This is a genomic window from Micromonospora sp. SCSIO 07396 (assembly GCF_053667945.1).
The window spans coordinates 7,234,220-7,291,890 of the sequence record NZ_CM132210.1 but is presented as its reverse complement, the minus strand read 5'-3'; the positions used below and the strand labels follow the sequence as shown (position 1 = coordinate 7,291,890).

Sequence of the window (57,671 nt, the reverse complement as noted above, 5' to 3'; positions counted from 1 at the left end):
ACGACAGGTGCCGGTGCGGCTGAAGTCAGCCTAACGGTCAGCGTGGCGCCCGGTTACTGACCAAATACTGACCGACCCGATCCATTGATCAGCATGGTTCTCCGGCTGAGCATGATGCACAGCGGCCGTGGGGGGCCGGCTTACCAGCACCCACCACCTGCCGCCTCCCCGACCGCTCCGCGTGGCCGTGACCCCGGCACACGCGGCCGGGCCCGAACCGATCGGGCCCGCCGACGTGGGGAGGAACAGCGTGCTCAGACGACCGACCGGACGACCGTCCCGGTGGCGATTGGTGGCCGCGCTCGCGGCCGGACTGTTGGGCCTCACCGCCCAGCCCGCACTACCCGCCGGGGCCGCACCGGCCGCGCCCCGGGCCACCGTGGACCGGCAGGTCCTCGACGGACTCGCCGACGGCACCGAGACCTTCCTGGTCTACCTGCGCGAACAGGCCCCGCTCGCACAGGCGGCCCGGCTGCGCAGCCCGGACGCCCGCGCCGGCGAGGTGCACCGGCTGCTCACCACCACCGCCGAGCGGACCCAACGCGACCTGCGGGCCGTGCTCGACGACCGGAAGGCCAGCTACACCGCCTACTGGATCGCCAACGCGCTGCGGGTGACCGGGGACCGGGCGCTGCTGGACACCATCGCCGCCCGGCCCGAGGTCGAGCGGATCGCCCCGACCCGCAGCTACCCGCTGATCCGTCCGGTCCGCAGCACCGCCGCCCGCGCCGGCACCGACGCCGTCGAATGGGGGCTGACCAACATCGGCGCACCCCGCGTCTGGGACGAGTTCGGCGACCGGGGTGAGGGTCTGGTCGTCGCCAACATCGACAGCGGCGTCCAGTTCGACCACCCCGCGCTGGTCAACTCCTACCGGGGCAACCTCGGTGGCGGCACCTTCGACCACAACTACGACTGGTACGACCCGGCCGGCATCTGCCCGCAGGACGCCCCCTGCGACAACAACGACCACGGCACCCACACCATGGGCACCATGGTCGGCACCGACGGGTCCGCCAACCAGGTGGGGGTCGCCCCCGGCGCCAAGTGGATCGCCGCCAAGGGCTGCGAGACCAACAGCTGCTCGGACGCCTCGCTGCTGGCCGCCGGCCAGTGGGTGCTCGCCCCGACCGACCTCAACGGGCAGAACCCCCGCCCCGATCTGCGTCCCGACATCGTCAACAACTCCTGGGGCGGCGACGGCGGCGACCCGTGGTACCAGCAGACCGTCGCCGCCTGGCGGGCCGCCGGCATGTTCCCGGTCTTCTCCGCCGGCAACGACGGCCCGGCCTGCGGCAGCGCCGGCTCCCCCGGCGACAACCCCAACGCCTACGCGGTCGGCTCGTACGACGTGAACAACGCCATCTCCAGCTTCTCCGGTCGGGGTAACTCCACCGACCCGGCCGGGCTGAAGCCGAACATCGCCGCGCCCGGCAGCAACGTGCGCTCCAGCGTCCCCGGCAACGGGTACGCGTCGTTCAACGGCACCTCGATGGCCGCCCCGCACGTCGCCGGCACGGTCGCCCTGATCTGGTCGGCCGCGCCCAGCCTGCGCGGGGACATCGCCGGCACCGAGGCGCTGCTCGACCGCACCGCGACCGACGTCGACGCGACGAACTGCGGGGGCACCGCCGCCGACAACAACGTCTTCGGCGAGGGTCGGCTCAACGCGTACGAGGCCGTCCGGCAGGCCCCGCGCGGGCCGGTGGGGCAGGTCGGCGGCCAGGTCACCGACCAGGCGACCGGTGACCCGGTGGCGGGTGCCACCGTCGCCACGGGCGCGCGCAGCGTCACCACCGGCACCGACGGCAGCTACTCGCTGACCGTCCCGGCCGGTGAGACCACGCTGACCGTGTCCGCGTACGGCTTCCGCACCGCGACCGACACCGTGACCGTCCCGGAGGACGGCACGGTCACCAGGGACTTCGCCCTGACGGCCACCCCGACGGTCACCGTCTCCGGCCGGGTCACCGACGGCTCCGGGCACGGCTGGCCGCTGTACGCCACGATCGACGTCGCCGGCCGCCCCGGCGGACCCGTCTTCACCGACCCGGTGACCGGCCGGTACTCGTTCACCGTGGCCGGCAACACCGACTACAAGCTCACCGTCACCGCCAAGTACCCGGGCTACCGGACGGTGACCAAGGACCTGACCGTCGGGTCGACGGCCACCACGGCCGACGTCCCGGTCCCGGTCGAGGCGGCCTGTGTCGCCGCCGGCTACACCGGCAGCCTCAGCGCGCCGCTGCTGTCGCAGAGCTTCGACGGCACCACCGCGCCCGAGGGGTGGACGGTGCGCAACCGCACCGACAAGGGCGGCTGGGTCTTCAACGACCCGGGCGCGCGGGGCAACCTGACCGGCGGCACCGGCGGGTTCGCGATCATCGACAGCGACAAGCTCGGCACCGGCAACACCCAGGACACCGACCTGATCGCCCCACCGGTCGACCTGACGGCCTCGGCCGCGCCGCTGCTGCGCTTCCGCAGCGACTGGCGGGCGGTCGGGATCAGTGACACCGCCGACGTGGACGTCTCCACCGACGCCGGGACGAGCTGGACGAACGTCTGGCACCAGACGGCGAGCCGGCGCGGCCCCCGGGTCGAGGAGGTGCCGCTGACCCCGGCGGCCGGTGCGACCGGGGCGCTGGTGCGCTTCCGGTTCAAGGGCACCTTCGCCTGGTGGTGGCAGGTGGACGACGTCCAGCTGGTCAACCGGGACTGCACCCCCGTGCCGGGTGGCCTGGTGGTCGGCAACACCACCGACCGCAACACCGGCGCGGCGGTCAACGGGGTGACGGTGACCAGCGTCGACCGGCCCACCGACACGGCCGTCTCGGCGGCCACCCCGGACGACCCGAACCTGCCGGACGGCTTCTACCACCTCTTCTCGGGGCTGACCGGCACCCACCCGTTCACCGCCGCCAAGCCGCCGTACACCCCGGTCACCCAGCAGGTGACGGTGGTGGCCGACAGCACCCGCCGGGCCGACCTGGCCCTGGCCGCGGGGCGGCTCACCGTCAGCACCACCACGATCGAGGCCCACCAGCCGTACGGCAGCACCCGCACCGCCAAGGTGACGGTCCGCAACACGGGCTCCGCCCCGGCGACCGTGGAGCTGCTGGAACGCGGTGGCGGGTTCGAGGTGCTCTCCACCGGTGGCGCACCGCTGCGGGAGCAGGTGGTCAAGGGGATCAGCACCGGCCGTACCGGTGCCCGCTACGGCGGCGGGTCGATCGACGCCGCGCCGCAGGCCGACGACGCCTGGGCCCGGATCACCAACCTGCCCGCCGCGATCTACGACAACGCGGCGGCCAACCTGGACGGCAAGGTCTACTCGGTCGGCGGCGGTGGGGACACCGGCAACGAGCGCAAGGCCTGGGTGTTCGAGCCGGCCACCGGCGTCTGGACGGCGCTGCCCGACCTGCCGCACGCCCGGTCCAAGCCGTCCGCCGTGGGGATCAGCGGCAAGCTGTACGTGATCGGCGGTTGGGGCTCCGGCGACGGCATGGAGCCGTCGGTGGACGTGTTCGACCCGGCCACCGGGGCGTGGAGCACCCTGGCCGGGGCGGTCAACCCGGCGCCCGCCGCCGCGGCCGGCACCGCCGTGGCCGGGGGCAAGGTGTACCTGGTCGGCGGCTGCGTCGACAGCACCTGCACGGAGAGCAACAAGCTGGTGGTGTTCGACCCGCGTACCGGCACGTTCCGCACCGGTGCGGTCTACCCGCACCCGGTCTCCTGGGTGTCCTGCGGCGGGATCGGCAGCCAGGTGTACTGCGCGGGCGGGGTCGCCGCCGACGAGTACACCGACACCTGGCGGTACGAGCCGGCGTCGGACACCTGGAGCGCGCTGCCGAACCTCCCGGTCGACCTGTGGGGCTCCCAGTACGCGTCGGCCGGCGGCATGCTGGTGCTGGCCGGCGGGGTGACGGGCGGCTCGACGTCGGTCACCAACCGGACGCTCGGCTTCGACCCGGTCGCCGGGGCCTGGAAGAACCTGCCGAACGCCCAGTTCAGCAGGTACCGGGGTGCCGCCGCCTGCGGGGCATACAAGATCGGTGGTTCGCCCAGCTCGTTCGTCGGCTCGCCGGACAGCGAACGGCTCGGCGGGCTGGAGGGCTGCTCGGACGCCAGTGACCTGCCGTGGCTGTCCACCGCGCCGACCAGCTTCACGCTCGCCCCGGGGGCGTCCCAGACGGTCACCGTCACGCTGACCGCCACGGCGGCGGCCGGGGTGCTCCAGCCCGGGGCGTACTCGGGTGAGCTGGGGCTCACCTCGAACACGCCGTACCCGGTGTCGTCGGTGGGCGTCGAGATGAACGTCTCGCCACCGAACAACTGGGGCAAGATCCAGGGCACGGTGACCGGGGTGACCTGCGGCGGCCAGACCGTCGGCGTCCCGGCGACGATCCGGCTGAACCTGGTCAACTCGACCACCGGCGTCACGCTCACCGCCGACGCCCAGGGCCGCTACGCCTGGTGGCTGCCCAAGGGCAGGTACGAGGCGATCGTGGCCAAGGACGGTTGGGTGCCCCAGGTCCAGCGCACCGTCGTGGAAGCAGGCATCGTCGGGACGCTCAACTTCGGGCTGACCCCGACGTCGACCTGCGCGGGCGTCCGGGCATCCGGCCTCTGACCGGCTGACCGGCCCCACCCGGTGGCCGTCGACCCCGCCCGGGGTCGGCGGCCACCGCCATTTCCCCCCGCCCTTTCGGGCGGCGTCCCCCGTGATCGACGCTACTGGGCCGACGTAGCGGTATCCGCCCGCTCCGATACCGCTATATCGCCGCCAATGCGCTGGCCACGGCACTCTGACGAGCTTCGGTCGCCGGGGATCGATCTCTCCGGCGGCCCGGGGAGCCACCTTAAGTTTGGAACCAGGTATGCCTGTGGGTCATATTCATGACTCACAGGCATACCTCTGTCTGTGGGGACAGCGTCCCCCCATCGGGTTCAGTAGAGCAGCAGGACAGCGCTGTCCCCGCCCCGAGCGCCGGTGCCGGTGCAGGTGCCGGTGTCCAGCTATCACGGAGTGCCGGCCACTCAGCGGCGGGCGGGCAGCGGCGGCGGGCGCACAGACAGCGGCAACGGCACGCAGACAACACCGGCGCAGCCCGAAAGCGCCATCAGATTCAGGGTCAGGGCTTGCGCAGCCAGGTCGCCGGGTCGGTGATGTAGATGCCCTTGCCCTGGTGGCGGCTGATCACCCCGAGCGCCTCCAGCCGCACGTTGACCAGATTGATCGTCGACGGACTGACGTTGAACCGGCTGCACTGCTCGCTGATCGAGGGCAGCTTGTCCCCCGGCTTGTACTTACCCGACCTGACGTCGGCAACGATCTCGTCGGAGATCCGGATGTAGTCCGGGGTCGCAGGCATGACACTCCTCGCGTGGCACCCGCGATTCGATCACGCTCTCATCACGACATGCAACTACGCACTGCAACCGGTCGTTGACTCTTTCAAGTTCCTCAAATAAGTTGGTCGGCGAGCGCTCCTCGCGTGGCAACGAGCAGGGCTCTCCCCCGGCCGGGGTGGGTGCAGTGGAAGGGAAACCGCCCGCCCCGGCCACCTTCCACGGCAGCACGATCCCCCGCTGCCCCCTGCGGAGAGGTGGTCCCATCGTGTGCAGGTTCCTCCGGCTGTTCCGCCGGAACCGGTCGACGACAACCGACCGACCCCCGACCAACCAGGCCCCCGCCAACCGTCCCGCCAGCAGCCGGAACGGCAACCGTCCCGTCAGGCGGTCCGGACCGCCGGGGCGGCCGAACACTGGGCACCACCATGGGCCGGCGGCAAACCACCAACAACCGGCGAAGCACCACCGACCGGTGGCGTACCGGCCGCTCTGCACGAGTCAGGTGCGGCAGCAACGGTTCCGGCGGTCCCGGCACGGGCTGGACCCGGCCGAGGTGGACGGGTTCCTGCACCGGGTCGCCGACGAGCTGGCCGTGCTGCACGCCGAGCTGGCCCGTACCCGGGAGGAGAACGCACGGATCAAGGGTGCGCTGCGCGACTGGCAGTCCCGGTTCGCACCCCGGGTGGTGCGGGCGTGACCGCCGCGACCGGACGCGAGCGGTTCGTCGTACACCTGACCGTCGCTGCCGACGACCTGCCGGCGGCGCGGCTGCTGGCCGGCGCGATCGGCCGGTCGCTGGCGTTCCTGCCGGAGCTGGTGCTGGGCGAGACGACCGTCTCCGAGGAGGGCGGGTCGGAACCGCAGCACCAGGTCTTCTGCGACCGACGGCTCGGTGGGCGTCGCCGCTGCGTCCGGCGGGTCGACCACCAGGGCGGCTGCACCTCGTGACGCGCCCGCCGGGCGACCCGGGCGACTGCCGGGGCGGTGCCGGCGCGAGGTGCCGGAGAGGGCTACGGCGCGGGGCCGGTCACCCCGGGTGGGGTGACCGGCCCCGGGCCGATCGTGAGCGTGGGTCAGGCCACCGTGACGGAGACCTCGTTGACGCCCCGGCTGGCGGTCACGGCGGTGTCGCCGTTGCCGTGCCGGGACAGCGCCCGCAGGGTCCAGCTGCCCGGCGCGGCGAAGAACCGGAACTGGCCGGTCGGGGAGGTGACGACCTCGGCGGTGAACTCACCCGTCGAGTCGAGCAGCCGGACGTACGCGCCCGGCACGGGCTCGCCCGACCCGGCCAGCACCTGACCGGTGATGACGGTTTCCTTCTCCAGGTCCAGGCTGGCCGGCAGGGGCGCGGACTGGTCCGGTGCGGCGCAGCCGGCGGCGGTGGGAGCAGTCATGGCTCAGGCCTCCCCGGGCTCGTCGCCGAGGGCCACCGGCACACCGACCAGCGAGCCGTACTCGGTCCAGGAACCGTCGTAGTTCTTGACGTTGGAGTGGCCGAGCAGCTCCTGGAGGACGAACCAGGTGTGCGAGGAGCGCTCGCCGATCCGGCAGTACGCGATGGTCTCCTTGCCGTCGTCCAGCCCGGCGTCGGCGTAGATCTTGCGCAGCTCGTCGTCGGACTTGAAGGTGCCGTCCTCGTTGGCCGCCTTGGACCACGGCACGCTGATCGCGGTGGGGATGTGACCGGCCCGCTGCGCCTGCTCCTGCGGCAGGTGGGCGGGGGCCAGCAGCCGACCGGCGAACTCGTCGGGGCTGCGCACGTCGACCAGGTTCTTGGTGCCGATCGCGGCGACGACCTCGTCGCGGAAGGCCCGGATCGAGGTGTCCGGCTCCTGCGCGACGTACTGCGTCTTCGGCCGCTCCACCGCGTCGGTGACCAGCGGGCGGGCGTCCAGCTCCCACTTCTTGCGACCGCCGTCGAGCAGCTTGACGTCGCGGTGGCCGTAGAGCTTGAAGTACCAGTACGCGTACGCGGCGAACCAGTTGTTGTTGCCGCCGTAGAGGACCACGACGTCGTCGTTGCCGATGCCCCGCTCGGACAGCAGCGCCTCGAACTGCGCCTTGTTGACGAAGTCCCGGCGGATCGGGTCCTGCAGGTCGGTCTTCCAGTCGAGCTTGATCGCGCCGGCGATGTGGCCGGTGTCGTAGGCCGAGGTGTCCTCGTCGACCTCGACGAAGACGACGCCCGGGGCGTCGAGGTTCTTCTCGGCCCACTCGGCCGAGACGAGTGCGGTGTCGCGACTCATCAGATCACTCCCTGGTGAGGATGGGTGGTGAGCCAGCGCGGGTGGTGGAGATCGGTGATGTCGCACCATGCGCGGGACCCATAGAGGAACGGATCACGGGTTCGTGCGACGGCGCCGCTGCCGGGCGTTTCGGAGGGTTGGCACCGAAGGTCGGAAGGACCCTGGGTGCGGTGGCCGCTGGGCGGCCGGAGACAGCCCCGCCGTCAGATGACGGAGCGACACAGGCAGGTGGCCACGCGGCACAGGTCGACCGCGCGCCGTTTGGTGAGGTGCGTCCCCATGAGCTCGGAGCCTACCAGCCGTATCGGAGAGTGGCAGCTCACGACCAACATGCGGGACGTCTGCCCACCTGGCGGGCAACGCCCGGCGGGTCCGCGTTCACGGCTGAGCGGTGACTCAGCTCGGTGAGTTGATCGGGACGTCCTTCGCGTCGGCGGTCACCGTGAGCCCCTCCGGGCGCGGCTCGACCTTGCGCACGTTGAGCTGGAACGGCAGCGACGGCAGCGGCACGTCCACCGAGATGCCCCGGGCGTAGTTGTTCAGCAGGGTCCGGGCCAGCGGCACCGCCGGCAGCCCCTGGGCGTTCAGGTCGCTGAACTTCAGCGACACCTTGCCGTCGTCGGCCACGGTGACGTCGGCGGTGCCGGTGACGGTGAGCTTCTGGCCGAGGATGTCGACAGGCGCGGTGACGGCCAGCTTGCCGTTCTGCTCACCGAGCTTGAGGCCCGGCCGGTCCAGCAGCTTGGCCAGGCTGTCGTAGGTGACCGTGCCGGTGCCGGCCACCGTCTCGGCCACCACCTCGCCCTGCCCCGAACGGATCGTGTCCAGCGGGGCGCGCACGTTACGGGCGTCCACGTCGAGCCGGGGCAGGCTGACCGCGTTGCCCTCCACCGAGCCCTGCACGTCGGTCAGCACGATGGAGATCCGCTCGTACCGGCCGTCGACGACCTGGGTGAGGAACGGAAAACCACCCACGTCGACCTGGGGCGGCGCGGAACTGGCGTCCTGGTCGGTGATCGCCTGCTGCACCTGGTCGGCGATGGCGCGTTCGGCCAGCCCGGCCGCCACCCGGTCGGCCACCACCAGCAATCCGCCCAGGATCAGCACCAGGATCACCAGTACGACGAGCCACCTGCGCCCGCGCCGCCGGGGCCGCTCCTCGTACGTCTGCGCCACGCCCGTCTCCGTCCTTCGTCGCCGTCGCGGGTACGCGACGTGCCTGTCATCGATGCCGCCGCCCGCGGCGCACCGCTACTACCCGAGCGCCGCCGCGCCCAATCGCGCCGCGCGCCCCACCGCCGTCAGCGGCCCCGGCCGGCGTCGGAGGATCAGAGAAAGAGCACACACATGGCGTACGCCGCCGGAGCGGCAAGCGCGAACCCGCCCAGCGGACCCTGCATGTGCCGGGCGATCCACATCGTGGGCGGCTCGCCGGCCATCAGCCGGCCCGCCTCGGCGTAGCCGACGGCGAGGTCGGCCAGCACGGCGGTGGCCGCACTGACCAGCCCGATCACCGCGGCGCTGGTCGGGGTGAAGCCGACCAGGTAGCTGCCGAGCAGGGCGCTGGTGAGGGTGCCCACCATCGCGCCGACGACCACCCCGGCGGCCCCCCGGGGCACCTGCGGCGCGAGCCGGGGCCAGGCGAGCACGGCATCGGTGAGCCGGGCCACGGTGAGGGCGACGCCGGTGGCGGCCAGGCAGACGGTGATCGCCTGGGTGCCGGCGGGAATCCGGCTGAGCGTGATCAGGGTGGCGAACGCCACCACGCCGACCACGATGAGCAGGGTGGTGCCGAGCGAGTCGGTCACCCGCACCCGGTCCACCCGGCGGACGAGCTGGCCGAGCACCCCGACCAGGAACCCGCCCAGCGCCACGTACCCGAGCGGGGCCAGCCCGGCGACGTCGGTCTGCACGGCGGCGATGTCGGCCCCGGCGGCGACCACGCCGCTGGTCAGCGCGACCAGCAGCAGCGCGGGCGGGCGCATGGCCATCGTCCAGGCCAGCACGAAGAGCAGTTGCACGCCGAACACGATGATCGCGAACGGCAGCCGGTGCCCGGGGCCGGCGGTCTGCGCGCCGAGCACCAGGCCGACGCCGAGCAGCGCGGCGAAACCGGCGACGGTCAGCGAGAGCTGCCGGCGTACCTCGACCGGCTCGACCGGTTCCTCGTCCGGCTCGACCTCGTCGTCCTCGCTGCGACGCGGTGCGCCGCCCTTGCGGAACCGGCGCGGGCCGCGTTCGCGTCGGCTTCCGGGGTCGTCGTCCGGGGCGGGGCGGGGCCCGGGTGCGGGCCCGTCCGCCGGGCCGTCGGGGGCGTCGTCGGCCCACGGGTCACGGCCGGTCTCGGGCGAGGTGGAGGGAAACACGCCCCGATCGTGCCAGACCGACGGGGTTCGGCGGGGATCACGGGGTGCCGGACGGGGATCACGGTTTCGGCGACGTTAAAACCTGACCGGTGATCACGGGCAGATCCGACAAACAGGAAAGGACGCCGGGGTGACAGCGGAGCAATCGGTTACGCTCAGGCTGTTACCCGCCCGTCAGCGACGCCGGGACCCACGCAAGTTCTCAGCGCCCTGCCCACCCGCGGGGCAGCTGGTCGCGTGCGGCCGAAGGGCCGCCGGGACGGAGGTGATCGTGTGGAGCTCCTGCTGCTGGTGACCGCGCGCGCAGGTGAGCCCTCGGCGGTGCTGCCGGCACTCGACCTGTTGCCGCATTCGGTCCGTACCGCACCGCGTGACGTCCGCACCCTGGTTTCCGGGCCAAGCCCGGACGCGGTGCTGGTCGACGCCCGGTCGGAGTTGAGCGAGGCTCGTGCCACCTGTCGCATGCTGCACGCCACCGGGCTGGGCGTGCCGCTGGTCGCGGTGGTGACCGAGGCCGGCCTGATCGCCCTGAACGCCGATTGGGGCGTCGACGACGTGATCCTGGCCGGGGCGGGTCCGGCCGAGGTGGAGGCCCGGCTGCGGCTCGCCGTGGGCCGGCTGAGCAACGCCACCTCCGGCGCCGGCGGCTCGATCCGGGCCGGCGAGCTGAACATCGACCCGGACACCTACGCGGCGAAGCTGAAGGGCCGGCCGCTCGACCTCACCTACAAGGAGTTCGAGCTGCTCAAGTTCCTCGCCCAGCACCCGGGCCGGGTGTTCACCCGGGACCAGCTCCTGCGCGAGGTCTGGGGCTACGACTACTTCGGCGGCACCCGGACGGTGGACGTGCACGTCAGGCGACTGCGGGCCAAGCTCGGCTCGGAGTACGAGTCGATGATCGGCACCGTCCGCCAGGTGGGCTACAAGTTCGTGGTCCCGCCGTCGTCCCGGTCGCTGCCCGAGTCCGAGCCCGCCCCGTTGCCGGTCTGATTCCGGGCGGTACCACCGCACCCCGATAGGACTATTTCCGATACGCCCCTTTTGCCCTTGTTGTCGGCTCTATTCTTGGTGCCGGAATCAGCAAGGGTGAGAGGGGCTACGGTGCGTGCACTGACCACGGGGGCGACACGAGGACCGTCCCGCGATCCGGACCGACGGTGGCGCTGATGCGTACCCGGTCGACCGGCGGCACCATCGGCGTCGTCACGTTGGTGCTGGCCGCCCTGCTCGGGTCCGCGTACGCGCTCGGCCGCAGCATGACCCCCGACCCGCCCCGCCAGCCCCTCGGCACGACGCAGATCGCGGGGGCCCAGTACGGCGAGCAACCCGCCGACCCGGCCGCGCCGCCCGCCACCACGGACGGCACCAGCCCCGACGGGACCACCCCGGCCGGCAGCCCCATCGCCGGGGCCGACCCGGACGCGGCGCAACCCGCCAGCGGCGGAGACGGCCCGTTCGGCAGCCACGCCAGCACCGGCACCGGCGAGGTCGCGCTGACCTTCGACGACGGCCCCGACCCGACGTACACCCCGCAGGTGCTGGAGGTGCTGCGCACGTACGGGGTCAAGGCGACGTTCTGCGTGGTCGGCGAGAACGCCCAGGACCACCCGGACCTGATCCGGGCGATCGTGGCCGACGGGCACACCCTGTGCAACCACTCCTGGCAGCATGACGTGCTGCTCGGCAAGCGATCCCCCGCTCTGATCCGGGCCGACCTGCTGCGGACCAACGCGGCCATCCACGCCGCCGTGCCGGACGCCCCGGTCAGCTACTTCCGGCAGCCCGGCGGGGCCTGGACGTACCCCGTGGTGTCGGTCGCCGAAGGGTTGGGGATGACCCCGCTGCACTGGACCGTCGACCCCAACGACTGGCAGGTCCCCGGGGCCGCGAAGATCATCGCGGCGGTCTCCCGGGACACCGGGCCGGGCGCGATCGTGCTCATGCACGACGCCGGTGGCGACCGGCAGGGCACGGTGGACGCGCTGCGTCGGCTGCTGCCCGACCTGACCGGCCGGTTCCATCTGGAGGCGCTACCGACCAGCGGGGCCAACTGAGCCGGCGACGCCGACTACGGTGGCGGGATGAGCAGCGTCGAACCGACCGCCGACCGGGTGGTCCGCACCGACCGCCTCACCCCGGCCGAGGCGACCGAGGTGCTGGCCCTGGCCCGGCTCGGCGGCGACGCCGACGGGGCCGACCCGTTCGACGAGCACACCCTGCTGCGGCTGCGTGACCCGCACGCGGCGGCCGGGCACCTGACCGCCCGCGCCACCGACGGCACCCTGACCGGGTACGCCCACCTGGACACCACCGAGCCGGAATCCGGAATCGGGGTGGAACTGGTGGTGCACCCGGCGTTCCGGCGGCGGGGCACCGGACGGGCGCTGGTCCGGGGCGTCCTCGCGGCGGCGTCCGGCCCGCTGCGGGCCTGGGCGCACGGTGACCACCCGTCCGCCGCGGCGCTCGCCGTCGACCTCGGTTTCACCCGGGCCCGGGTGCTCTGGCAGTTGCGCCGGCCGCTGACCGCTGCGGTGCCACCGCCCCGCCTGCCGGACGGGGTGACGCTGCGGTCCTTCCGCCCCGGTGCGGACGACGACGCCTGGCTCGCGCTCAACGCCCGCGCCTTCGCCACGCACCCCGAGCAGGGCCGGTGGACCATCGACGACCTGCGGGCCCGGCAGGCCGAGCCGTGGTTCGACCCGGACGGTTTCCTGCTCGCCGTCGACGCCGCCGGGCGGCTGCTCGGCTTCCACTGGACCAAGGTGCACGAGCGGCCGGGCTCGGCCCGTACCGGTGAGGTCTACGTGGTGGGGGTGGACCCGGACGCCCACGGCGGCGGCCTGGGCCGCGCACTCACCACGGCCGGCCTGGCCTACCTGCGGGACCGGCGCGGGCTGGACCGGGTGATGCTCTACGTCGACGAGTCGAACACCGCCGCCGTCGCGCTCTACGAACGGCTCGGGTTCGCCCGCTGGTGCGGGCACGTCAACTACCACCTGGGCTGACGCCGCCCCGTCCCCTCCACCCCGTCCGGTGACCTGCCGAGGCACGACCGGTGCGGTCTCCGTGCGGTAACGGCGGGGCCACGCGCGGATAACGGCTGCCCGGATATATCGCATCAATGCGGATACCGGGACGGCAGTTCACCTAACGGACAACCCTGCCTCAGGCAGCGGCCACCTTCCCGGCCGGGGCTGTTCATGCTCCGTTCACTTCCGACCGGCGAACCGTCTACCTGGCACTTCTAGCTTTCGTGTCAGCCGGTCAGCGCCGGCACTCGGGCCCCATCCGGGCGACCTGACCAAAGACGTGAAGGGAAACCCCTCAGGTGAAGCTCCAGCGGCACGGCGCCATTGCCTGCCTCGCTCTTACCGCGGTCCTCGGCCTCAGCGCCTGCGGCTCGGACAACAACGAGCCGGCCAGCGCCTCCGCCTCCGGCTCGGCCAGCGCGGCCGACTGTGGCAAGGGCACCCTGAACGCGCAGGGCTCCTCCGCGCAGAAGAACGCCATGGCTGAGTGGATCAAGGCGTACCAGCAGAAGTGCAGCGGCACCACGATCAACTACGAGTCGACCGGTTCGGGCGCGGGCATCCAGGCGTTCATCGCCGGCACCGCCGACTTCGCCGGTTCCGACTCCGCCCTCAAGCCGGAGGAGCAGCCGCAGGCCGACGCGAAGTGCACCGGCGGCGCGGCGCTCAACCTGCCGATGGTGATCGGCCCGGTCGCGGTCGTCTACAACGTCGGTGGCCTGGACAACCTCCAGCTCAAGCCGACCACCCTGGCGCAGATCTTCGCCGGCAAGGTCACCAAGTGGGACGACCCGGCGATCAAGGCCGACAACCCGAACGCCACGCTCCCGGCCTCGCCGATCCAGACGGTGCACCGCTCCGACGAGTCGGGCACCACCGACAACTTCACCAAGTACCTGTCGAAGACCGCGCCGGCCGAGTGGACCTTCGGCAACAACAAGGCGTGGAAGGCCCCCGGTGGCCTCGGCGCCCCCAAGTCCGACGGGGTCGCCTCCAAGGTCAAGAGCACCGAGGGCACGATCAGCTACGTCGAGTGGTCGTACGCCGAGAACTCCGGCCTGAAGAAGGCCAAGGTGCAGAACGGGGCCGGCGAGTACACCGAGCTGACCGCCGAGTCGGCCGGCAAGACCATCGCCGGGGCCAAGATCGAGGGCCAGGGCGACGACCTCAAGATGTCGATCGACTACGCCACCAAGGAGGCCGGGGCGTACCCGATCGTCCTGGTGACCTACGAGATCGTGTGCAGCAAGGGCATCGCCGCCGACAAGCTGCCGCTGGTCAAGGGCCTGCTGGGGCACGCCGCCAGCACCGAGGGCCAGGCCGAACTGGTGGAGCTGGGCTACGCCCCGCTGCCCGACTCGGTCCGGACCAAGGTCGAGGCCGCGGTCAAGAACCTGGCCTGACCATCCCGAGCGACATCACCTCAAGTCGAAGCGAGCGAGCAGATGGGTGAAACCCCTCACCGCTCGGCACACGCCGGCACCGGCGGACACCCCGTGACCCTGGGTCACGAGCGGTCCGCCGGTGCCTCGGCGCGTGTGGCCGAGGCACCAGTCAGCCCCCGTACCCCCGATGACGACCGTGGCCTCGGCGGAGGTGGCGGGCTGCCCCGGGCCCGCGCGTTCGGCGCGGAACGGGCGTTCCGTGGCGTGACCCTGGCCGCCGGCGTCGCCGTGCTGGTCATCATCGCGGCCATCGCGGTCTTCCTGATCGCCAAGGCCGTGCCGGCGCTGCGGGCCAACAGTGCGAACTTCTGGACCTTCGAGGGGTGGTTCCCCAACGACGATCCACCCACGTTCGGCATCGGCGCGCTCGCCTTCGGCACCGTGCTCACCGCCCTGCTGGCGCTGCTGGTCGCGGTGCCGGTGGCGCTGGGCATCGCCCTCTACCTGTCGCACTACGCGCCCCGGCGGCTCGGCACCGCACTGGGCTTCGTGATCGACCTGCTGGCCGCCGTGCCGAGCGTGGTGTTCGGCCTGTGGGGGCGGGACTACCTGGTCGGGCCGGTCGCCGACCTGTCGGCCTGGCTGAACCGGTACTTCGGCTGGATCCCGATCTTCGGCGACGGCCCGTACGGCAACTCGATCCTGCTCGGCTCGCTGGTCCTGGCGATCATGGTGCTGCCGATCATCACCTCGCTCTCCCGCGAGGTGTTCCTCCAGACCCCGACGGCCAACGAGGAGGCCGCCCTCGCGCTGGGCGCCACCCGCTGGGAGATGCTGCGCACGGCGGTGCTGCCGTACGGCCGGCCGGGCATCATCGCCGCCGTCATGCTCGGCCTGGGTCGGGCGCTCGGCGAGACTATCGCGCTCGCGCTCACCCTCGGTTCGACGTACGCCATCTCGTTCAACATCCTCGCCAACGGCGGCAACAGCATCGCCGCGAACATCGCCAACCGGTTCGCGGAGGCCAACGAGACCGGCCGGGGTGCGCTCATCGCCTCCGGCCTGGTGCTCTTCGCCATCACGCTGGTCGTCAACATCACCGCGCGGGCGATCATCTACCGCCGCCGCGAGTTCACGGAGTCGGCCGCATGACCACCACCCTCACCCCCCGCCGTTCCCGCCCACCGGCCCAGCCGGACAGCCTGCGGGCCCGCCGTCTGCCCGGGTACGCCGCCCCCGCCCTGGCGGTGGCGGCCCTGCTGGTCGCCGCCGGCCTCGTCTACGGTGTCGACCTTGGCGGCCCGGTCCTGGTCGTGGTGCTGGGCGCGGTGCTCTACCTGACAGGTCTCTTCGTCGCGGCGAACGCGGTCGAGGGTCGGCGCTCGGCCCGCAACCGGTTCTGGAGCGCGCTGATCCACTCCGCCCTGGTGCTGGCCGTGCTGCCGCTCGCCTCGGTGGTGTGGACGCTGGTCAGCAAGGGCACCGCCCGGCTCGACGGTGACTTCTTCGGCAGCTCGATGAACAACATCGGGGCCCGGGACGCCAACGGCGGCGCGTACCACGCCATCGTCGGCACCCTGGAGCAGGTCGGCATCGCCACCGCGATCACCGTCCCGCTCGGCGTGCTCTGCGCGATCTACATCGTCGAGTACGGCCGGGGCCGGTTCGCCTTCACCATCCGGTTCTTCGTCGACGTGATGACGGGCATCCCGTCCATCGTCACCGGCCTGTTCGTGCTGGCCTTCTGGGTGCTGATCGTGTCCCCGTGGTTCAACGACGGGCAGCCCGGCTTCTCCGGCTTCGCCGCCGCGCTCGCGTTGAGCGTGCTGATGCTGCCCACGGTGGTCCGTTCCACCGAGGAGATGCTGCGGCTGGTCCCCGCGCCGCTGCGGGAGGGCGCGTACGCCCTCGGCGTGCCGAAGTGGAAGACCATCCTGCGGGTGGTCCTGCCGACCGCACTGCCCGGCATCGTCACCGGCATCATGCTCTCCATCGCACGGGCCGCCGGTGAGACCGCCCCGGTGCTGCTCGTCGCCGGTGGTGGCGCGGCGATCAACTTCAACCCGTTCGAGAACAACCAGTCGTCGCTGGCCCTCTTCGTCTACCAGCAGGCCGGCGAGGCGTCGAAGTACTCCCCGGCACGGGCCTGGACCGCGGCGTTGACCCTGGTCGTCCTCGTGCTCGTCCTGACCGTCGCCGCGAAGCTGCTGGCCCGCCGCAACCGGCTCGGCCGATGAACCCCGGAGGTACCACCATGGCCAAGCGCATCGACGCCACCGACGTGACCGCCTACTACGGCGGTTTCAAGGCGATCGAGAACATCAACCTGACGGTCGAGCCGAAGACGGTCACCGCCCTGATCGGGCCGTCCGGCTGCGGCAAGTCGACCTTCCTGCGGTCGATCAACCGGATGCACGAGGTGCTGCCGGGCGCCCGGGTCGAGGGCAGCCTGACCATCGACGGCCAGGACGTCTACCACCGCGACGTCGACGTGACCGCCGTCCGCCGCATGATCGGCATGGTGTTCCAGCGGCCGAACCCGTTCCCCACCATGAGCATCTTCGAGAACGTGGTGGCCGGGCTGCGGCTCAACGGGGTCCGCCGGAAGTCCATCCTGGACGAGGCCGCCGAGAAGGCGCTCCGCGCGGCGAACCTGTGGGACGAGGTCAAGGACCGGCTCGGCAAGCCCGGCGCGGGCCTGTCCGGCGGTCAGCAGCAGCGGCTCTGCATCGCCCGCACCATCGCGGTCGAGCCGCAGGTGGTGCTGATGGACGAGCCCTGCTCGGCGCTGGACCCGATCTCGACGCTGGCCATCGAGGACCTGATGTTCCAGCTCAAGGACAAGTTCACCATCATCATCGTCACCCACAACATGCAGCAGGCGGCCCGGGTCTCCGACCGCACCGCCTTCTTCTCGATCGAGAAGACCGGCGACCCCGGCCGGCTCATCGAGTACGACAACACCCAGAAGATCTTCAGCAACCCCGGCCAGAAGAAGACCGAGGACTACATCACCGGCCGCTTCGGCTGACCCCCGCCCACCGGTCCGGTCTTTACGGGCCGGTCCAGCCGGTCCGGTCCGCACGTTCGCTGCGCCGGGGCGTCCCTGCGGGGGCGAACGCCGACGCGGCGGAATGATGCGGCCCGGGAACACTCCAGCGGGCCCTTTCGACCTGATGACGTCAACGACTCGCCTGTCCGGCGACCTCACCGCTCCCATCGCCCTGAGGAGCCCCCGCCCGACGGCACGGCGAACCGCCGCCCGCACCGGCGGGTGCCGGTGAGTCGCCAACGTCATCAGCTCGAAAGGATCCGAGGTGAACCCCCTCGGTGGGGCGCGGCGGGGCCGCCCACGGCGGACCCGGACGCGGGAAGGCCAGGCGCGGGAAGGCCGGGCACGGTAAGGCCAGGCGCGGCGGACCCGGACGCGGGAAGGCCAGGCACCGCGGACCCGGACGCGGGAAGGCCAGGCGCGGGAAGGCCAGGCGCGGGAAGGCCAGGCACCGCGGACCCGGACGCGGGAGGGCCGGGCGCAGCCGGAGCGGGTGCGGTGAGGACGCGCGGCAGGGGCGGGCACGGCAGGGGCGGCGGCCGCTCGGCCCCCTGCCCGACGGGGGACATAGCCGGTCAGGCGATGAAGTGCGGGGTGCCGTCCTCGGCGACGTGAAGGCGGGGGGTCACCGGGGTGGCCGCGTCCCGGGCCGCCGAGGCACGCGCCACCGCAGCCAGGCCACCGCCAGCAGCCACGCCGCCGGCACCATCACCGCCGCCAGCGGCGACGCCGCCGGCCGACACACCGTCACCAGCCGCAGCGGCGGCCACCTCGGCCAGGGTGACCAGGGTGGGCGGGAGCATCGCCAGCTCACCGTCCCGCGCGCGGGCCAGGGCGTCGGCCGGGCGGATCCACATGGTGTGGTCGGCCTCGCCCGAGACGTCCCGGGTCCGCTGCCCCGCAGGCAGCAGAGCGACGAAGAAGTACGTGTCGAAGCGGCGCGGCTCGAACTCCGGGGTGATCCACCGGCTCCACGGCAGCAGCAGGTCGGACCGCAGGGTGAGCTTCCGCTCGGCGAGCAGCCCGGCGAAGCCCCGACGGCGTGCCTCCAGATCCTGCCGCGCGGCCTCCCAGTCGTCACCGCTGACGTCACCCACCACGGTGTCCGGGTCGGGGCCGGCAAGCAGCACCCCGGCCTCCTCGAAGACCTCCCGCGCGGCGGCGCACACCACCGCCCGGGCGGCGTCCGGCGTGACGCCCAGGCGGCCCGCCCAGGTTGCCGGGTCGGGCCCGGCCCAGTCCAGGTGCGCCTCGGAGTCCGACGGGTCGACCCCGCCGCCGGGGAAGGCGTACACCCCGCCGAAGGCCATCGCGGCGACCCGGCGGATGACGTACACCTCGAAGTCGGTGCCGGCCGGGCGGAGCAGCAGCACGGTGGCCGCGACCCGGGGTGTCGCCGGGGTGCCGCCCTCGGCGTGGAACCGGCGGGCGTGCTCGACCAGGGCCGGCGGGGCGGGGAAACCGGTGCCGTCGATCGTCATGCGCCGAGCCTAGCCCCGCCGCCCGGACCGCCCCGGGTCGACGACCCCGGCCCCGGGCGGCGGACCCCGGACCCCGGGGGCGGCGGACCCCGGGGCGGGAGGACGGCCTCGGGCCACCGGCGGGCGACCAGCGGCGGGTTAGCGTAGCGGCATGACACGTTGGGGGATTCTGTCCACCGGCCACATCGCCGGCCGGTTCGCCGAGGATCTCCGGCTGGTGCCGGGGGCCGAGCTGGTCGCGGTCGGGTCACGGACCATCGGCAGCGCCGAGGAGTTCGCCGGCCGTTACGGGGCCGACCGGGCCCACGGCTCGTGGGCGGAGCTGGCGGCCGACGACGGGCTGGACGCGATCTACGTGGCCACCCCGCACGCCGCCCACCACGAGGCGGCCCGGATCTGCCTGGAGGCCGGGCGGGCGGTGCTGCTGGAGAAGCCGTTCACCCTTGACCTGGCCACCAGCACCGAGCTGGTCGAGCTGGCGCGGGCCCGGGGCGTCTTCCTGATGGAGGCCATGTGGATGCGCTGCAACCCGCTGATCCTGCGCCTGGTCGAGCTGGTCCGGGCCGGGGCGATCGGCGAGGTGACGAGCGTGCGGGCCGACTTCGGGGTGGCCGGGCCGTTCCCGCCGGAGCACCGGATGCGCAACCCGGCGCTGGGCGGTGGCGCCCTGCTGGACCTGGGCGTCTACCCGGTGAGCCTGGCCCACCTGCTGCTCGGCGTGCCGCAGCACGTGCAGGCGTGGGCGAAGCTCAGCCCGGAGGGGGTGGACGAGAACACCGGCATCGTCTTCGGGTACGACTCGGGCGCGGTCGCCACGCTGGGCTGCGGCATGGTGGGGGCGACCCCGCTCACCGCCGCGATCACCGGGACCACCGGTCGGATCGAGCTGCCCGAACCGTTCTTCCGGCCGGGTTCGGCGGTGCTGCACCGGGCCGGTGCCGAGCCGGAGACGCTCACCGACGACCCGACCGGCGGCGGTTACCAGTACGAGGCCGCCGAGGTGCAGCGGTGCCTGGCGGCCGGGCTGACCGAGAGCCCCCTGGTGCCGCACGCGGTCACCCTGGAGGTGATGGGCCTGCTGGACGACATCCGGGGCCGGATCGGCGTCGACTACGCCTGAGCACGTCGTCGCCGAGGGGCGCCCCGGGACCGGGGTGCCCCTCGGCGACGACGGTCAGAACAGCGGGCGGACCAGCAGGTAGGTGAGGCAGGCGATCAGCGCGGCGGCCGGGAACGTGATGATCCAGGCGAGCACGATGTTGCCGGCCACGTTCCAGCGGACTGCGGAGAGCCGCTTGGTCGCGCCCACCCCCATGATCGCCGAGGTGATCGTGTGGGTGGTGGAGATCGGGGCCTTGAGCACCAGCGCGTTGAAGTAGAGCACCGCGCTGGCCACCGTCTCGGCCGCGAAACCCTCCGGCGGGCCCAGGTCAATGATCTTGCGGCCGAGGGTCCGGATGATCCGCCACCCACCGGCGTACGTGCCGAGCGCCAGCATGGTCGCCGAGGTCCAGAAGACCCAGCCCGGGATGTGCGTCTTGTCGTCCTGGAAACCGCCGGTGTAGAGGGCCAGCACCACGATGCCCATGGTCTTGGCCGCGTCCTGCATGCCGTGGCCCACCGACATGGCCGCCGCCGAGGCGGTCTGCGCCCAGCGGAAGCCCCGGTTGAGTTTGGCCGGCTGCCCCTTGCGGAACGTCCACAGGATGGCCAGCATCAGCAGGTAACCGAGGGTGAGCCCGATGATCGGGGAGAGCACCATCGGCAGGATGACCTTCTCGCCGATGGTGACCCACTGCACCACGCCGCCGGTGGAGAGCAGGGTCGCCCCGACCAGCCCGCCGAACAGCGCGTGCGAGGACGACGACGGCAGGCCGAAGTACCAGGTGATCAGGTTCCAGGCGATGGCACCGAGCACCCCGGCGAAGACCACCCCGAGACTGCCCACCCCGGTCGGGAGGGTGACCAGGCCGTCGCCCACGGTCTTGGCGACCCCCGCGCCGAAGTGCGCGCCGACGAAGTTGCCGACCGCCGCCAGGAGCAGGGCGATCCGGGGGGTCAGCGCCCGGGTGGAGACGCTGGTGGCGATCGCGTTGGCAGCGTCGTGGAAGCCGTTGGTGTAGTCGAACGCCAGGGCCACCGCGATCACCGCCAGTACGGCGATGAGTTCGGGACTCACAGGATCAGGACTCCTTGACCGCGATGGTCTCGACTGTGTTCGCCACGTGCTCGAAGGCGTCGCAGGCGGCCTCCAGCTCGTCGGCGACCTCCTTCATCTTCAGCACGGTCAGCGCGTCGTACTCGCCGGAGAAGAGCCGGACCAGCAGCATCCGGTACGCCTGGTCACCGTCGTTCTCCAGCCGGTTGCACTCGATCCAGTAGTCCTCAAGATCCTTCATCGACTTCAGCCGGGGCATCGCCTCGGCGGTCAGCTTGGCCTGGAGGTCGAGCACGTTGACCAGCTCGTGCAACTCGCGCGGCAGCGAGGGGAGCTTGGTGAGCCCGTAGAGGTAGAGCAGGTTGCCGACCGCCTCCAGGTGGTCCATCACGTCGTCGAGCAGCGAGCCCAGCCGGTAGATGTCCTCCCGGTCGAACGGGGTGATGAAGGTGGAGTTGATCTTCTTGTAGAGATCGTGGGTGATCTGGTCGCTGTCGTGCTCGACCTCGGTCAACCGCTCGCTGACCGACTGCACGTCGACGCCGGGCAGGGCCAGCTCGTTGAGCAGCTCCGTGCCCTTCACCAGGTTCTGCGCTGCCCTGGTGAAGAGCTCGTAGAAGGCGCCCTCGGTGGGACGGAAGGAAAACTTCACAGCACGGACCTCGTCGTGTCGGTGGAAGGGTGGCCGCCGCCCCAGGGGGCGTCCGCTGATGCATGCTAGGTACCCCGCCGGAGCGGGTCTCCGCCGGCCTACCCCTGGTCAGACCCGATTCACCGCTCGTTCATCTGCTGTTCACCTCGGCCGTCACCACCGCCACTCGCCAACCGCTGGCGCTCCCGTTCCACGTCGAAACCGGCAGCCGGATACCCCAGATCAAGACCCTCGAACGTCTCCCGCAGCAGGTGCGCCACCGCCCAGTCCCGGTACCACTTGCGGTCCGCCGGCACCACGAACCAGGGCGCGGCGTCCGTGTCGCACCGCCCCAACGCCTCCGCGTACGCGGCCTGGTAGTCGTCCCAGCGGGCCCGGGAGTCGAGGTCGCTCGGCTGGTACTTCCAGTACTTCGTCGGATCGGTCAACCGCTCCGACAACCGCTGCGCCTGCTCGTCCGGCGAGATGTGCAGCAGCACCTTGACCACCGTCACCCCGCCGTCGGTCAGCTCCCGCTCGAACGCGTTGATCTGGTCGTAGCGGGCCCGCCAGGTCTGCTCGGGCACCAGCGCGTCGACCCGGGCCACCAGCACGTCCTCGTAGTGCGAGCGGTTGAACACCCCGACGTACCCGGGCGGGGGCAGCGCCCGGCGGACCCGCCACAGGAAGTCGTGCCGCAACTCCTGCCGGGTCGGCGGGCCGAACGAACGGATGTGCAGGCCGAGCGGGTTCATCGCGCCGGCCACCCGCTTCACCGTGCCGTCCTTGCCCCCGCAGTCCATCGCCTGGAGCACCAGCAGCAGCCGACCCGGCCGGCCCCGGCCCAGCCGCGCCCCGTCCCGGGCGGGAGCCGACACCGACGGGCCCGGTTCGCCGGCCGCCCGCGCGGTGGCGAACAGCATCTCCTGCTGCCGGGCCAGCCCGGCACCGACCAGCTCCACCTGCCGGCGGGCCCACGGTTTACGGGCACCGCCCCGGCCCGCCACGGCGGGCAGGCCCGGGGTGGCCCGGGGATCGACCGCCCCCAGGTCGACCGGGCCGCCACCGCCGGGCACCCGTAACAACTGCCGCATCGTCGCCCCCTCGGGTACGACGACCTCCGTCTGCTCGTCTGCGCGCATCCCCCGATCCTCGCCCACCGCCGCACCGGCCGCCTCCCGGGCATCGGTGGGGGAACCCGCCTCGGTCAGGCCACGCCCAGGTCAGACCACCAGGGCCAGCCACTTCCGGTACGCCGAGGCGAACGGCTCGGTGCCGTCACCGAGGGCGGTGAGCAGCTTCGCCGCCGCCGCCTGCGCCTGCGCCACCACGTCGTCCGGATAGCCGAACCGGGCCCGGTGCTCGGCGAACTCGTCCTCGTCGCGCAGCTCCACCAGGCCGGTGCTCCGGCGGCGCACCACGTCCAGGTCGAGGTCGACCAGGTGGACGGTGTCGTCGCCCTCCCAGCGGGCCGGGGTGGCGATGTCGCAGTAGACCTCGCTGGTCCTCGGCGGCGGGTTGAACATGCCCGTCCACCAGGCGTGGTGCGGCACCAGCAGGACGAAGGGGATCTGCTCCACCGAGGGCCGGCCGTGGTAGACCGACGCGGTGCCCTCGGTCACCCCCAGCCACACCCCGAGGTCGTCCTCGGCCAGCCGGCGGGCCGGGTAGTCGCGGTGGGCGCTGCCGTCGTACTTGCGGTAGATCACGCGGACCACGTCGCTCGGCATGAATCGCACCCTAGCCGATTCCGGCCCCTCCCCGCCGCAGTGAGTTGACCGGTCCGAGGTCACGACAATCCGGACGGTGACCGCGCCACGCGGGGAGGCGGGGGCGCGTCCACTGTCGGCGGCGGCGGGTACCGTCGCACGGTGACTCCGCCCCGTACCGCCGCCGGCCCCAGCACCCCCGCGGCCCGCTCCGGCCGACGGCGCGGTGGCCGGCCGAGCGGCACCGAGCTGCTGGCGGCGGCGGTCGGCGCGGTGCCCGGCGGTGCTACCCGGCCGGGCCAGCAGCAGATGACCGAGGCGATCGAACGCAGCGTCGCCGCCCGCGAGCACCTGCTGGTGCAGGCGGGCACCGGCACCGGCAAGTCGCTGGGTTACCTCGCCCCGGCGCTGACCGTGGACGGGCCGGTGGTGGTCTCCACCGCCACCCTGGCGTTGCAGTCCCAACTGGTCGAGCACGACCTGCCCCGGCTCGCCGACGCGGTCGAGCCGCTGCTCGGCCGCCGCCCGACCTTCGCCGTGCTCAAGGGGCGGCACCACTACCTCTGCCTGGCCCGGCTGGACAACTCCACCGAGGACGAGCCGGAGGACACCCTCTTCGACGCCCCCGTCGACCGGCCCGGCGGCGGGACGAAGTGGCTCGGCGAGGCCGGCCGGATGGGCAAGCAGATCCAGCGGCTGCGCGACTGGGCCGAGAAGACCGACACCGGCGACCGGGACGAGCTCGACCCGGGCGTCGACGACCAGGCGTGGCGGCTGGTCTCGATGCCGGCCCGCGAGTGCGTGGGGGCGTCGCGCTGCCCGTTCGGGCAGGAGTGTTTCGCCGAGGCGTCCCGGGCCCGCGCCCGCGAGGCCGACGTGGTGGTCACCAACCACAGCCTGCTCGCGGTGGACATGCTGGCCGGCCGGCACATCGTGCCGCCGCACAAGCTGCTGATCGTCGACGAGGCGCACGAGCTGGCCGACCGGGTCTCCTCGGCCGCCCAGGCCGAGCTGGTGCCGGAGCAGATCGACAGGTCCGCCCGCCGGGCCCGCCCGCTGCTGCGGCCGGACGTCGCCGACCGGCTCACCGAGGCCGGCGACGCGCTCGCCGTCGGGCTGGCCGAGGCCCCGGCCGGCCGGCTCACCGGCGGCCTGCCCGGCCCGCTGCGCGAGGCGTGCACGCTGCTGGACGCGGCCACCCGGGCCGCCCTCGACGCGATCGGCGACATCAAAGCCGACGATCCGGACCCGGTCCGCAAGCAGCAGGCCAAGGCGGTGCTCGACGAGCTGTCGAGCACCGCGCAGCGGCTGCTGGAGGAGGCCGACCACGACGTCGCCTGGGTGGAGAAGCCTGACAACGGCAGCCGCCGGGCGCTGGTGGTCGCACCGCTGTCCGTCGCCGGCACCCTCGCCACCCACCTGTACGACGAACGCACCGTGGTCGCCACCTCGGCGACCCTGGCGCTGGGTGGCCGGTTCGACACGGTGGCCCGGGCGCTCGGCCTGGAGGCCCCGCCGCCCGCCCCACCGTCCCCGGCCGCCGCCGCGCTGGCCACCGCCACCGCCGGCCGGTCGACAGGTGTCGTCGGCGGCCCCGGGCCGGATGCCGGCGGGGTGGCGAGCACCCCGGGCAGCCGGGCCGCCACCGGCGTGGTGCCGGCCACGTCGGGGCCGGGCTGGTCGTCGCTCGACGTCGGCTCACCGTTCGACTACGCCCGGCAGGGCATCCTGTACGTCGCCGCGCACCTGCCCCGGCCCAGCGTCTCCGGGCTGCCCGAGGCGGCCGGTGAGGAGTTGCTGCGGCTGGTCGGCGCGCTCGGTGGTCGTACTCTCGGGTTGTTCTCCTCCCGGCGGGCCGCGCAGCAGGCGGCGGAGCTGCTGCGGGCGCGCACCGACCTGCCCGTGCTGCTCCAGGGCGAGGAGGCGCTGCCGCTGCTGGTGCGGCGGTTCCGCGACGACCGGTCGAGCTGCCTGTTCGGGGTGATGTCGCTCTGGCAGGGGGTGGACGTGCCGGGCGACTCGTGCCAGCTCGTGGTGATCGACAGGCTGCCCTTCCCGCGCCCCGACGAGCCGCTGGCGGCGGCCCGCGCGGCGGCGGTGGACGCGGGCGGCGGGTCCGGCTTCTCGGCGGTCAGCGTGCCGATCGCGGCGGTCCGGCTGGCGCAGGGGGTGGGCCGGTTGATCCGGGCCACCGGTGACCGGGGGGTGGTCGCGGTGCTCGACTCGCGGCTGGAGACGGCGCGCGGCTACGGGCCGTTCCTGCGCCGTTCGCTGCCCCCGTTCTGGTACACCACCCGGCCGGAGGTGGCCCGGGGCGCGCTGGAACGCCTGGCCAAGGCCTGACCCCCGCACGGCAACCGCCCGCTCCCCCCGGCGGGGAACGGGCGGCGCGCCGGTCCGGGTCAGGGGGCCTGGGAGGCGACCACCACGGCGTCGGGCGGGGTGTCCGGCACGCTGCGGGCGGCGAGCCGGCGGACGGCGGTGTTGAGCACCGCGATCAGCGGCACCGCGACCAGCGCGCCGGTGATGCCGGCGAGCACCACCCCGGCGGCGATCCCGATGATCACCGCGAGCGGGTGGATGGCCACCGCCCGACCCATGATCAACGGCTGGAGCAGGTGACCCTCGACCTGCTGCACGCCGATCACCACGCCCAGGATGATCAGGGCGGTCACCGGGCCGCTGTCGACCAGCGCCACCAGCACCGCCACCACCCCGGAGAGGAACGCGCCGACGATCGGGATGAACGCCCCGAGGAAGACCAGCGCGGCCAGCGGGAACGCGAACGGGACGTCGAAGACGACCAGGAAGATGCCGATGCCCACCGCGTCGATGAACGCCACCAGCACGGTGGCCCGCACGTACGCGCCGAGCGTCGCCCAGGAGGCCCGACCGGCGTCGTCGACCTTCCACCGGGCGGCGACCGGCAGCAGCCGGACCAGGAACCGCCAGATCCGGCTGCCGTCGCGCAGGAAGAAGAAGGTGGCGAAGAGCACCAGGACCGCGCCGGTCAACACCTCGGCCAGCGTGGTGGCGGTGGCGAGCGCCCCGCTGGTGAACCTCTCGGTGTTGCCGTTGATCCAGCCCTGTGCCTCTTCGATGTAGCGGTTGAGCTGGCTGTCCGACAGGTGCAGCGGGCCGGTCTTGAGCCAGTCCTGGATCTGCCGTACGCCCTGCGACGACTTCTCGCTCAGCTCCGGCACACCCTGGATGAACTCGTTGACCACCAGGGTCAGCGTGCCGAACACCGCGACCAGGCCGCCGACCAGCACCACGGCGGTGGCCAGCGAGCGGGGGAACCGGGCCCGCAGCAGCCAGCCCACCGCCGGGGCGAGCAGCGCGGAGAGCAGCAGCGCCACCGCCAGCGGGATGATTACGATGCTGATCGTCCCGACGATCCTCAGCAGCGCCCAGGTGACCACACCGATCACGATCAACCGCCACGACCAGGCGGCGGCGATCCGCAGCGCGTGCGGCACGTCCGCGTCGTCGCGGCTGGAGGTGGAGTTGTGCATGGCCGCCGGCGGCTCGACCCCGACCACCGTCGCCGACGGGGCGGCCGGCGGACCGGGGAACGCGGGGGTGGCCACTCCGGCCCCCTCGGGCGCGTCGACCGGATCGGCGCGTCCCGCGCGGACCGACTCCCGTCCGGACTCGTAGGCACGGCGGAGTCGGCCGCGTACCCGCTCGAAGCGGCTCAAGCGCACCTCCTGAGAAACGACACCGGGACGCCCGTGGCGACGGCCCGGACAGGGTACGTCCGTACGCCCGCCACCGTAGGGCAGTTCCGCCACTCATTGCCCCGCGCCGCATCGGCTCAACCACCGCACGGACGCCACCGGCCCACACGGTAGCGTCTTGGCGTGACCGCCGACCCGAATCTCGACACCGGCCTGCCGATCCGCCTGCTGCACGACCGGGTGCTGGTCAAGGTGGACGGCAGCGAGGGCGAACGCCGTTCCACCGCAGGCATCGTCATCCCGGCCACCGCCGCCGTCGGCAAGCGGTTGGCCTGGGCCACCGCCGTGGGGGTGGGTCCGCACGTACGCGCCGTCGTGGCCGGCGACCGGGTGCTCTTCGACCCGGACGACCGCTCCGAGGTCGAACTGCACGGCCGAGGGTACGTGCTGCTGCGCGAGCGGGACGTGCACGCCGTCGCCGCCGAGCGGGTGGAGAGCGAGTCCACCGGCAGCACCGGCCTCTACCTGTAGGCCCGGTCCCTCCCCGGCAGTCGTCCCGGGCGACCTACCGGTTTGTCCCGCTTCCCGGCGGGAAGCCAGGCACGTCCAGGTGCCCTGGGGAGGGACGATGCCGGTTCTCGTGAAGAAGGTGCTGCTCTGGGGCAGCGTCGCCTTCCTGATCTATTTCATGGCGTTCCGCCCGGACGGGGCGGCCCAGATGTTCAAGGGGATCGGGGCCGCCCTGATGGCGATGGCCCAGGGCCTCGGCGACTTCCTCACCACCCTGATGACCTGACCCCACCCGGGGCCGGGCCGGTCAGCGCCCGACCGGGCCGGTCAGCGTCCGCCGCCGGGCGGCCAGGGGGCGGCCGGGCGGGGGCCGTACCAGCCGGGCGGGCCGTAGCCGGCCGGGTACGCCGGGGGCGGCGGCGGGGCCAGCACCACCGGGATCGGCACCACCGGCGAGTCCGGGGCATCGACCACCCGCTGCGTGCCGTCGGGGAACCGCAGGTGGTAGCGCTGCCCGTCCCAGACCCCCACCGGCGTCTGCGGGTCCCGGCCGACGAAGAACGACCGGTACGCCGCGATCGTCTCCAGCAGCTGCCGTTCCTCCCGCAGGGTGTTCTCCCGCTCCGCCGGTTTGCGGTCCAGACCGCGCCGCATCCCGTCGCGCAGCAGCGCCAGCCGGGTCGCGGCGAACTGGTAACCACGCATCGCACGCAGCCCCGCGTCCCCGCCGACCCGCCGGGCCCAGGTCCGGGCGGCGTGCCGTCGGCCCAGGCTGCCCAGGGCGGCCACCTCGGGCGGGCTCAACCAGCCCGCCCGCACGTAGTCGGGCAGGGTCCGCTCGGTGAGCCGCCCCTCCCAGGCGCGCAGCCAGACCGCGAAGCCGACCATGCCGAAGAAGATCGGCACCATCACCGCGACCATCCCGTAGAAGAAGATCACCGCCTGGCCGGTGGCCTGGACCAGCGTCGGGATCAGGTTCCAGGTGCCGTGCAGCATCATCGCCAGCAGCAGGCCGGCGACCGGGGCGAGCACCCGGACCCGCCGGTCAGCGGTGCGCGCGGCGATGCCCAGCCCCACCCCGGTCATCGAGGTGAACAGCGGGTGGGCGAAGCCGAAGAAGAGGATCCGGGAGATGAAGATGACGATGACGTTGCGGACACCGGTGGCCGGCCCCCACTGGTCGACGCCCGAGGCGTACCCGAGGCCACCCAGGTAGAGGATGTTCTCCACCATGGCGAACCCGACGGCGGACAGCCCGCAGTAAACCAGGCCGTCGGTGATCCCGGACCACTCCTTGCGCCGGAAGATCAGCAGCAGGATCGGGCCGAGCGCCTTGGTCAGCTCCTCGATGAACGGGGCCACCAGCACCCCGGTCAGCGACGACGAGACCCCCCAGTCCTTGAACAGGGCGGCGAAGGTGTTGTTGACGGTCAGCGACGCGGCGGTCGAGACGAACGCGCCCCAGGCGAAGCAGAAGATCAGGTACTTCAGCGGTTCGGGTTCGTACCTGTCGAGCCAGAGGAAGCAGGCGACCAGGACGGGCACCGGCAGGATCGCCGCGGTCACCCCGACCAGCAGCGCGTCCAGACCCAGGTTGGAGCCGAGCGTGTAGAGCATGTAGACCGCGCAGGCCGCGATCAGCAGCACCACCCCGGCCAGCACCAGGACCCGCCGCCAGCCGAGCCGGCGCAGCGGCATCCGGGGCGCGGCGGCGTCCGGCGACGGTACGGCGGGCGCGGGCGTCAGCGGGGGCCCGCCGGGCGGGGTGTCGGCCATGTGGATCAGCGTAGTCATCCCCGGCCCGTTCGGCCGGGCTCTCCCGGTGCGCGACGGCACGGTCCACGGCCGGGGCGACCCGGGGGCGGCGCGGTCGGGTCAGCCCAGCGGCGGCGCGGTCGGGGGTTTCGGGGCGGCGTGCTGCTCCGCCGGGCCGCCGCCCGGTTTGTCCTTGTCGCCGAACGCCTGCCGGACCAGCCGGTTGGCGTCCTCCTGCTCGATGCCCGAGGCGACCAGCAGGTCACTGGCGGTCGTACGCACCTGGGCGATCACCACACTGCCGGAGAACCCGACCCCCTGGTCGTACGCCCGGCCGGCCTCGCTGACCGCGCGCAGCGACCGTTCCCGGGCCCGTTCCGGCTCGTCCCCGGCGGCGAACTCGTGGCGCAGCAGGCGGACCGACTCGGCCAGGTGGACCACCGCGTCGGGCATCGGCTCCGGAACCGGCTCGTCGTCCTCGATCATGGTGACCGCGCGCCGGATCAGGGTGCCGCTGTTGCGCATCGCCCGGTCGATCGGGTCGGCCGCCTCGGCGTAGTGGGTCAGTTCGCTGCGCCGGTGCCAGCGGGCCGGGGAGAGCGTGCTGGTCTCCTTCGCCCCCTCGATGGCCTCGGTGAAGGTGGCCAGTTCCTCCTTGTTCTCGCGGAGCCGGTCCAGCGCCCGCTGGGCGGCGCCCCGGTCCCGGTCACGCAACGCCTGGGCGCAGACGTCGAGCTGGTCGGCGAGCAGGTCCAGCGCCGGCCGGGCCGCCCGGTTGATCACCCGCAGCGGGTTGAGCGGCAGCAGGATCGCGGTGACCAGCAGGGCGATGCCGCCGCCGACGAACGCGTCGACGAACCGGGGCAGCTCCAGATCCTCGGTGGACGGGCTCAGCGTGACGATCAGCACGGCGGTCGCGGCGGCCTGGATCACCACCGCGACGCTGGCCCCGAAGAAGGTGGTGAGCACGATGGCCGCGGTCACCACCAGCCCGAGCTGCCAGCCTCCGGTGCCCAGGAAGTAGATCAGCACGTCGCCGAGGAACACCCCGACCGCCACCCCGACGATCAGCTCCACGGTCCGGCGCAGCCGCTGGCCGACCGAGGCGGCCAGGGTGCCGACCGCCGAGATCGGCGCGAAGACCGGTTGCGGGTTGCCCAGCAGGTGGTGCGACACGATCCAGGCCAGCGCGGCGGCCAGCCCCGCCTGCACGGCCAGGCCCATCGCCAGGTGCACCTGGTGCAGCCGGTCGCGCAGGGTGGCCCGGCCCCGGTGGCGCAGGTAGGCCACCGCCTCGGCGATCCGCGCGGTGTCGACGTCGTCCCCGGCGTCACGCAGCCCGGTCCGATGCAACAGTGACGGTCGTCGGTCCCGGGCCAGCGCCATGGCGGGGACTACCCGCGCCACACCGGTTCATCCCTGCGGCAGAATCGTCCGGGTGACCGAGCTGATCGACAGGTGGGTGGCGGCGGCGCTCGCCGCCGGGGCCGCCGCCGGGCCGGCGCTCACCGCCGCCGGGGTCGACCTGCTCAACCGCTGGCGGGAGCCGCACCGGCGCTACCACACGGAGCACCACCTGCGGGCGGTGCTCGACCTGGTCGACCGGCACGCCGACCTGGCCGACCGGCCGGAACGGGTCGCGCTCGCCGCCTGGACGCACGACGCCGTCTACGACCCGCGCGCCGCCGCCGACGCCAACGAACGGGCCAGCGCAGAACTGGCCGGCGGCCTGCTCACCGGGCTGGGGGTGCCGGCCGGCACGGTGGCCGAGGTCCGCCGGCTGGTGCTGCTCACCGCCGGGCACCGCACCGCGCCCGGCGACCGTGACGGCGCGTTGCTCTGCGACGCCGACCTGGCCGTCCTGGCCACACCCCCCGAGGTGTACGACGGGTACGCCGCCGCGATCCGCGCCGAGTACGCGCACGTGCCCGAGGCGGACTTCCGTGCCGGCCGGGCCCGGGTGCTCGACGGGCTGCTCGCCCTGCCGACCCTGTTCCGGCTGCCCCCGCTGGCCGCCCGGTGGGAGACACCGGCCCGCGCCAACCTCCGCCGCGAGCTGACGTCCCTGCGCTGACCTGCCGGCCGACCGTCGACACCCCGGGTGCGGGCCGACCGGCATCAGCGGCGGGCGAGGTCCCCGGGCAGGCCGGGGCGGTTGAGGTGTTTGGGGCGGCGCAGGCCGGCGGCGTACAGCAGGCGGACGATCTCCCGGCTGGGCACCACCCGGGCACCGAGCCACACCGCCACGGCGAACCGGTCGGCGGGGATGTCGTAGTGGTCCCGGTCGAATCCGCGCCGGGGCACCCCGAGCATCTCGGCGAACACGTGCAGCTCCGCCGGGGAGACGTCGCTGATCAGGTGCGACCAGAGCCGACCGCGCCACGGCCAGGCGGGCCGGTCCAGGTACAGCATGGCGGCCAATCTAGCCGCCGGTTAGCCTCGGCCGCATGGCTGGCTCCCTCCTCCTCGACGACCTGCGGGCGGCCCTCGGCGACGAGGCCGTCCTCACCGATCCGGACCTGCTCCGGCTGCACCGGCGCGACGAGGCGGACCTCTGCGCCGCCGGCACGCCGCTGGTGGTCGTCCGCCCCCGGGACACGGCACAGGTGGTGGCGGTGGTCCGGGCGGCGGCCCGGCACGGCGTACCGGTGGTGCCGCAGGGGGCGCGGACCGGGCTGGCCGGCGCGGCGAACGCGGTGGACGGCGCGGTGGTGGTGAGCACCGTCGCGATGACCGTGATCCGGGAGATCGACCCGGTGGCCCGGATCGCCGTGGTGCAGCCGGGCGTGGTGAACGCCACGCTGGCCCGCGCGGTGCGGGAGCAGGGCCTGTACTACCCGCCCGACCCGGGTTCCTGGGAGTCCTCCACCATCGGCGGCAACGTCTCCACCAACGCCGGCGGGATGTGCTGCGTCAAGTACGGGGTGACCACCGAGTACGTCCTCGGGCTGGAGGTGGTGCTCGCCTCCGGCGAGGTGCTGCGCACCGGCCGGCGTACCGCCAAGGGCGTGGCCGGGTACGACCTGACCCGGCTCTTCGTCGGCGCGGAGGGCACCCTCGGCGTGATCACCGAGGTCACCGTGGCGCTACGGCCCGCGCCGGAGGAGTCGCTGACCATGGTGGCGGTCTTCGACTCGACCGCCGGGGCGGGTACGGCGGTGGCCGGGATCGCCGCGCAGGGCCTCACCCCGAGCCTGCTGGAACTGCTGGACCGGACGCACCTGCGGGCGATCGAGGCGTACCGGCCGATGGGGTTGCGGACCGATGCGCAGGCGCTGCTGCTCGCCGCCGCCGACACCGGCCCCCGGGCGGCGGACGACCTGGCCCGGATCGCCGGGGTCTGCACGGCGGCCGGCGCGCAGGAGGTCTACGCGGCGACCGACGCGGTGGAGGCGGCGGCGCTGCTCCAGGCCCGCCGGCTGGCCCACCCGGCGATGGAGAAGTTCGCCGTCGACACCTACCCGGACGGCAACGGCGGCCTGATCATCGACGACGTGGCGGTGCCCCGGGGGGCGCTCGCCACGCTGCTGGACGGGGTGGCCCGGATCGCCACCGAGTGCGGGGTGCCGATCGGGGTGGTCGGTCACGCCGGTGACGGCAACCTGCACCCGAACATCGTGGTGGACCGGGCCGACCCGGCGAGCCTGGAGCGGGGCCGGCGGGCCTTCGACGAGATCATCCGGCTCGGGCTGGAACTCGGTGGCACCTGCACCGGCGAGCACGGCGTCGGGCTGCTCAAGCGGGACTGGCTGGCCCGGGAGATCGGCCCGGTCGGCGTCCGGGTGCACCAGGCGATCAAGGCGGCGCTCGACCCGGCGGGGCTGTTCAACCCGGGCAAGGTGCTCTGAGCGGGCCGGGCCGGCTCAGCGGGTCGGCTCGGCCGGGGTGGCCTGGGTGAGCAGGAGCAGGATCTCGCCGGCCACCGCCGGGCGTTCCTCACCCGGGCAGTCCTGCGAGGTGATCAGACCAGCCGTGGTGAGCAGGCTGGACGTCAACGCGTCGATGCAGGTCGCCCGGTACCGGCGGGCCTGGTCGGTCTCCTGGGCCAGCCGCGGGTCGGCCAGCAGCCGGTGCAACCGCTGCACCTGTTCCGGGTCCAGCGAACCGGCCGAGGTGACCCCGTCGCCGGCGCAGTCGGCGCACTCCCACCGGCCGTCCGGCTCGACGGTCAGCGAGCGTAGTGGACCGTCCTCGCCGAGCTTCTGCATCAGGCTGACCCGGGTCGCCCCCGGCGCTGTCGTGCCGCCCCGACCCTCCGCCGTGGACCCGCCCTGCCGGTCGACCAGCGCGCAGCCGGTCAGGGTGACCGTCATGACGGCGGGGACGAGGAACGCGCGTGACCACTGAGGGGGAACCACGGGCCGGAACCTATCCCACCCCGCTGCCATCGGGAACCGGCCGACCGGCCCCGCACCGCCGCCCCGGGTCCGGTCAGCGCGACGATGTCGGCAGGTGCAGCGGGCCGTCCTCCACCCCGTCGGCACCCCGGTCGGCCGCGAAACCCCGCACGTCGGGGGCACCGAGGCGGGCCGCGTCGGCGGTCGCATCGTCCGGCATGAGCTGCGACTCCCGCTCGGCCTCGACCCGGGCCCGGTAGTGCGCGATCTCCCGCTCCCGGGTGGCCGCGTCCCAGCCGAGCACCGCCCCCATCAGCTCCGCCGTGTGCCCGGCCGAGTCGAGACCCCGGTGGGTCGTCTCGAAGGAGATCCGGGTACGCCGGGTCAGCACGTCCTCCAGGTGCAGCGCCCCCTCGGAGCGGGTGGCGTAGGTCACCTCGGCGGCCAGGTACTCGGGTGCGCCGGCCAGCGGCGAGGCGAGCAGCGGATCGGCGGCGATCAGCGCCAGCACCTCCAGGGTGAGCGTGCCGTACCGCTCCAGCAGGTGTTCGACCACCCCGACGGGCACCCCGTGCCGGCGGGCCAGGTCGGCCCGGTCCCGCCACATCGCGGCGTAGCCGTCGGCGCCGAGCAGCGGCAGGTCGGCGGTGCGCGAGGGGCGTACGCCGCCGAGCCGGTGGGCGGCCCGGTCGACCACGTCGGCGGCCATCACCCGGTAGGTCGTGTACTTGCCGCCGGCCACCAGCAGCAGTCCGAGCATCGGCTCGAAGACGGCGTGTTCCCGGGAGAGCTTGGAGGTGGAGTCGGCCTCACCGGCGAGCAGCGGACGCAGCCCGGCGTAGACGCCCTCGATGTCGGCGCTGGACAGCGGCCGGTCCAGCACCAGGTTGACCTGGTCGAGCAGGTACTGGATGTCGCGGGCGGAGGCGGCCGGGTGGGAGCGGTCGAGCCGCCAGTCGGTGTCGGTGGTGCCGATGATCCAGTGCCCGCCCCAGGGGATGACGAAGAGCACACTGGTCGCGGTGCGCACGATCAGCCCGGTCTCGCCGGTGATCGCCGAGCGGGGCACCACCAGGTGCACCCCCTTGGAGGCCCGGACCCGCACCCCGGGGCGCAGCCCGACGTCGTTGAGCATCCGGGACATGTCGTCGCTCCACACGCCGGTGGCGGCGATGACGGTACGGGCGCGTACCTCGAACTCGGCGTCCGGGGAGCCGGGGGGCGCCTCCAGGTCACGGACCCGGACCCCGGTGACCTCGCGGGCCTGCCGCACCAGCCCGACGGCGCGGGCGCTGCTCACCACGGTCGCGCCGAGGCTGGCGGCGGTGCGGGCCAGGGTCACCACCAGCCGGGCGTCGTCGACCTGCCCGTCGTAGTAGCGGATCGCCCCGGCCAGCGCGTCGGCCCGCAGGCTGGGGAAGACCCGGCGGGCGCCCTCACGGGTCAGGTGCCGGTGCAGCGGCATCCCCCGGCCGGTGCCGAACAGCCCGGCGAAAGCGTCGTAGGCGGCCACCCCGGCCCCGTAGTAGGAGCGGCGGAACAGCCGGGCCGGCAGGTCGCGCAGCCCCCGCCCGGCGGGGAGCGGGATCAGGAACGGGACCGGCCGGACCAGGTGCGGGGCGAGCCGGGTGGCGAGCAACCCCCGCTCGGTCAGCGCCTCGTGGACCAGGTGGAACTCCAACTGTTCCAGGTAGCGCAGGCCGCCGTGGATCAGTTTGCTGGACCGGCTGGAGGTGCCGGCGGCGAAGTCGCGGGCCTCGACCAGGGCGACCTTGAGCCCCCGGGAGGCGGCGTCGAGCGCGGCCCCGGCCCCGGTCGCCCCACCTCCGATGACCAGTACGTCGAACCGCTCGGCCCGGAGCCGGCGCAGGTCGGCGGCGCGGCGCTGCGGGGAGAGTTGACCGGCGGCGGATCGGGTCACATTGGGGTCACGCACCCGTCCACCGTAACCCGCCGGGTCCCGCCCGCAGCAGGCCCGGAACCGGCCAGATTCCCCGCCGCCCACCTGGTTACGCTGAGCAACACCCACCCGGATCGGCTAGATTACGCTCCGCAATCAGCTTCCCGTCGACTCCCTCCGCCTCGCACACCGCCCCCCCCACTGCCGCGACCAGCCCGATCGCCGCATCTCCCGCCCAGACTCCACCTCCCTCCCTCGGCCCCTTTGCTCTGCTGCTCTCCACGCGACGCGCACTTTCAGTGACCGGTGCGTCCAGGGCAGCAGAGCAAAGGATCCGCAAGGTAGCGTCCACACCCCACCTTCCGTCACTTTCCGTGACCACGGGACGGAGTCGGCGACCGGGGAGAACGACGGAACGCGGGAGGTGGAAGCAGCGGCGGGCGGGACCGGCGTCGGACCGGCACCGCCGACGGACGGCGCCGTACGTCGTACTGTTTCCGGATGTTGGCCGACACACCACCTCCGCCGGGCTACGGCTTCCCGCCGAGCGCCGCCGCCCGTCCGTCGAGCCCGTGGCCGGTGGTGGCCGCCGCCCTCGCCGGCGGCTGGACGGTCACCCTCGCCGTGCTGCTCCAGGCGGTCGGCTGGTCGGTCGAGCAGTTGCAGGTGGCCGCGGGCTGGGACCGGCAGGCGTGGCTCTGGCCGGCGCTCAGCCTGGCCACCGCCCTGCTGGTCAGCCTGCCCGCGCTGCTGCTGGCCCTGCTCCCCCGCTCCCCCCGGGTCCGGGTCACCGGCCGGGTCTGGCTCGCCGCCGCGCTCGCCCTGGTCGCCCTCGGGTCGCTGCGGGCACTGCCGCAGGTCCACCACGAGGCGTACCTGGCCGCGCTGGCCACGACGGCGACGCTGCTCGCGCTGCTGGCCGCCCGGCTGCCCGCCCCGGCCCAGCCGGCCGCCGCCATGCCCGCCCCGACCACCGCCCCCGAGGGCACCGACCCCACGCACGGGCCCGCCACACCCGCCGACCGTCACCGGCAGCGCAGCCAGCAGACCGACCACGGTCGCGGACCGGGTGGCGGGGTCGGCCGGCCGCAGGCGGTCACCCTGCTGGCGGTCGCCGCCGGGCTGGCGCTGCTGCTGCCGTGGGTCCGGTTCGGCGCGCTGGGCGGCCTGCTGGAGACGGTGCTCGCCGCGCTCGCCGCGACGGCGGTCGGTCTGCTCGCCGGAGCACTGCTCGACGACCGGTTCTGGGCCCCCTTCACCGGTGACGGGCCACCCCGGGCCGCCCGTACCGTGCTGGTCGGCGGCCTGGTCGCCGGCGTGGTCCTGTTGCTGGTCGGCGCGGGCACCGGCCACTCCGGCGTCCAACTTCCCGCGCTGCTCTTCGTCCCGCCCGTCGGGTTCGCGCTGGGCGCGTGCCAGGTGGCGGCCCGGCGGGCCGGCCGGCCCGCCGGTTCGGCACCGGTGCGCTGGCTGGTCGGCCTGGCGGTGTTCGGCCCGCTGGCGCTCACCGACCCGGAGGAGATCTCGGTCCTGCTGGCCACCACCCGCGACGTCCCGTACTGGGTCATGGTCGCCTCGGGCGTCGGGTTCGCCGTCGCGGTCCTGCTGGCCTTCGGGTACGGGGTGCTGCTCGCCCGGCCACGCGGGCGCGCGCCGCGCCGGCTGGTCGCCGCGTCGGGCGCGGCCGTCCTGCTGCTCACCGTCGGGGTGGTCGACGTGGCCGCCGGCCAGCCCGGCCTGTACGGCGAACGGCTGCTGGTGGTACTCCGCGAGCAGGCTGACCTCTCCGACATCCCCGCCGGCCCGCCCGGCCGGGCGGGCCGGGAGGCGCGGACCGCCGAGGTGTACCGCAGGCTCGTCGCCACCGCCGAGCGCACCCAGGGCGGGCTGCGCCGGGACCTGAACCGGCTGGGCCTCGACCCCACGCCGTACTACCTGGTCAACGCGATCGAAACCGACGGCGGGCCGGCGGTGCGGGCCTGGCTGTCCGGCCGCCCCGAGGTGGCCCGGGTGCTGGTCAGCCAGCGGCTCCGCCCGTTGCCCGCACCCGCCCCGGTCAGTCGGGGCGACCAGCCGGCACCGACCGGGCCGGAGTGGAACCTGCGGATGATCGGGGCCGACCGGGTCTGGTCGGAGCTGTCCGTCACCGGCTCCGGGGTGGTGGTCGGCAGCTCGGACTCCGGGGTCGACGGCACCCACCCGGCGCTGGCCGCCGGTTTCCGGGGCGGCGACGACTCCTGGTACGACCCGTGGAACCACACCCGCTCCCCCGCCGACTCCGGCGGCCACGGCACCCACACCGCCGGCAGCGCCGTGGGGCGGGACGGCATCGGGGTGGCGCCCGGCGCGCAGTGGGTGGGCTGCGTCAACCTGGATCGCAACCTGGGCAGCCCGGCGCACTACCTGGACTGTCTCCAGTTCATGCTGGCACCGTTCCCGGTCGGCGGTGACCCCTTCACCGACGGACGCCCGGCGCGCGCCCCGGACGTGCTGACCAACTCGTGGGGGTGCCCACCGGTGGAGGGCTGCGATCCGGGGGCGCTGCGTCCGGCGACCGCCGCCCTGGAGGCGGCGGGCATCCTGGTGGTGGCTGCCGCCGGGAACACCGGCCCGGACTGCGGGTCGATCGTCGACCCGCCGGCCCCGTATGCGGACGTGCTGACGGTGGGGGCGGTGAACCGGGACCGGGTGGTCGCCGAGTTCTCCAGCCGGGGTCCCGTCGCGGGTGGGGTGGTCAAGCCGGATCTGGTCGCCCCGGGGGAGGGCATCAGGTCCGCGATGCCCGGCGGCGGCTACGCCACGCTGGACGGCACCTCGATGGCCACCCCGCAGGTGGCGGGCGTGGTGGCGCTGATGTGGTCGGCGAATCCGGCGCTGGTCGGGGATCTCGCGCGGACCCGGAACATCCTGCGGGACACGGCGCAGCCGGCCGGGCCCGCCGACCTCAGCTGCGGCCCGGTGACGGCGTCGAGCGGGGCCGGGCTGGTCGACGCGTACGCGGCGGTGCGGGCCGCCCGCCGCTGATCGCTCCCGTCACCGGGGTGGGCCGGCACGGGCCGTGGTGGGTACGGGCCGTGGACACGGAACGGGGCGGACCGCTCGCGCGGCCCGCCCCGTTCGGGGTTGGAACTGGACTCAGAAGTCCATGTCCCCGCCACCCGGGCCAGCCGGGGCGGCCGGGGTCTTCTCCGGCTTGTCCGCCACGACGGCCTCGGTGGTGAGGAAGAGCGCCGCGATCGACGAGGCGTTCTGCAGCGCCGACCGGGTCACCTTGGCCGGGTCGATGATGCCCGCGGCCAGCAGGTCGACGTACTCACCGCTGGCGGCGTTGAGGCCGTGCCCGGCGTCCAGGTTGCGGACGCGCTCGACGACGACGCCACCCTCCAGGCCGGCGTTGACGGCGATCTGCCGCAGCGGGGCGTCCAGCGCGATCTTGACGATCTGCGCGCCGGTGGCCTCGTCGCCGGTCAGGTCCAGCTTGTCGAAGGCGGTCTTGCCGGCCTGCACCAGCGCGACGCCACCACCCGGGACGATGCCCTCCTCGACGGCGGCCTTCGCGTTGCGGACGGCGTCCTCGATGCGGTGCTTGCGCTCCTTGAGCTCGACCTCGGTGGCCGCGCCGACCTTGATCACCGCGACGCCACCGGCCAGCTTGGCCAGCCGCTCCTGCAGCTTCTCGCGGTCGTAGTCGGAGTCGCTCTTGTCGATCTCGGCCCGGATCTGGTTGACCCGGCCCTGGATCTGGTCGGCGTCGCCGGCACCGTCGACGATGGTGGTCTCGTCCTTGGTCACCACGACCTTGCGGGCGCGGCCCAGCATGTCGAGGCCGACGGCGTCGAGCTTGAGGCCGACCTCCTCGCTGATGACCTGGCCACCGGTGAGGATGGCGATGTCGGCGAGCATGGCCTTGCGGCGGTCACCGAAGCCCGGCGCCTTGACGGCGACCGACTTGAAGGTGCCCCGGACCTTGTTGACGACCAGGGTCGCCAGGGCCTCGCCCTCGATGTCCTCGGCGATGATCAGCAGCGGCTTGCCCGACTGCATGACCTTCTCCAGGATCGGGAGCAGGTCCTTCACCGAGGAGATCTTGCTGTTGACGATCAGGAGGTACGGGTCGTCGAAGACGGCCTCCATACGCTCCGGGTCGGTCATGAAGTACGCGGAGATGTAGCCCTTGTCGAAGCGCATGCCCTCGGTGAGCTCCAGCTCCAGCCCGAAGGTGTTGCTCTCCTCGACGGTGATGACGCCTTCCTTGCCGACCTTGTCCATCGCCTCGGCGATGATCTCGCCGACGGTGCTGTCACCGGCGGAGATGGAGGCGGTGGAGGCGATCTGCTCCTTGGTCTCGACGTCCTTGGCGAGCTTGGACAGCTCCTCCGAGACGCTGGACACGGCAGCCTCGATGCCCCGCTTCAGGGCCATCGGGTTGGCACCGGCGGCCACGTTGCGCAGACCCTCGCGCACCAGGGCCTGGGCCAGGACGGTCGCCGTCGTCGTGCCGTCACCGGCAACGTCGTCGGTCTTCTTGGCGACCTCCTTGACCAGCTCGGCGCCGATCTTCTCGTACGGGTCCTCGAGCTCGATCTCCTTGGCGATGCTCACACCATCGTTGGTGATGGTGGGGGCACCCCACTTCTTCTCGAGCACCACGTTGCGGCCCTTGGGGCCGAGGGTCACCTTCACGGCGTCGGCGAGCTGGTTCATGCCCCGCTCGAGGCCGCGGCGAGCCTCTTCGTCGAACGCGATCATCTTGGCCATACGGCGTTGTCCTCCTGGACACTCACGGGCCACCCGGGTGTTGTGCCCCGGACGGGCCGCCTGGTGTACGCACCTTGGGGACGTCGCCACCTGGCGACGACGACGTCCTCCTCGGTCGGGCCGGACAGCCCGCGACGACCGGCCATGTGCCACGCCGACGCCATCGAGACGCCTGTGTGACCGTGGCCCTACCGCCCCGACCATTGGCACTCATCGTATGCGAGTGCCAATGACTTGTTTAGCACTCTCCCCTGCCGAGTGCAAGCACGATGGGGCCGGTCAGCCGAGTTCCGCCACCAGTCGCGTGACGTTCACCGGCCCCTCCTGCGCCCGCTGCTCGGCGTACGTCACGACGAGTCCGACCAGCTGCACGAGGTAGGCGGGGAGCACCAGCACCGCGCTGACCAGGATCACCGCCACCGCGCCCAGGGCGGTGCCCGGCGCGGTGAACGGGTCGGTGCCGAACGGCACGGTGCCGACCGACTCCACCACCCCGCCGAGCACGCTGCCGAGGAGCACCGCCAGTGCGACCAGCGCCACCCGGCCGAGCACCATGCCCAGCCGGTCGTGGAACATCCGGAACGAGCGGCCGACCGGGTTCTGCCCCTCGAACAGGTAGACCGGGCCGGCCAGGGCAAGGGCGAGGGCCAGGTAGACGCCGGGCAGCAGGCAGAGGCAGAACCCGACGCCGATGAGCACGCCCAGCACCAGCATCCAGCCCCACAGGCCGAGGCAGCGGCGCGCGCCGTAGCGCAGCGCGCCGGGCAGGTCGGCCGGCTGGCCGGCGGCCTGCCGGGTCACCACCCAGGTGCCACCGGCCCAACCGATGCCCTGCACCACCCCGAACGCCAGCGCGACCAGGAACACCGAGACGCCGTAGATCACCAGGTCGCTGAGGTAGTCCTCGGGCAACGAGCCGTCGGCGGGCAGCACGGTCGCGTCGGGTCCCATGCCGAGCGAGAGCAGGGACACCGCCACCGCCGGCACGACCTGGGTCAGCAGCAGCAACGGCAGCAGGGGCCGCCAGCTGCGTCGTACCGCGCCGGCACACCTGCCGAACCACCCCTCCAGGCCGGCGTACGGGGGGTTGACCAGCGGGTCCTCCGGGCCCCACCGGCCGGCGTACGGCGCAGGACCGCCACCCTGGCCGGGGTACGGACCGGCCCCCGGCGGGAGGCTGCCGGCAGGCGGCTGGCCCCAGCCAGGCGGCCCGACCCCGGGCTGACCCCAACCGGGCTGACCCCACCCGGGCTGCCCGGACGGTGCGCCCCAGCCAGGCTGCCCGGAGGGCGTGCCCCAGGCGGGTTGCCCGGAGGGCGTGCCCCAGCCAGGCTGCCCGGGGGACGTGCCCCAGGCGGGTTGCCCGGAGGGCGTGCCCGAGGGCTGCTGGCCGGAGGGCGTGCCCGAAGGCGGTTGCCCCCACGGGCCGCCCGGGGACCCGGCAGCGGGGTCGGGCGGGCCCGAAGGCGACTGGTCGGACATGAACCCTCCTCAGCGGGACGCCTGGACGGTTCACGATCTTTCCCGGCACCGGCCTGCGCCGCCAGCCGCCACCCGGACGGCCCGACGGGCCCGAACCCGCCCCGACCACCGGAGCGGCCCGGAGGTGAGACCCGCCCGACCGCCGGGGACGACCCGGAGGTGGTAACCCCCGGCCACGGGGGCGGCCCTGGGACGGGACCTGGTACGCCCCGTCACCGGGGAGGGGCGGGACCGGCGAGGAGGTCAGGCGATGACGCGGACCCGTTCGGCCTGCGGGCCCTTCTGGCCCTGGGCGATCTCGAACTCCACCCGCTGACCGTCGTCGAGCGCCTTGTAGCCGTCCATTTCGATGGCGGAGAAGTGGACGAAGACGTCCTGCCCGCCGTCGACGGCGATGAAGCCGTAGCCCTTTTCGGAGTTGAACCACTTGACGGTGCCCTGTGCCACGGTGCACTTCCTCACTCTGCGCGGCGTTCCCCAACTCCGGATTGCCGGCGGGCCGACAGCGGAGAGCCACCGTTCCGGCGGTCGGTGAGGGCCGCTGAATCGGTGACCGAAATCGCACGCTACACGAGGAGTGACGACAGCGCACGACCACAAATAGGGGCAAATCAGACGGGTATCGACCCGGTCACCCATCGGTGAACGTCGCTGCGGTATGCATGCCTGCATGACCTCTGCCCCGGCCCCACCGGCGACCCGCACGGCCCCCGTGCACCGGGTGCGTCCGCAGGACGCGGCCCGGATGCGGGCGCTGCGGCTGGAGATGCTCGCGGACGCGCCGCTGGCGTTCCTGGAGACGGTCGCCGAGGCAGCCGCCCGCCCGCACGCCGACTACGCGGCCCGGGTCGCGTACGTCTCCCAGGGGTGCCACACCGCCCAGTTCGTGGCCGACCCCGGCGGCCGGCTGGTCGGGCACGCGGGCGGCACCATCTCCCCCGACGAGCCGGGCCTGACGGTGGTCTACGCGGTCTACGTGACCCCCACGTGGCGGGGTACCGGCCTGCTCGGCGCGCTGATCGACGAGGTCGCCGCCTGGTCGCGCGCCTGCGGCCGGCCACAGCTCATGCTGGAGGTGGTGGTCGGCAACGACCGGGCCTGCCGGGCCTACCGTCGCCTGGGCTTCACCGACACCGGGGTACGCGTCCCGCACCCCAAGATCCCCGCCCTCAACGAACTCCAGATGCGCCGCCCCGCCTGACCCGCCGCCCCTCCCTCCCCCTCCCCGCCCCCCGTCCCACCCCGCCCCCGTCCCGCCCCGCCCGCCCGGCCTCCCCCGTGATCAAGAGGTTTAGGTCAAGTGATCAAGAGGTTCAGGTCAACCAGCCGCCCGGATCTGACGCAAACCTCTTGATCACCGGGGCTGGCCGGACGGGGGCGGGCGGGACTGGGCGGGGGGCCGGGTGGGGTGGGGTGGGGTGGGGTGGGGTTTAGGCGGGGCGGCGGGACTGGATGATGCGGAAGCGGTTAGCCACGTAGGCACCGTCGGTGAGGGCGGCGTTGGCGGCCGGGTTCGCGCCGCTGCCGTGGAAGTCCGAGAAGGCGGCGGACTGGTTGACGAAGACCCCGCCGGTGAGGTTGGCCGACAGGTGCACCCCGGCGTCGATCGCGGCGGCCTCGGCGGCGTCCAGCACCGCCTCGTCGGTGGAGTAGACGGCGGCGGTCAGCGCGCCGCACTCGCCCACGGTGGACCGGAGGATCTCCAGGCCGTGCGCGGTCGAGTCGGTGGCGATGACGAACGAGATCGGCCCGAACCACTCCCGGCCGTAGACCTCGGTGTCGGTGGCGGCGAGCTTGACGATGGTCGGCGTCCGGACCACCGCGTCGGGCAGCGCCGGGTGTGTGACGGTACGCGACTCCAGCACCGCCTCACCGACCTTGGTGACCTCGTCGAGGCGTTCCAACACCCCGTCGTTGACGATCGCGCCGGTCAGCTCCACCCCCCGGGCCGGATCGGCGGTGAGCTTCCCGACGGCGGCGGCGATGCCGGCGGCCACCTCGTCGAAGCTCTTGTGCCCCTGGTCGGTGTCGATGCCGGCGGCGGGGATCAGAATGTTCTGCGAGGTGGTGCACATCTGTCCGCTGTAGATGGTCAGCGTGAAGCCCAGGTTGCGGCACATCCCGGCGAAGTCGTCGGTGGAGTCGATGACGACGGTGTTCAGGCCCGCCTTCTCGGTGTAGACGGTCGCCTGCCGGGCGTTGGCCTCCAGCCAGTCGCCGTACCCGGTGGAACCGGTGAAGTCGACGATCTTCACGGCGGGGTGCAGGGCCAGTGTGGAGGCGAGCTTCTCGCCGGGGGCCTCGGGGGCGAGCAGCACCAGGTCGGGGTCGAAGCCGGCCTCGGCGAGCACCTCCCGGGCGTACTTCACGGTGATCGCCAGGGGCAGCACCGCGCGGGGGTGCGGCTTGACCACCACCGGGTTGCCGGTGACCAGCGAGGCGAACAGCCCGGGGTACGAGTTCCAGGTCGGGAAGGTGTTGCAACCGATGACCAGGGCCACCCCGCGCGGCACCACGTGGAACGTCTTGGTCATCCGCAGCGGGTCGCCCTTGCCGGCGGCCTTCTCCCAGCCGGCCGTCCCCGGGTGCCGGGTCATCTCGGCGTACGCGTAGGCGATCGCCTCCAGGGCCCGGTCCAGTGCGTGCGCGCCACCGGCCTGGAACGCCATCACGAACGCCTGGCCGCTGGTGAACTGCACCGCGTTGGCCAGTTCGAAGATGTGCTTGTGCAGCCGGGCGAGGATCTCCAGGCAGACTCCCGCCCGGGTCTGTGGGCCGGCGTCGCGCCAGGCCGGCAGGGCGGCGGAGGCGGCGGCGACCACCTCGTCCGCGCCCGGGTGCGGGTAGCGCACGTCCAGGGCCACCCCGAACGGGCTCGTCTCGGTGGCCACCCGGTCGCCCGCGCCGGGCTGGTCGAGCGGGAAGTCCCCACCGAGGTACGCCTCGAAGGCGGCCCTGCCGTCGGCGGCGGCGGTCTCGCCGTACACCCGGGGGCTGGGCGATTCGGGGTAGGCGGACCAGTACCCGCGTTCGGTGATCGCGGTCTGCGCGCGGTGCAGGGTGTCGGCGTGCCTGTCGTACAGCGGGTGCGGGGTCTCCGTCATGCCCGCCATCATGCAACAGATCACGACCAGATCAGTAGGGGCGTGTCACAGTTCAGATGGTCAACTGCCACTGGATGGACCCGGCCACCGGCCGGAACCCGAGCTGCTCGTTGATCGCGATCATGTGGCTGTTCGCCGCCGCGTTGTAGGTGTCGACCGCGCCCAGCTCCGGCTCGTACGCCAGGGTGTGTTCGAGGTTCTCGGCCTTGCAGAGCAGGCCGAGCCGGTGCCCCCGGTGGGCCGGGTCGACGATGGTGATCTGCTGCCAGGCGTGCCGGGTGGTGTTCGCGGCCAGGCTGAGCACGCTCCAGGCGACCAACCGGCCGGACGCCCCGTGCACGGCGGCGACGCTGTACCGGCGGACGCCCCGCGCGTCCAGCGCCCGCTCCATGCCCTGGAGGCGCTCGGCGTCCATCCGCTCGGGTTCCCATTCCAGGTCGCCCAGGGGTGCGTCGGCCAGCAGCCGACCCTCCAGGTAGGCGAGGTCGGCGAGGTGTTCCGGCGGCGGGTGACCGTGCCAGCGGACGGTGCGGTAGCCGGCTGCGGTCGACTGCGCCCCGGCCCGCAGCGCCGCCAGCCGGTCCCGGTCGAGCGCGGTGACGTCGAGCCGGCGGCGGACGTCGACCAGCGCCGGCCGGGCACCGAGTGCCGCCGCGAAGGCGGCCCCGGGAAACTCCCCCACCGGGGTGGCCCCGACCGCTCCGGCCGACGGCTGCCCGCCCAGGCCACCCGACGCCGACGCACCCGGCTCATCGGGTGTCGTCCCACCCGGACCGCCTGACGCCGACGCACCCGGCCCGACCGGCGTCGTCCCGCCCGGGATCGCCCCGCCCGGCCCGTCCGGCGTCGCCCCACCCGGCCCGTCCGGTAGCGGGGTCACGGCGGAGCCGACCACCCGCTTGCAGCCGGCCTCCCGGAGCAGCCGCCGGGCGTGGGCGGCCAACGCCCGCCCCACCCCGCGCCGCCGGTACGCCGGATCCACGGCCAGTTCGATGCTGGCGTTCTCGGTGTTGTCCAGCAGGTGCAGGTTGATCCGGACCCAGCCGACGGGCACCCCGTCGAGCCGGGCCACCGACCACCTGGTGTCGATGCCGGGCATCGGGTGCCACAGCGCCGCCTCGAAGCGTCGCCGGCACAGCGGCGGCAGGTCGGGCGATTCCGTCGCCTCGACCGTGGCCGCGATCCGGTAGGCCGCGTCGAGGGTGGGCTGATCGGTCCGGTCGATCGTTGCGATGTCCAGGGCCACGCCGCGAGTCTTTCCCGTGGACGACATCGGGGGCCAGCGGATTTCCGCTGGCCCCCGGTTCACGTTGGTCGGGAGGGACGTTCGCACAACGCCTCCGGCGTTGGGTCGCAAGAACTTGAAAAGTCTCCGGCGAAAGCCCTCCCGCACGGAGCATCTTCCGCCGCCCGGTTCCTGCCGTCAAGTCCTTCCCGGTGGGTTTTCACCACCCACCGCGAAAACCCGGTCACCCAGAGATCCACTCGGGCCGCCCAGCGCCCGTGATCGACAGGCGCACGGGGCCGACCACGCAGGGTGCGGGCGGCGCGCCGGGTTCAGGCGAGGAGGCCGGCGTCGCGGGCGGCCCGCAGGGACGGCTTGATCCGGTGGGTGGGGCCGACCTGACCGGCGACCGCGTCGATGGTCTTGAGGCCCTCGCCGGTGTTGAAGACGACCGTCTCGGCGGTCGGGTCGAGCCGACCGGACTCGACGAGCTTGCGCAGCACCGCCACGGTCACCCCGCCGGCCGTCTCGGCGAAGACGCCCGTGGTGCGGGCCAGCAGCCGGATGCCGGCGCGGATCTCGTCGTCGTCGACGTACTCCATCCAGCCGCCGGTGCGCCGGACCGCCTCCAGGGCGTACAGGCCGGCGGCGGGGTCACCGATGTTGAGCGACTTGGCGATGCCGGTCGGCCGGACCGGGGTGATGGTGTCGGTGTCGGCGTGCAGGGCGGCGGCGATCGGGTTGCAACCTGCCGACTGGGCGCCGAACACCTTCCAGCCCCCGGCCGGCGCTTCGACCAGGCCGATCTCGACCAGCTCGGTGAACGCCTTGTCGATCTTGGTGAGCAGCTCGCCGGAGGCCATCGGGATGACCACCTGGGCCGGGATCCGCCAGCCGAGCTGCTCGGCCACCTCGTACCCGAGGGTCTTGGAGCCCTCGGCGTAGTAGGGCCGGACGTTGACGTTGACGAAGGCGGTGTCCTCGAACTCGTCGGTCTCCACCAGCTCGCCGCAGAGCCGGTTCACGTCGTCGTACGAGCCGTCGATGGCGACCAGGTCGCCGCCGTAGACGGCGGTGGTGATCACCTTGCCCTGCTCCAGGTCGCCCGGGATGAAGACCACCGAGGGCGCACCGGCGCGGGCCGCGTGGGCGGCCACCGAGTTGGCCAGGTTGCCGGTCGAGGCGCAGGCGAACCGCTCGAAGCCGAGCGCCTTCGCGGCGGTGAGCGCCACCGAGACCACCCGGTCCTTGAACGAGTGGGTCGGGTTGGCGCTGTCGTCCTTGACCCACAGCGGCGCGCTGATGCCCAGCTCGGTGGCGAGGTTGGGCGCGGCCACCAGCGGGGTCAGCCCGGGGTCGAGGGTGACCCGGGTGGCCGGGTCCTGGCCGGCGGGCAGGAGGGCGGCGTACCGCCAGATGTTCTGTGGGCCGGCCTCGATCTGCTCCCGGGTGACGCGGGCCAGCGCGGCGGTGTCGTAGTCGACCTCCAGCGGGCCGAAACACTCGTGACAGGCGTGCTGCGCGGCGAGCGGGTAGCGGGCGGAACAGGCGCGGCAGACCAGCGCGCGGGCGGGGCTGGCGGTGGTGTCGATCCCGGGGGCGGCGAGCGTCGACGTCATGTCGATTCCTCTCATCTTTCCCCGCATCGCACCCTGCGGCGGGGACGGAATTGGCACCTGCCCCGCCGGACGCTCAGCGATGAGCGCGCGGGGTGGTTGCCGGGGCGTCGTCGGGCCGTATCCCTCAGCCCCTCTGGATGAGGTATGCAGTTGTGGAACCGAGTCTAGGCAGCTTCGCGGCCTTCGCCCAGCCGGCTTCCCACGGTGTGAGCCACCCCGCTGCCGGACCTCGGCCGGGCGCCCCGGCCGACACCGATGTTTCGGGGAAGTTTCCAGCTCAACACGGCCGTACGCACCGGGCCGGGAAAGCCGTACGCCGGGCCCCCCGGTCGGCCCCTGACCGCGCTCCGACAGGCCGACCCGGGCCGCCCGTGGAGCCGATGACCGGTATTGCCATCGATCAGTACGGTGCGGTCACCTGATGTCGAGAGAGGACCCCCCGGCCATGCGACGGATCCCGTTGAGCCTCACCAGCCTCGCCCTGGTCTGCCTGCTCACCGCGTGCGGGGGTGAGCAGGGCCCGATGGAGGCGGCGACGCCCACGGTCAGCCCGTCCACCGAGCCCTCCACCGCCTCGGTGCTGAACGCGACCACGCCCGACCCGATGCCCACCAGCGCCAAGCCGGCCCCGCAGCAGAAGAGCGCCTCCGGCACCGCCCCGGCGGCCACCACCACCGCCCCGGCACCCGTGGTCAAGACTCCGTTGACCTGCGCCCACCTGGCGGGTGCCAAGCTCGGCAGCAGCAAGACGCCCTACAACGGCTACCCGGACTACCTGCCGTTGACCGAGGGGCAGTGGTCGGGCGAGGACGGCGCGACCGTGACGCTCCAGAAGCCCTGCGGCATCGGCGACCTCGACGGCGACGGCGCGGACGACGCGGTCGGTGTGGTCTCGGTCAACTCCGGGGGCAGTGGCACCTTCTACACCGTCGCGGTGTGGCGCAACAGCGGCGGCCTGCCGGTGTTCCGGGCGCTGACCGACCTCGGCGACCGGACCCCGGTCGTGTCGATCAGTGTGGCCGGGCGGCGGGCCACCGTGGTCTGGTTGACCCGCAGCCCCAGCCGGGGCATGGCCGAACTGGACATCAGGCGCACGTCGGTCTACAAGCTCTCCGGCAGCACGCTCACCGAGGTGAGCCACTCCGACGCCCCCTACAACCCCTGACCGGACGGGTCGCCGGGGCCACCTGCCCCGGCGACCCGGATCGGTGGGTCAGACCGGCACCGAGCTGGGCTCGGACACCGGGGTCGCCGGGGCGTCGGAACGCCGGCCGCCGAGCAGCGTGTCGAGCGCCCAGGAACCCGGGCCAAGCACCGCGATCAGCAGGAACGACCAGCAGAACAGCGCGGACAGTTCCCCACCGTTGCGCATCGGCAGCAGCCCTTCGGGCTGGTGCACCACGAAGTAGGCGTACGCCATCGAGCCGGACGCGAGCAGCGCCGCGGGCCGGGTGAACAGACCGGCGAGCACGAGTGCGCCGCAGACCAGCTGGATCAGCGCGGCCCACCAGCCAGGCCAGGTGCCGAGGGGGACGGCCTTGCCGGTCATCGGGTTGCCGCCGAACAACCCGAAGACCGACGACAGGCCGTGCAGCATGAACAGCAGGCCGATGACGATGCGGTACAGGGACAGGGTCGGCCCGCCGAGCCGAGAGACGTTCATGGGAACCTCCATGGAAGGGAAAACTTCCCACCCATGATGAAGCATCGAAGCACTTAAATCGATAAATTCTTTGTTACTGGGAAGATCCCGTCGCGAGACAATACCCCACCTTCCGCACCCCGGGTCACCGCCCGCCGGCCGACGCCGGCCGACCGACCCCCACCCCACCTCCGCACCCCGCGCCGACCACCCGCGGGGCCGTCGGCGCGGCACGGAACATAATGATTGTTAACTATTAATTAACTGTCATCAAGTTCATACCTCCCGTTTATGGTAAATGAATATGCGCACAATTCGCGTGACCCGTGGCGGGCGCATCGTCCGATGGACGGTGGAACCATCCGACCCCGACCACCACCTCCCGCCGCGACGCGGCCGGCGCGGCTCCCCGACCGACACTCCCGGCCGACACTCCCGCACCACACGTGTGACGTGCACGTTCACTGAGCGCGCCGACAGGCGTGGAGCGAGCCGGCCACTCCGGCAGCGGCCGACGCCCGGGACCGTCCACCCCGGCCCGTGCGCCGGCTTCGGACGACAGCAACCGGTTGGCGCGATATTCCCGGGAAACCCCGAAAGCCGGACCCATCAGCAATTTTCGCGACGCCACCCCCGGGCATACTGCGGCACCTCCGAGCCGCCACCCAGCGCCCCGGCCGATCCCCCAGGCAGTTCAATAATCCTTAACAACCAGTACCACGACATCGACCTACGTAATACGTTAGCCTCGTCACCACGTTACGCCCGGAACTGCGGACCCATCCCCCTGTTCATCAGCCGTCCACACCACACCCATCGGCCCGTGATGCCCATGTCGGCAATTTCCTATTTCCGTCGTACGAGGCACCCCGGGCGACCGGTGCTGCGATTCCGCGCGTCACGTCGATTATCCATTCGCCCTGGTCGAGAGCGGTCTGCCCACCCCCCGTCCCGGCTGACGCCACCTCGACCAGCATTCACGGAGAGGACCACCGTGCGACGTCGACCACTCCTGCCGTCACGACTTCTGGCCGCATTCGGCACGCTGATTCTGCTACCCGTTCTCGCCACCCCGGCCAGCGCCGACACCCCGTCCGAATCGATACGGCTGCTCGCCAAGGCCGCCGCCGACGAGTGTTTCGCCGGTGTCGGGGTCGACTACCCACCGGGGCCGCCCTGCGCCGAGGGACAACCCAAGGTCAACCAGTCGTACGTCTGGGGGCTCGCCCAGGCCGGCCGCCGGCTCTGGTTCGGCACCGGAGCGAACGTGCTCTGCCTCAAGCCCAAGGGCTACCAGGTCCGGGAACCGATCCTCAACGACGACTACGTCTGCGAGTTCAACCAGAGCCAGCCGGCCCGGAACAATCCGGCCTGGCCGGCCACCCTCGGCGACCACCGCGCACCCGAGGTCTACACCTACGACCTGGCCACCGAACGGCTCACCGAGCGCACCGCCGACATCACGTCGGCCTCCCCGGCGGACGCCAACCTGTTGAACACCACGGCCGGGCTGCGCAGCGCCGCCGCCCACCAGGGCGTCGTACTGCTCGCCGGCCCCAGCGTGCTCGGCGGGGTGAACGTGTTCGCCTTCGACGGCATCACCGGCCGGTACCTCGGCTCGACCAACCTCTCCGCGTACGAGAACATCAGGCACTGGGTGGTCGCCGCCGGTGTGCTCTACGCCGGGGTCGGCGTGGGCATCAACGGCGGCGAGGCGGGCAAGGTGCTGCGCTGGACCGGCGACCGCACCACCCCGTTCAGCTTCACCGAGGTCGCCGACCTGCCCACCCAGGTCGCCGACCTGACCGAACACCAGGGCCGGCTCTACGTCTCCACCTGGCCGAAGGCGGTCGTCGAGGGCTCCGTCGCGCCGTCCCCGGTCAGCACGGTGGCCACCGCCCCCGGCGACAGCGGCACCCCACTCGCACCCCCGGCCGAGGACGTCAACGACCTGGCCAGCATCTGGCGGAGCCCGCTGCTCGCCGTCGGCACCCCCGGCCTCAACCCGGAGGACGCCGGAAACTGGACGCAGGTCTGGTCGGCCGCCGAGTACGAGCCGGACCCGGTGGTCCGCCGGGCGTACGCCCTCGGTGGGCTCGCCTCCTTCGGCGGCCAGCTCTACTGGGGCACCATGCACGTGCCGCTGCAGGCGACCGCCCTGCACGTCTCGGTGTACCCGCCGCGCACCCCGGCGCAGCTCCAGGCCACCGTGCAGAACACCCAGCGGGCGTTCGCCGTCTTCCGGGGCCAGAACCTCGGCGGTGCCCACGAACGGATCGAGACGCTCTACGGCGAGTCGACGCTGCCGGCCTTCGACCCGGCCGCGAACAACGGCGTGGGCGCCTGGGCGCCGGCACCCACCGGCGTGACCCCGGTCTACGGCGGTTCCGGCTTCGGCGACCCGTTCAACCTGTACGCCTGGAAGATGGCGGTGGCCGGCGGCCGGCTCTACATCGGCACCATGGACTTCGCCTACATCTCGCTGGAGGGGCAGATGCCGACGCCGCCGGCCGGTGCCACCACCACCCCGCCCACCTTCGGCTCCGACCTCTGGGCGTTCGACGGGTCGGACCAACCCGCCCGCGCGGTCGACACCGGAGGCTTCGGCAACCCGCTCAACCAGGGGGTACGCACGATGATCGTGGACGGGACCACGCTCTACGTCGGGATGGCGAACCCGATGAACCTGCGTACCGACCCGACGCCCGGCGTCCCCAAGGGGGGTTGGGAGCTGATCCGGGTCAGCCGCCGGTGACGCCGGCCGGCTGACCGTGGCCCGGCGGCCCGGGGTTCCACCGGCCGCCGGGCCGCACCGCCCGCACGCCACCTGCCCGCACGGGTGTGGCGCGCGGATCGGGGGTCACCCGGCGGCACGTCGCCCACCGGGCGAGGTGCCGCCGGGCGGGCCCGGGGCGGTCACGGGGTGGCGAGGGCCTCGGTGGGCGAGAGCCGGCTGGCCCGGATCGCCGGGTAGAGCCCGGCCAACGCACCGATGGCGATGGTCGCCCCGATACCGCCGGCCACCACCCAGAGCGGCACCACGGTCGGCCACCCCTGCGAGCTGGCGTAACCGGCGGTGACCAGGCCGCCGAGCAGCACCCCGCCGACGCCGCCCAGGGCGGACAGCAGCAGCGACTCGGCGAGGAACTGGGTCCGGATCTGCCCCCGGGTGGCGCCCAGCGACCGCCGCAACCCGATCTCGGCCCGCCGCTCGATCACCGAGATGACCATGGTGTTGGCCACCCCCACCCCGCCGACCAGCAACGCCACCGCGCCGAGCCCGAGCAGCAGGCCGGTGAACGCCTCGTCGGTGGCCTGCTGGGCGGCGAGCGCGTCCGACGGCCGGGAGACCTGGATCTCGTTGGACTGCTCCGGGTTGGCCGTCGCCGCCAGCACCGCCCGGACGGCCTCGACGTGCTGCTCGGCCGAGCGGGTGTAGATCCGGGTCGGATGCCCGTCCAGGCCGAGGTAGGTGGTCGCGGCCGACCAGCCGACCAACGCCGACGAGTCGAGTTCCGGGGCGAGCGGGACCGGCCGCAGGATGCCGATCACGGTGAACCACCGCCCGTCGACGTACACCTGGATGTCGGGTCCGGCCGCACCGAGGCCGAGCCGCTGCGCGGCCACCGACCCGAGCACCGTGGCCGGATACCTCGCGGTGGCCTCGTTGAGCCAGGTCCCGCTGGCCAGCGAGCCACCGACGGTGTCGAGCAGGTCCAGCTCCACCGCCTGGGTGCCCAGGCCGCCGGTCTGCGCCTCCGGAATCCGGTCCGACCGGTAGACCGGGGTGTCGGCCAGTTGCGCGGTGGCCGACACCTGGCGTACCGGGGCGATCCGGCTGATCATGCCGACCGCCTCGACCGGCAGTTGGGCGTCCGCGCCGAACAGGGTGCTGCCCGGCGCGACGGTGAGCAGGTTGGTGCCCAGGGCGGCCAGCGTCCGGTCCAGGTCGGCCCGGGACGACGACGAGATGCCGACCACGCTGATCATCGCCGCGATGCCGATGGCGATGCCCAGGGCGGACAGGAACGCCCGCAGCGGCCGGGTGCGTAGTCCCACGCCGCCGACCCGCAGCACGTCACGCGGGCTCATCCGGGCCGGGCGCAGCCGCTCCGGCCGCCCGGCGTCACCCCGACGTCGCGCGCCGGTCGGCCGCACCGGTGTCGTGGTCATCGCAGCACCCCTTCGGTAGGCGCGGCGGAGTCCGCCACGATCAGCCCGTCGCGCATCTGCACCTGCCGGGGCAGGCTCGCCGCGATCTCCCGGTCGTGGGTGATCACCACGACGGTGGTGCCGGCCGCGTGCAGTTCGTGCAGCAGCTCCATCACCCCCGCACCGGAGCTGGAGTCGAGGTTGCCGGTCGGCTCGTCGGCCAGCAGCAGCGGCGGTTCACCGACCACCGCCCTGGCGATCGCCGCCCGCTGCCGCTCGCCGCCGGAGAGCTGATGTGGCCGGTGGTCCAGCCGGTGCCCCAGGCCGACCCGTCGCAGCGCCGCCTCCGCCCGCCGCCGCCGCTCCCGCCGGGGCACCCCGGCATAGAGCAGGCCGTCCGCCACGTTCTCCACCAGGGGTACGCCGGCAGCCAGATGGAACTGCTGGAACACGAACCCGATCCGGCTGGCCCGCAATGCGGACAGCTCCCGGTCGGACAGCCGGGCGGCGTCGTACCCGTCGATGTGGACCGCGCCCGAGCTGGGCCGGTCCAGCGTGCCGATCACGTTGAGCATGGTGGACTTCCCCGACCCGGACGGGCCGACGATGGCCACCAGGGCACCCCGGTCGACGGTCATCGACACCCCACCGAGGGCGGCGACCGTGTCGCCGTACCGTTTGGTGACGTCGCGCAGCTCGACCACGTGGTCGGGGCCGGCGGGCCGGGCCGGCTCAGTCACCGGGCATCCCCACGGTCAGCCCCGCGGTGACCCCCTCGCCGGAGACCTCCACCCGACCGTCCGCGAACAGGCCGGTGCGCACCGCGACGATCCGGGTGCCGGTGTCCTCCACGACCTGGAGCCCGTAACCGCCCTCGGCGAGGGTGAGCAGCGCCGCGACCGGTACGGAGAGCACGTCGGCGCGTTCCGAGGCGATCAGGCCGAGATCCACCGCCGCCTTGTCGTAGCCGGCCAGCACCTTCGGGTCGTCCCCGGTGACGGTGACCTCGATCTTGGTCTCGGTCTCCGGGTCCTTGCCGGACGCCGCCGTCGTCTGCACCACCGTCTCGACCGTGTCGACCTTGCCGGTGCTGCGGGTGCCGTCCGGCAGGGTGATGGTCACCTTCGCGCCCTTGCGGGCCAGCCGCTGGTCCTCGACGTCCAGGGTGCAGGTGACCAGCCGGGCCGTCCCGGTGGTGGACAGCACCACCTTGCCCGCGCCCACCGTGTCGCCCACCTCCACGCCGTGGCTCTCCACCCGCACCTCGCCCGGGGCGTAGACGATCCGGGCCGGTTCGACCTGACCGGTCTCCGGCAGGCCCAGGTCCTCCTGCCAGTCGCGGACCGCGTCGGCGGTCGCCGAGGTGAAGTCCTCGTCGACGTCGAAGCCGGTGTGCCCGAGCGCGGCGAGGTTCTGCTCGAACTGCTTGACGTCGGTGCCGCTGACCCCGGAACGCAGCATCCGGTACGCGGGCAGGCTGCCGTAGAGCAGCACCACCGGCTCGTCGTCGATCCGGTAGAGGGCCTTGCCCCGCTTGACCGTCGCGCCACCCGCGGCGAGCCAGGTGACCGTCCCGGCCAGCCGGCTCTCCCGGGCGCGCGGGGTGCCGTACCCCAGTTCGCCGTTCTTGGTCTCCCGGTCGACCAGGGTCTGCCGGGTCACGGTGGCGGTCGCCGGCGGCCGGTCCACGGCGGCCGACCGGTCGGCCTGGCCGTCGGTGGCGGAGGTGACCGCCACGACCGCCACCGCCACCACCAGCAACGCCACCGCACCGAGCAGGACCCCGGCGCGTGGGCGTCGCCGCCGGGCCGGTGGCTCGTCGGGTGCGGTGGCGGTCGACTCGACGGGTCGGGCCGTGGTGCTCATGACGTCCTCCGGCGTTCACCGAGGTTGGGCATGATCTCCCGACACTTGTCGAACGCGGCCCGCACCTTCGGGTCCTTCAGGTCGATGTTGGCCTTGCCGGGCTGGATGCGCCCGTCGGCGGCCGGGTCCGGGAAGTCCGGCACGCCGTTCTCCCGCATGCAGCCGGCCAGCTTGCGGACCTGCTCGGTCTGTTCGGCGTCGAGCTGCCGGGGTTGCCCGCCGTTGGGGGCGTACTCGCGGCACTCCTGGAGCGCCGCCTGCACCTTGCCCAGGTCGATGTCCGCCCCCGCGTCGAACCGTGGCCCCTTCTGCCCCGGCTCCGGGTCCGGCACGTCGAGGCCCTGTTCCCGCAGGCACGTGGTGAACTTGAGCTGGCGCTGCTCGTCGCTCAGCCCGGCGGCGGACACCGAGGGCTCCGCGCCACCACCACCGGCGGTGGCCACCCCGGGGTCGTCGTCGCCGTCGGACTGGCAGCCGCTCAGGGCCAGGGCCGCCACCACGGGCAGGGCCAGCAGCAGGCTCAGTGGATTTCGTCGCATCGTCGGTCTCCCTTCCGGCCGGCAGAGAGCCGGCATTAGGGATAACTCAACTCCTGAGGCGGTATCCAGGGCATAAGCGGTGGCGTTAACGCGGTGGTTATCCCGGCGTGGGCGAGGATGTAACGGTGCGCGTACTGGTGTGCGAGGACGAGAAGCTGCTCGCGGACGCGATCGCCGAATGGCTCCGCCGGGAGTCGTTCGCGGTCGACGTCGCGTACGACGGCGACGCCGCCCTGGAACGGATCGGCGTCAACGGCTACGACGTGGTGGTGCTCGACCGGGACCTGCCGGTGGTGCACGGCGACGACGTGTGCCGGGCGCTGGTCCGGGCCGAGCGGGACACCCGGATCCTGATGCTGACCGCCGCCGCCGCCGTCCGGGAACGGGTCGCCGGCCTGGCCATCGGTGCCGACGACTACCTCACCAAGCCGTTCGCGTTCGTCGAGCTGAGCGCCCGGGTGCACGCGCTGACCCGGCGTACCCGCCCGGCCGCCCCGCCGAAGCTGAGCCGGGCCGGGATCGTCCTGGACCCGGCCCGCTTGCAGGTCACCCGGGACGGGAACTTCGTGCCGCTGTCCCGCAAGGAGTTCAGCGTGCTGGCCGAGCTGCTACGCGCCGACGGCGCGGTGGTCTCCGCCGAGGACCTGCTCGAACGGGCCTGGGACGAGCACATCGACCCGATGACCAACGTGCTGCGGGTCACCGTGATGAAGCTGCGACGCAAGCTCGGTGACCCGCCGGTCATCGAGACGGTGCCCGGAGTGGGGTACCAGATCCGATGAGGAAACCGACCATCCGGGCCAGGCTGACCATCATCTACGGCGGCCTGTTCCTGCTCGCCGGCACGGTGCTGCTCGCCGTGACGTACGTGCTGGTCGACCAGCGGCTCGCCCACGGGCTCGGGTTCAACCTGCGCGGCAGCGGCGGCAATGAGTCGGTCTCGCTGCCGCAGGGCACCCAGATCAGCGCCAGCCAGGCCGAACACCTACGCACCATCGTCCGACAGGTGCAGGACGACGCCCGCCGCGACGCCCTGGACTCGCTGCTCACCCAGGGCGGGGTGGCACTGGCCGTGGTGACCATCGCCGCGGTCGCCTTCGGCTGGCTGGTCGCCGGCCGGGCGTTGCAGCCGTTGCAGCAGATCACCGGCACGGCCCGCCGTATCGCCGGCGCCGACGGCGCGGGCCGGGGGCTGCACGAGCGGATCGCCCTGGTCGGGCCGACCGACGAGGTGAAGGAGCTGGCCGACACGTTCGACCTGATGCTCGAACGCCTCGACCGGTCCTTCGACGGGCAACGGCGCTTCGTCGCCAACGCCTCACACGAGCTGCGTACCCCGCTGGCGATCAACCGGTCCCTGGTGGAGTTGGCGATCACCAGGCCGGACGCCTCACCCGAGGTCCGACAGCTCGGGGAGACCCTGCTGGCCGTCAACGAACGTCACGAACGGCTGATCGACGGGCTGCTCACCCTCGCCGACTCGGAGAACGCGCTGGCCGAACACGCCGAGGTGGACCTCGCCGAGATCGCCGGGCACGTCGCGGAGCAGACCGGCCGGTCCACCGCGCTCGCCGTCACCCGCGAACTGGCCCCGGCGCGTACGGCCGGCGACCCGGTGCTGCTGGAACGGCTCACCCAGAACCTGGTGGAGAACGCCGTCCGGCACAACGTCGACACCGACGGCTGGCTC

General features: G+C 73.1%; 49 protein-coding genes, 1 pseudogene and 1 riboswitch (1 of these 51 cut by a window edge). Of the genes and pseudogenes, 22 read left to right on the top strand and 28 right to left on the bottom strand.

Annotated elements, in window-relative coordinates; all coding sequences use genetic code 11:
- Positions 1-250 precede the first annotated feature (250 nt).
- Entirely contained in the window at positions 251-4,633 is a 4,383-nt protein-coding gene (locus ACWCHM_RS32100) for a S8 family serine peptidase (RefSeq protein ID WP_454221101.1), read from the top strand.
- 502 nt (positions 4,634-5,135) lie between these two features.
- On the opposite strand, the gene ACWCHM_RS32095 is transcribed toward ACWCHM_RS32100, so the two are convergent.
- A complete protein-coding gene (locus ACWCHM_RS32095) occupies positions 5,136-5,375 on the bottom strand; it encodes a winged helix-turn-helix domain-containing protein (protein WP_088643161.1) in 240 nt (79 codons plus the stop codon).
- A gap of 452 nt (positions 5,376-5,827) precedes the next feature.
- On the opposite strand from ACWCHM_RS32095, the gene ACWCHM_RS32090 reads away from it, so the two are divergent.
- The gene (locus ACWCHM_RS32090) at positions 5,828-6,052 is read left to right on the top strand and encodes a DivIVA domain-containing protein (RefSeq protein ID WP_372445940.1); all 225 of its coding nucleotides are present in this window, start codon (positions 5,828-5,830) and stop codon (positions 6,050-6,052) included.
- The gene (locus ACWCHM_RS32085; RefSeq protein ID WP_204957573.1) at positions 6,049-6,303 is read left to right on the top strand and encodes a hypothetical protein; all 255 of its coding nucleotides are present in this window, start codon (positions 6,049-6,051) and stop codon (positions 6,301-6,303) included. The genes ACWCHM_RS32090 and ACWCHM_RS32085 overlap by 4 nt, the downstream gene beginning before the upstream one ends.
- Before the next feature lie 125 nt (positions 6,304-6,428).
- On the opposite strand, the gene ACWCHM_RS32080 is transcribed toward ACWCHM_RS32085, so the two are convergent.
- From ACWCHM_RS32080 to ACWCHM_RS32060, 5 genes are all read right to left on the bottom strand, one after another.
- A complete protein-coding gene (locus ACWCHM_RS32080) occupies positions 6,429-6,749 on the bottom strand; it encodes a DUF1416 domain-containing protein (RefSeq protein WP_204957572.1) in 321 nt (106 codons plus the stop codon).
- 3 nt (positions 6,750-6,752) lie between these two features.
- Complete coding sequence (locus tag ACWCHM_RS32075; protein WP_204957571.1) at positions 6,753-7,601, bottom strand: sulfurtransferase; 849 nt, start codon at positions 7,599-7,601, stop codon at positions 6,753-6,755.
- A gap of 203 nt (positions 7,602-7,804) precedes the next feature.
- Positions 7,805-7,882, bottom strand: coding sequence for an Ms5788A family Cys-rich leader peptide (locus ACWCHM_RS32070; RefSeq protein ID WP_323135737.1), 78 nt, complete (start codon positions 7,880-7,882; stop codon positions 7,805-7,807).
- A 115-nt stretch (positions 7,883-7,997) separates the two neighbouring features.
- On the bottom strand, positions 7,998-8,777 hold the full coding sequence (locus tag ACWCHM_RS32065; protein ID WP_204957570.1) for an LmeA family phospholipid-binding protein: 780 nt from the start codon (positions 8,775-8,777) through the stop codon (positions 7,998-8,000).
- Positions 8,778-8,929: 152 nt separating this feature from the next.
- Positions 8,930-9,967: a hypothetical protein gene (locus tag ACWCHM_RS32060; RefSeq protein WP_204957569.1), complete on the bottom strand. Its 1,038-nt coding sequence runs from the start codon at positions 9,965-9,967 to the stop codon at positions 8,930-8,932.
- 273 nt (positions 9,968-10,240) lie between these two features.
- Between ACWCHM_RS32060 and ACWCHM_RS32055 the strand changes: the two genes are divergently transcribed.
- The 7 genes from ACWCHM_RS32055 to pstB all read left to right on the top strand — a co-directional run bounded on the left by ACWCHM_RS32055 (position 10,241) and on the right by pstB (position 17,412).
- Complete coding sequence (locus ACWCHM_RS32055) at positions 10,241-10,957, top strand: winged helix-turn-helix transcriptional regulator (protein ID WP_088643167.1); 717 nt, start codon at positions 10,241-10,243, stop codon at positions 10,955-10,957.
- Between the two features lie 176 nt (positions 10,958-11,133).
- Positions 11,134-12,021 carry a polysaccharide deacetylase family protein gene (locus ACWCHM_RS32050; protein ID WP_454221100.1) on the top strand — a complete coding sequence of 296 codons (888 nt, stop codon included), beginning with the start codon at positions 11,134-11,136 and terminating at the stop codon, positions 12,019-12,021.
- 27 nt (positions 12,022-12,048) lie between these two features.
- Positions 12,049-12,972: a mycothiol synthase gene (mshD, locus tag ACWCHM_RS32045; protein ID WP_454221099.1), complete on the top strand. Its 924-nt coding sequence runs from the start codon at positions 12,049-12,051 to the stop codon at positions 12,970-12,972.
- 323 nt (positions 12,973-13,295) lie between these two features.
- Positions 13,296-14,399 carry a phosphate ABC transporter substrate-binding protein PstS gene (gene pstS / locus ACWCHM_RS32040; RefSeq protein ID WP_204957566.1) on the top strand — a complete coding sequence of 368 codons (1,104 nt, stop codon included), beginning with the start codon at positions 13,296-13,298 and terminating at the stop codon, positions 14,397-14,399.
- Positions 14,400-14,441: 42 nt separating this feature from the next.
- Positions 14,442-15,533 (top strand): phosphate ABC transporter permease subunit PstC, encoded by a 1,092-nt coding sequence (gene pstC, locus ACWCHM_RS32035; protein ID WP_088643170.1) that lies wholly within the window; start codon positions 14,442-14,444, stop codon positions 15,531-15,533.
- Positions 15,530-16,618 carry a phosphate ABC transporter permease PstA gene (gene pstA / locus ACWCHM_RS32030; RefSeq protein WP_454221098.1) on the top strand — a complete coding sequence of 363 codons (1,089 nt, stop codon included), beginning with the start codon at positions 15,530-15,532 and terminating at the stop codon, positions 16,616-16,618. Before pstC ends, pstA begins: the two co-directional genes overlap by 4 nt.
- A gap of 17 nt (positions 16,619-16,635) precedes the next feature.
- The gene (pstB, locus tag ACWCHM_RS32025; RefSeq protein ID WP_145921987.1) at positions 16,636-17,412 is read left to right on the top strand and encodes a phosphate ABC transporter ATP-binding protein PstB; all 777 of its coding nucleotides are present in this window, start codon (positions 16,636-16,638) and stop codon (positions 17,410-17,412) included.
- A 596-nt stretch (positions 17,413-18,008) separates the two neighbouring features.
- Here pstB and ACWCHM_RS32020 read toward each other — a convergent pair.
- Positions 18,009-18,914 carry an NUDIX hydrolase gene (locus ACWCHM_RS32020; RefSeq protein ID WP_454221097.1) on the bottom strand — a complete coding sequence of 302 codons (906 nt, stop codon included), beginning with the start codon at positions 18,912-18,914 and terminating at the stop codon, positions 18,009-18,011.
- Between the two features lie 151 nt (positions 18,915-19,065).
- Here ACWCHM_RS32020 and ACWCHM_RS32015 point away from each other — a divergent pair, with 151 nt between their 5' ends.
- On the top strand, positions 19,066-20,034 hold the full coding sequence (locus tag ACWCHM_RS32015) for a Gfo/Idh/MocA family protein (protein WP_421489984.1): 969 nt from the start codon (positions 19,066-19,068) through the stop codon (positions 20,032-20,034).
- 54 nt (positions 20,035-20,088) lie between these two features.
- Here ACWCHM_RS32015 and ACWCHM_RS32010 read toward each other — a convergent pair whose 3' ends face one another.
- The 4 genes from ACWCHM_RS32010 to ACWCHM_RS31995 form a co-directional block, all read right to left on the bottom strand.
- The gene (locus ACWCHM_RS32010; protein WP_204957562.1) at positions 20,089-21,093 is read right to left on the bottom strand and encodes an inorganic phosphate transporter; all 1,005 of its coding nucleotides are present in this window, start codon (positions 21,091-21,093) and stop codon (positions 20,089-20,091) included.
- Between the two features lie 4 nt (positions 21,094-21,097).
- A complete protein-coding gene (locus tag ACWCHM_RS32005) occupies positions 21,098-21,724 on the bottom strand; it encodes a DUF47 domain-containing protein (protein ID WP_067311399.1) in 627 nt (208 codons plus the stop codon).
- A gap of 119 nt (positions 21,725-21,843) precedes the next feature.
- Positions 21,844-22,845: a PPK2 family polyphosphate kinase gene (locus tag ACWCHM_RS32000; RefSeq protein WP_454221095.1), complete on the bottom strand. Its 1,002-nt coding sequence runs from the start codon at positions 22,843-22,845 to the stop codon at positions 21,844-21,846.
- 81 nt (positions 22,846-22,926) lie between these two features.
- A complete protein-coding gene (locus ACWCHM_RS31995; RefSeq protein WP_204957561.1) occupies positions 22,927-23,433 on the bottom strand; it encodes a DUF402 domain-containing protein in 507 nt (168 codons plus the stop codon).
- A gap of 141 nt (positions 23,434-23,574) precedes the next feature.
- On the opposite strand from ACWCHM_RS31995, the gene ACWCHM_RS31990 reads away from it, so the two are divergent.
- Complete coding sequence (locus ACWCHM_RS31990; protein WP_454221093.1) at positions 23,575-25,755, top strand: ATP-dependent DNA helicase; 2,181 nt, start codon at positions 23,575-23,577, stop codon at positions 25,753-25,755.
- Between the two features lie 59 nt (positions 25,756-25,814).
- On the opposite strand, the gene ACWCHM_RS31985 is transcribed toward ACWCHM_RS31990, so the two are convergent.
- Positions 25,815-27,119, bottom strand: coding sequence for an AI-2E family transporter (locus tag ACWCHM_RS31985; protein WP_454221092.1), 1,305 nt, complete (start codon positions 27,117-27,119; stop codon positions 25,815-25,817).
- A gap of 156 nt (positions 27,120-27,275) precedes the next feature.
- Between ACWCHM_RS31985 and ACWCHM_RS31980 the strand changes: the two genes are divergently transcribed.
- Positions 27,276-27,623, top strand: coding sequence for a GroES family chaperonin (locus tag ACWCHM_RS31980; RefSeq protein ID WP_204924720.1), 348 nt, complete (start codon positions 27,276-27,278; stop codon positions 27,621-27,623).
- A gap of 97 nt (positions 27,624-27,720) precedes the next feature.
- A complete protein-coding gene (locus ACWCHM_RS31975) occupies positions 27,721-27,888 on the top strand; it encodes a hypothetical protein (protein WP_204924719.1) in 168 nt (55 codons plus the stop codon).
- Between the two features lie 41 nt (positions 27,889-27,929).
- Here ACWCHM_RS31975 and ACWCHM_RS31970 read toward each other — a convergent pair.
- A pseudogene (locus ACWCHM_RS31970) lies at positions 27,930-29,445 on the bottom strand (PrsW family intramembrane metalloprotease).
- 32 nt (positions 29,446-29,477) lie between these two features.
- Positions 29,478-30,737: an FUSC family protein gene (locus ACWCHM_RS31965; protein ID WP_454223237.1), complete on the bottom strand. Its 1,260-nt coding sequence runs from the start codon at positions 30,735-30,737 to the stop codon at positions 29,478-29,480.
- A gap of 58 nt (positions 30,738-30,795) precedes the next feature.
- On the opposite strand from ACWCHM_RS31965, the gene ACWCHM_RS31960 reads away from it, so the two are divergent.
- Positions 30,796-31,431, top strand: a complete 636-nt coding sequence (locus ACWCHM_RS31960; RefSeq protein ID WP_454221090.1) for an HD domain-containing protein — start codon at positions 30,796-30,798, stop codon at positions 31,429-31,431.
- A gap of 44 nt (positions 31,432-31,475) precedes the next feature.
- Here ACWCHM_RS31960 and ACWCHM_RS31955 read toward each other — a convergent pair whose 3' ends face one another.
- Positions 31,476-31,769, bottom strand: a complete 294-nt coding sequence (locus tag ACWCHM_RS31955) for a DUF4031 domain-containing protein (protein ID WP_454221089.1) — start codon at positions 31,767-31,769, stop codon at positions 31,476-31,478.
- A 35-nt stretch (positions 31,770-31,804) separates the two neighbouring features.
- Between ACWCHM_RS31955 and ACWCHM_RS31950 the strand changes: the two genes are divergently transcribed.
- Positions 31,805-33,205 carry an FAD-binding oxidoreductase gene (locus tag ACWCHM_RS31950; protein ID WP_454221088.1) on the top strand — a complete coding sequence of 467 codons (1,401 nt, stop codon included), beginning with the start codon at positions 31,805-31,807 and terminating at the stop codon, positions 33,203-33,205.
- Positions 33,206-33,220: 15 nt separating this feature from the next.
- Here the strand turns inward: ACWCHM_RS31950 and ACWCHM_RS31945 are convergent, their stop codons facing one another.
- Both ACWCHM_RS31945 and ACWCHM_RS31940 read right to left on the bottom strand, forming a co-directional pair.
- Positions 33,221-33,715, bottom strand: a complete 495-nt coding sequence (locus tag ACWCHM_RS31945) for a hypothetical protein (protein ID WP_281902497.1) — start codon at positions 33,713-33,715, stop codon at positions 33,221-33,223.
- 73 nt (positions 33,716-33,788) lie between these two features.
- Positions 33,789-35,630 carry a glycerol-3-phosphate dehydrogenase/oxidase gene (locus tag ACWCHM_RS31940; protein WP_372445935.1) on the bottom strand — a complete coding sequence of 614 codons (1,842 nt, stop codon included), beginning with the start codon at positions 35,628-35,630 and terminating at the stop codon, positions 33,789-33,791.
- Between the two features lie 465 nt (positions 35,631-36,095).
- On the opposite strand from ACWCHM_RS31940, the gene ACWCHM_RS31935 reads away from it, so the two are divergent.
- Positions 36,096-38,618, top strand: a complete 2,523-nt coding sequence (locus tag ACWCHM_RS31935; protein WP_454221087.1) for a S8 family serine peptidase — start codon at positions 36,096-36,098, stop codon at positions 38,616-38,618.
- A 111-nt stretch (positions 38,619-38,729) separates the two neighbouring features.
- On the opposite strand, the gene groL is transcribed toward ACWCHM_RS31935, so the two are convergent.
- The 3 genes from groL to ACWCHM_RS31920 all read right to left on the bottom strand — a co-directional run bounded on the left by groL (position 38,730) and on the right by ACWCHM_RS31920 (position 42,281).
- Entirely contained in the window at positions 38,730-40,352 is a 1,623-nt protein-coding gene (gene groL / locus ACWCHM_RS31930) for a chaperonin GroEL (RefSeq protein ID WP_204957553.1), read from the bottom strand.
- A gap of 279 nt (positions 40,353-40,631) precedes the next feature.
- The gene (locus ACWCHM_RS31925; RefSeq protein WP_454221086.1) at positions 40,632-41,360 is read right to left on the bottom strand and encodes a hypothetical protein; all 729 of its coding nucleotides are present in this window, start codon (positions 41,358-41,360) and stop codon (positions 40,632-40,634) included.
- 717 nt (positions 41,361-42,077) lie between these two features.
- Positions 42,078-42,281, bottom strand: a complete 204-nt coding sequence (locus ACWCHM_RS31920; RefSeq protein ID WP_067305333.1) for a cold-shock protein — start codon at positions 42,279-42,281, stop codon at positions 42,078-42,080.
- Between the two features lie 223 nt (positions 42,282-42,504).
- On the opposite strand from ACWCHM_RS31920, the gene ACWCHM_RS31915 reads away from it, so the two are divergent.
- Positions 42,505-43,035 (top strand): GNAT family N-acetyltransferase, encoded by a 531-nt coding sequence (locus tag ACWCHM_RS31915; RefSeq protein WP_204957551.1) that lies wholly within the window; start codon positions 42,505-42,507, stop codon positions 43,033-43,035.
- A 229-nt stretch (positions 43,036-43,264) separates the two neighbouring features.
- On the opposite strand, the gene paaN is transcribed toward ACWCHM_RS31915, so the two are convergent.
- From paaN to thrC, 3 genes are all read right to left on the bottom strand, one after another.
- Positions 43,265-44,938, bottom strand: coding sequence for a phenylacetic acid degradation protein PaaN (gene paaN / locus ACWCHM_RS31910; RefSeq protein ID WP_454221084.1), 1,674 nt, complete (start codon positions 44,936-44,938; stop codon positions 43,265-43,267).
- Positions 44,939-44,990: 52 nt separating this feature from the next.
- On the bottom strand, positions 44,991-46,184 hold the full coding sequence (locus tag ACWCHM_RS31905) for a GNAT family N-acetyltransferase (protein WP_454221082.1): 1,194 nt from the start codon (positions 46,182-46,184) through the stop codon (positions 44,991-44,993).
- A gap of 311 nt (positions 46,185-46,495) precedes the next feature.
- Positions 46,496-47,782, bottom strand: coding sequence for a threonine synthase (gene thrC, locus ACWCHM_RS31900; protein ID WP_454221080.1), 1,287 nt, complete (start codon positions 47,780-47,782; stop codon positions 46,496-46,498).
- An 8-nt stretch (positions 47,783-47,790) separates the two neighbouring features.
- Positions 47,791-47,926: riboswitch (SAM riboswitch) on the bottom strand.
- 277 nt (positions 47,927-48,203) lie between these two features.
- On the opposite strand from thrC, the gene ACWCHM_RS31895 reads away from it, so the two are divergent.
- A complete protein-coding gene (locus tag ACWCHM_RS31895) occupies positions 48,204-48,947 on the top strand; it encodes a hypothetical protein (protein ID WP_454221079.1) in 744 nt (247 codons plus the stop codon).
- 48 nt (positions 48,948-48,995) lie between these two features.
- Here ACWCHM_RS31895 and ACWCHM_RS31890 read toward each other — a convergent pair whose 3' ends face one another.
- Positions 48,996-49,445, bottom strand: a complete 450-nt coding sequence (locus ACWCHM_RS31890) for a DoxX family protein (protein WP_281902483.1) — start codon at positions 49,443-49,445, stop codon at positions 48,996-48,998.
- Positions 49,446-50,418: 973 nt separating this feature from the next.
- Between ACWCHM_RS31890 and ACWCHM_RS31885 the strand changes: the two genes are divergently transcribed.
- Complete coding sequence (locus tag ACWCHM_RS31885; protein WP_281902481.1) at positions 50,419-52,179, top strand: hypothetical protein; 1,761 nt, start codon at positions 50,419-50,421, stop codon at positions 52,177-52,179.
- Between the two features lie 161 nt (positions 52,180-52,340).
- Here ACWCHM_RS31885 and ACWCHM_RS31880 read toward each other — a convergent pair whose 3' ends face one another.
- The 4 genes from ACWCHM_RS31880 to ACWCHM_RS31865 all read right to left on the bottom strand — a co-directional run bounded on the left by ACWCHM_RS31880 (position 52,341) and on the right by ACWCHM_RS31865 (position 55,981).
- A complete protein-coding gene (locus ACWCHM_RS31880) occupies positions 52,341-53,516 on the bottom strand; it encodes an ABC transporter permease (RefSeq protein ID WP_204958156.1) in 1,176 nt (391 codons plus the stop codon).
- A 77-nt stretch (positions 53,517-53,593) separates the two neighbouring features.
- Complete coding sequence (locus tag ACWCHM_RS31875; RefSeq protein ID WP_204958155.1) at positions 53,594-54,280, bottom strand: ABC transporter ATP-binding protein; 687 nt, start codon at positions 54,278-54,280, stop codon at positions 53,594-53,596.
- A 28-nt stretch (positions 54,281-54,308) separates the two neighbouring features.
- Positions 54,309-55,442 carry a peptidoglycan-binding protein gene (locus tag ACWCHM_RS31870; RefSeq protein WP_454221077.1) on the bottom strand — a complete coding sequence of 378 codons (1,134 nt, stop codon included), beginning with the start codon at positions 55,440-55,442 and terminating at the stop codon, positions 54,309-54,311.
- Positions 55,439-55,981, bottom strand: a complete 543-nt coding sequence (locus ACWCHM_RS31865; RefSeq protein ID WP_454221076.1) for a hypothetical protein — start codon at positions 55,979-55,981, stop codon at positions 55,439-55,441. Before ACWCHM_RS31865 ends, ACWCHM_RS31870 begins: the two co-directional genes overlap by 4 nt.
- A gap of 125 nt (positions 55,982-56,106) precedes the next feature.
- On the opposite strand from ACWCHM_RS31865, the gene ACWCHM_RS31860 reads away from it, so the two are divergent.
- Together ACWCHM_RS31860 and ACWCHM_RS31855 are read left to right on the top strand one after the other, a co-directional pair.
- Entirely contained in the window at positions 56,107-56,763 is a 657-nt protein-coding gene (locus ACWCHM_RS31860; RefSeq protein WP_454221075.1) for a response regulator transcription factor, read from the top strand.
- Positions 56,760-57,671: the 5' portion of a sensor histidine kinase gene (locus ACWCHM_RS31855; protein ID WP_454221073.1), read on the top strand. It continues 261 nt past the right edge of the window; 912 of the gene's 1,173 nt are visible here — the first part of the coding sequence; the start codon lies at positions 56,760-56,762; the stop codon falls past the right edge of the window. The genes ACWCHM_RS31860 and ACWCHM_RS31855 overlap by 4 nt, the downstream gene beginning before the upstream one ends.

Coding starts and splice junctions, on each gene's coding strand:
- ACWCHM_RS32095 (WP_088643161.1), bottom strand. CDS start 5,375: ATGCCTGCGACCCCGGACTACATCCGGATCTCCGACGAGATCGTTGCC.
- ACWCHM_RS32080 (WP_204957572.1), bottom strand. CDS start 6,749: ATGACTGCTCCCACCGCCGCCGGCTGCGCCGCACCGGACCAGTCCGCG.
- ACWCHM_RS32075 (WP_204957571.1), bottom strand. CDS start 7,601: ATGAGTCGCGACACCGCACTCGTCTCGGCCGAGTGGGCCGAGAAGAAC.
- ACWCHM_RS32070 (WP_323135737.1), bottom strand. CDS start 7,882: ATGGGGACGCACCTCACCAAACGGCGCGCGGTCGACCTGTGCCGCGTG.
- ACWCHM_RS32050 (WP_454221100.1), top strand. CDS start 11,134: ATGCGTACCCGGTCGACCGGCGGCACCATCGGCGTCGTCACGTTGGTG.
- mshD (WP_454221099.1), top strand. CDS start 12,049: ATGAGCAGCGTCGAACCGACCGCCGACCGGGTGGTCCGCACCGACCGC.
- pstC (WP_088643170.1), top strand. CDS start 14,442: ATGGGTGAAACCCCTCACCGCTCGGCACACGCCGGCACCGGCGGACAC.
- pstA (WP_454221098.1), top strand. CDS start 15,530: ATGACCACCACCCTCACCCCCCGCCGTTCCCGCCCACCGGCCCAGCCG.
- pstB (WP_145921987.1), top strand. CDS start 16,636: ATGGCCAAGCGCATCGACGCCACCGACGTGACCGCCTACTACGGCGGT.
- ACWCHM_RS32020 (WP_454221097.1), bottom strand. CDS start 18,914: ATGACGATCGACGGCACCGGTTTCCCCGCCCCGCCGGCCCTGGTCGAG.
- ACWCHM_RS32015 (WP_421489984.1), top strand. CDS start 19,066: ATGACACGTTGGGGGATTCTGTCCACCGGCCACATCGCCGGCCGGTTC.
- ACWCHM_RS32000 (WP_454221095.1), bottom strand. CDS start 22,845: ATGCGCGCAGACGAGCAGACGGAGGTCGTCGTACCCGAGGGGGCGACG.
- ACWCHM_RS31995 (WP_204957561.1), bottom strand. CDS start 23,433: ATGCCGAGCGACGTGGTCCGCGTGATCTACCGCAAGTACGACGGCAGC.
- ACWCHM_RS31975 (WP_204924719.1), top strand. CDS start 27,721: ATGCCGGTTCTCGTGAAGAAGGTGCTGCTCTGGGGCAGCGTCGCCTTC.
- ACWCHM_RS31955 (WP_454221089.1), bottom strand. CDS start 31,769: ATGCTGTACCTGGACCGGCCCGCCTGGCCGTGGCGCGGTCGGCTCTGG.
- ACWCHM_RS31950 (WP_454221088.1), top strand. CDS start 31,805: ATGGCTGGCTCCCTCCTCCTCGACGACCTGCGGGCGGCCCTCGGCGAC.
- ACWCHM_RS31935 (WP_454221087.1), top strand. CDS start 36,096: ATGTTGGCCGACACACCACCTCCGCCGGGCTACGGCTTCCCGCCGAGC.
- groL (WP_204957553.1), bottom strand. CDS start 40,352: ATGGCCAAGATGATCGCGTTCGACGAAGAGGCTCGCCGCGGCCTCGAG.
- ACWCHM_RS31915 (WP_204957551.1), top strand. CDS start 42,505: ATGACCTCTGCCCCGGCCCCACCGGCGACCCGCACGGCCCCCGTGCAC.
- paaN (WP_454221084.1), bottom strand. CDS start 44,938: ATGACGGAGACCCCGCACCCGCTGTACGACAGGCACGCCGACACCCTG.
- thrC (WP_454221080.1), bottom strand. CDS start 47,782: ATGACGTCGACGCTCGCCGCCCCCGGGATCGACACCACCGCCAGCCCC.
- ACWCHM_RS31895 (WP_454221079.1), top strand. CDS start 48,204: ATGTCGAGAGAGGACCCCCCGGCCATGCGACGGATCCCGTTGAGCCTC.
- ACWCHM_RS31890 (WP_281902483.1), bottom strand. CDS start 49,445: ATGAACGTCTCTCGGCTCGGCGGGCCGACCCTGTCCCTGTACCGCATC.
- ACWCHM_RS31880 (WP_204958156.1), bottom strand. CDS start 53,516: ATGAGCCCGCGTGACGTGCTGCGGGTCGGCGGCGTGGGACTACGCACC.
- ACWCHM_RS31870 (WP_454221077.1), bottom strand. CDS start 55,442: ATGAGCACCACGGCCCGACCCGTCGAGTCGACCGCCACCGCACCCGAC.
- ACWCHM_RS31865 (WP_454221076.1), bottom strand. CDS start 55,981: ATGCGACGAAATCCACTGAGCCTGCTGCTGGCCCTGCCCGTGGTGGCG.